The sequence below is a fragment of the Mangrovibacter plantisponsor genome (assembly GCF_003182475.1).
GTDB classification, from domain to species: domain Bacteria; phylum Pseudomonadota; class Gammaproteobacteria; order Enterobacterales; family Enterobacteriaceae; genus Mangrovibacter; species Mangrovibacter plantisponsor.
The window spans coordinates 267749-325419 of record NZ_QGTS01000002.1 but is presented as its reverse complement, the minus strand read 5'-3'; the positions used below and the strand labels follow the sequence as shown (position 1 = coordinate 325419).

The following is a 57671-nucleotide window of genomic DNA, read 5'->3' as shown; positions in this document are numbered from 1 at the left end:
ACACCAATTATCAAACCCAGAATACAGCTCAGAGCCAGGGCACAAAGGGTAATTTCAATCGTCACCACTGTACCTGCCAGCAGCGCATTGCTGCTGGCAAACACTGGCGCGAAATCAAGATCTAAACTCATCGTTAATCCTGTGTTTTTGCCAGTGAATTACTTCGCTGAAACCGGGAACCACTTATCGACCAGTTGTTTATAGGTGCCGTCTGCCTTCAGTTGATCTAACGCGTTGTTAATATCTGCAACCAGGCTGGTTTCATCTTTACGCACAGCAATTCCGTATTCTTCACTGGTCAGGGAACCCGGTAAAACTTTCACGCCACCACGCGTGCGGGCGTACTGGAATGCAGCAGGTTTACCTGTTACCGCTGCATCCACCCGGCCAATACTCACCAGGTTGAACATTTGCTGGTTCTTTTCAACTTCAACAGTTTGCGCTTCTGGAATATGGGTATGCAGCCATTCGACAGATTTGGTGCCTGTCTGTACGCTAACTTTTTTACCTTTCAAGTCATCTGCACTTTTAATGGTGTTATTGCCTTCTTTAACCAGTGTTACCAGGCCACCAGCCATGTATGGCTTAGTGAAATTAACTACTTTCTGGCGTTCGGGCGTGATGTAAATTGCAGAGACAGCAATATCTGCACGGCCCGCGGTCAGGCTGGGGATCAGCCCTTTAAAATCAACGTTGGTCCATTGCACTGAACGGCCAAGCTTGTGCGCAATGGCCTCTGTCAGTTCAATATCGAACCCCGTCATTTTCTGGTTTTCAGTAAACTCCATCGGTGGGAATGTGGCATCGGTCACCGCTTTGATGGGTGCCCCGGCAGCGAGGGCTGCTGCAGAAATGCTCAGTAAGCTAAGTGACAGCAGTGCATGTTTAACTGTGTGTTTGAATGTAGGCATGGGCTCACTTCCTGGAATTAAGATTGATGATGAAAAGCAGGTGATGCCTGCGTAAATGTCGCATTCAAACTGGCTTGAATACGTTTGGCTGCATTCAGCGTTTCTTCGATAAGACGCTGGTGCTTGTTCTGAGTACGAATAATGGGGGCCATTAGCGTTAAAGCCCCAAGCAGTTGTTGATTGGGTGAAAGCACAGGAACACTTACGCCCCATACACCATCATCCACTTCGCTTTCTGTGCAGGCATAGCCCTGCTGAACAATCTTGAGTAACGCGTTCTCATAGACTTCACGTTCGAACATGTTGTTGATGTGGGTTTTCGCAATATGCTGCCTGGCAGGTAAAGGTAAATGCGCCAGAAGGCATTTTGCTGTTGCCCCACGATACAGCGGTAAACTGCGCCCCTTTTCGAACGAACAGCGTAAGGATTGCCGGGGTTCTAACATGCTGATGCACACTGCTTCTTGCTGCATAACGACAGTCACCGCAACGGTTTCCTGCGTGGTGTCTCGCAAATCAATCATCGCGTCATTCGCATGCAGGGAAAGCAGCGTGACGGCATCAAAGTTAAGTGCCATTTGCAGGCAGGCAGGGCCAGGCGCATACAGCGCATCTGACTCCATCACAAATCCCCAACGGCGTAACGAGGCTAACAGCCGGTACATTGTGCTTTTGTTTAAACCAGAGGCATGAACAAGTTCACTGGCGCTGACGGGGCGGCCATATTCAGCAACCATCCTGAGCACCATCAGTACTCTTTCAGAGGTTGGAGTCTGGTCAGCAGATTCAACTTTGCTCGGTATTGCATCCATCCGTTTATTAACCTGTTTTGTAACGCTTGCAGGGAATATTGCAGGGGTTGTGCCAGGTTTGAGGAAATCAATTCCCGAATAACGGGAATTGATTTTTAAACAGTACAATACAGAAACAAAAATCTGACAAAGAGCGCTTTCCCGGGGCGAGATTTTCTGTAAACCGCAAACCGCGGTGGAAAGTTGAACGATTTTGGTGCAGAAATTGCACTACGCCAGGTGCAATAAATGAGTGGGTTACATCATCAATTATTATTTGGTGAATGCCATCACCGAATAACAAAGAACGTCGCCACTATCAGTCGTCTTCGACTCGAAAGAAATGGGTTTATACACGCTGCAGTGCTGTAAAAAGTATTGTAAAAACATGTGCCACATTCTGGTGTGAGGCCTGAGCCTGCCCATGACATGGCCCGCTGAGAGCGCAGGCTGTGTGAAAACTCATAGCTTTAAGTAGCCAAACAATATTTCTCATCTGTGTTTTGAGAATGCTGTTTAAGTTGACAAGGTAATCTATGGTTTTATCCGGGTGTCTCAGAAGTTTTTATTGCGGGAAAGAGCCTGATATTTGTTACTGGAGGATAAAACGGCCGGAACCATTAGCCGTATTGTTCCTGAAGCTGAAATATCAATCCTGTAGTACCCCATATCGATATCATCCTTTTGAGGTTATAAGCCAATATATGTGGACTCATTTCCGTACTGACATTTTTAAATTTCCGCATCAGAAAGTGCGTTGCACCCATCCACATTTTAATTGTCCCAAACGGATGTTCTACCGTTTGCTTTCGCATGACTACCGCCTGAGGAAATGACTCAAGCCTCGCATGCATTTCTTCCATTTCAGCTTCATGAACCCAACGCCGTATACGCCCTGGATCGCGTTTCGATGTAGTGCACCTGGAGCGCTGGCTGCAATCGCGACAGGCAATATTGTTAAAGTACAACTGTTGCTCCAGTCCATCCTCTATCGAGGTAAATCGATTCTGAAGCTCATTGCCCATTATCTGTTGTGTTGGTGACTTTATGCGCAACAATCAAATGGTTCTTCGTATCCACAGCTGTCTGAACGTTGTAGCAGACTTGCCGGTTCATATTATTTGTTTTCATCAGCCGGCGAGTCAGGGTCGGTTAAAGAGAGTTGTTTATCTGGCTGTTGTGCGACTGCTTGTTGAATCTCCTGAAGCTCAAGTAAACGCTTTTTTAGCCAGGCCAGTTTAGTGGCTGTTAACTTTGTGTTTGCATCGGGCTCAGTATTCTTGTCGGCTTCATCCAGCTGGTTTAAATAATAAGTAATACTTTGCTCTACGCGCTCAATATGGTCATTGGCTTTCTGGGATGTGAAGTTGTTGGGTTTACTGTTTACTGCTTTGAATTTGCTGCCGTCGATGGCAACACGACATCAGTGAACATTTGCATTTGTCGGCACAGGCCAATAAAGGCCCGACAGGCATTCCTGATACCTTCACCGTTATCTTTTCTGAAGTCTGCAATGGTTTTAAAATCAGGCGTTAATCGTTCAAGTAACCACATCAGTTCAACGTTCCGATGGGCCTCTTTTTCCAGTCTGCGGGAGGACTGAATTCGGTTGAGATATCCGTAAATGTACAACTTCAGTAGGGTGGCAGAGTGATATCCGGGCCGTCCGGTTCGCTTTGCATCACCTCTTCTGAAACCAAGAGAATCGAGCTTTAGTCCATCAACAAAGATATCAACCACTCTGACGGGGTTATCTTCAGTGACAAAATCGTCCAGTGCATCAGGGAGCAATGTCACCTGAAGCCTGCCTTGTCCTTGAATGTGATGGGCCATGTCGGTATCCGCAGTATTCATTTGTATGTTTATAATTTTAATGAAAAAGTCAGTCCGTCGCATGGGTTTATCAAGAATGGTTGATCATATGAAACCATCGCTTAGACCAAAAAGTGATCAGGGGTTTTCACACAGTCTGAGCGAACAGCGGAAGTTCGCTTTTGTCATAACAACCGGGATGGAGGACTAACATTGGCATTTGATAATCAACCAAGAGCAGGTCAACTTAGGCATGTATACTTGCTTTGTACTAAGATGCTTATCCAACAAGTGTTTTAAGATATTGTCTCCGGATTAAGATGGATTTTTCAACATGACCAGGACAGAAAGACTTCTCGAATTACTACAGATACTAAGGGCGCAAAGATATCCGATTACTGCATCCACTTTGTCAGAAAGATTAGGAATAAGTGTACGCTCCCTTTACAGAGATATAAGAACACTACAGCAACAAGGCGTGTGCATTGAAGGATGCGCAGGAATTGGATATATAGTTAAGTCTGACTTTCTCTTACCACCGTTAAATCTTTCTCATGAAGAAATCAATGCTATTACACTTGGGTTAAATTGGGTATCTCATAATACGGATTATGCTTTCAAAAACACCGCAAGAAAGGCACTTGCAAAAATACATGCCGTTATTCCTGGTGAATTAAAAAACCTTATTGAGAGCCAATCCTATCTGACTGGTCCCTCGGAAAAGAATGAGACCTTCTTTGAAGATATCCGTGACGCCATTAAAAATAGAAAGAAAATTAAAATAAAGTATTGTAACAAGAAAGATGTTTTTTCTTCTCGAGTCATATGGCCCATTGCATTGGTATGTATGGAGTCATGCTGGCTTTTGGTTGCATGGTGTGAGATGAGAAATGATTTTCGTCATTTTAGAACTGACAAAATCGAAGAGATTGTGGAAATGGATTCCATGTATAGGGAAAACAGGACGGTTTTATTGAAAAAATGGAGAATAAAAGAGGGGATCTGCGAGGGAAAAGAGTACTGACAAAAACTGTCACAGCCAATTTGTATACTACCCCAGATGTAAGAGTCAATTCTACTTAACAGGGGGAGTTATGAATTTTCAGAATAAAGTAGCTGTTATAACAGGAAGTACCGCCGGTATAGGTGAGGCTGTCGCAGAACAATTACACAAACATGGCGCTAAGGTGGTCATAGTATCCCGCGCATCAGAGCAGGCTAAACAAAAAGCGAAACTATTATCTTCACAGGGGCAAGAAGCGATGGGGATCGGATGTGATGTGTCACAGCCCGAACAAGTACGGAAAATGATAGATGATATTATCAAATATTTCGGCAGGCTTGATTATGCTGTAAATAATGCAGGCATAACAGGCGAACACGGTAAAAACATAACAGAGCAGACAGTTGAAAACTGGGATAAGGTCATTGCCACCTCATTGAGCGGTGTTTTTTACTGTCTGAAATATGAAATAGATCAGATGATGAAGTTTGGTGGCTCTATCGTTAATTTATCTGCAGTAAATGGTCTGGTTGGCATTCCTGGATTGGCACCTTACACCGCGGCTAAGCATGGTATAATCGGTTTGACCCAAACCGCAGCGCTGGAGTATGCATGTCAAGGTATTCGAATTAATGCAGTTGCTCCGGGCTATGTCCATACCCCACGAATGAATGAGTTCCCTGAAAAAATCATACGCAGTTTCGTAAATAGCCACCCTATGAAAAGGATGGCAACAATGCAAGAAATAGCGGACTTCATATTGTTTTTGCTGTCAGACAACTCAGCGTTCTGTACCGGAGGAATTTATCCAATTGATGGTGGATATTTAGCTGAGTGAAATTTCCCTTAAGTCCTTTTAAACTGTAATAATTGCATCACCTGGGTGACAAGCTCAATGAGAACGATAAAATACCTATGGTTAGGAACATCCGCTTCTGGCACATAACGGCCAGAATTTGTGTGGGCTGGTCCGCTCTGAGCGAGAAAAAAACGTGATCCTGGCAGCTACGTGGGGCTTTGTTGAATAAATCAGATTTGAGGCGAGTTGCCCTGTAATAGCCCATCATTCAGGCAATACGCACGCTTTCCGGCATGCCCACTTTCGTCATTTTGTTCAGTGCACGTACCATGGCCAAAGCCTCTGCAACCTAGCCGTCGTCGTCCCGTAGCGTCAGCGAACCGCCGAACAACGGCTTTATCCTGTATATTGCCGTTTCGGCTATTGAGCAACGATTATAATCTGTCGTCCATTTCCACCGGGCAATGCTTCCGCTCAGTCGTTGATTCACCACTGCGCGGTTTCGGTCTGCATATTCACCTGACCAGTAACCCGCGCCTCTCTGGGGAGGGATAAGGGCACTGATTTCTTTGCGACGCTGTTCATCATGGCTTAAACGTGTATCGTCAGCCCCGTCTGCCACCGCAGACCTGATTTTCCGGCGTGTCTGTCGGATTAGGCAAGGGAAGGCTTCTGAATCGGTCACATTGTTCAGCGACAGGTCTGCACAGATGATTTCATGTGTTTTTGCATCAACGGCCAGATGCGCTATTTCGCCCCGAGTGGGGGTTTTTAAAGCTGACATCAACGGACTTCGCTCGTTTGCTAACACTGGTGTAATCCGGGCAGCGCAAAGGAATACCCATCAGAGCAAAAATGGAATCAATAAAGCCCTGTGCGGCCCGCAGGGTCACCCGGGAAACGCGCTTAACGACCAGAACGGTCGTGATGGCAAGGTCTGAATAACGCAAAGGTCTGCCTCGTGATGAAAGTGTTGCTGACCCGTACCATGCCTGAATGGCTTCATCATCCAGCCAGAAAGTGACGGAACCACGATGAATGAGGGCTTTATTGTAGGTCTTCCAGTTAGTGATTTTGTACTTCTGCGTTGCCACGGTACTGCTGCGTTATCAGAATGATGTGTGGTCTTATCCTGCCGTTTGGAAAAAGTTCGACTTATTCAACAAAGCCTGTTTATGCCCGTCAGGATATTAGATGAATTGATGTGTAACCTGGCCTCTGAATACCTTTCTGGCAGCATCTTCAGCGATATCAATGCCAGATTGTAGACTGGAAGAGGCCATGACTGTTATTTGTGTATTATTGGCAATTGCCATGTTTGCGTCTGCGTAGTCAATCATTAATATGTTGGCCATAGCGTCATACATTTCGAAAATGACTTTGTTTAGATCGGCTTTGACATCAATATGTCCGATAGCAAATACCTTATCCTTCATATTTTTCATTTCAACAGCAATGTATCCTTCAGGTGGCCTTCCCCACATACTCCGTAATTCGCTGAAGAGCACGGCAACCTTCCATTTCACATTTTCACTAGAGAACTCCACGGGCTGCACGACAATTGGTTTATCAAACTCCTCTAATTCACTACTATCAGAGTCAGCCCATGAATTCATATCTCGCGGATTATGCAACTTCAGACCTTTATTAACATCTTGAATATAATTTAGTTTATTAACAATATAAGATATTCTATTCCATGGCCCCTTATTCTCATGGAGCTGTTTATGTGCACCGCTGTAAACTTTATCTACATAATTCAATGGCATCCTTCTAAGCACTTCAGTCGGAGGAAACTGATGCAGCGTTGCAATCATGATATTCTCAATCATTTGACATCCTGCCTGAGCAACCATTGCCCAGTTTTCCATTCGACTCTCATTCGTCATCTGTAGTTTATCTACATTAACTAATGGTTCAGAAAAAAAGCTGGCGTTTGGTGTTTGTAGTTGGATTTTTACATCCTGATATAATCCCCCCTGGTAATAGAGAATAATCATACGCATAATATCACTCATCGCCACAAAGGATTTTTTCTCTATAAGAATATCCATTATGTGGATAAACACATCTATCCAATCTGGCCTGCCTTTCCACTCAAGCAGAGTTGCCCTGAAATCGACTTCTGAAATATCCAAATTTCCCAACTTCCGGGGGCGAGCAATCACTCCTCCAACGCTTTGGAAAAGTGAAGGTTCAACCTCAGCATTTTTCTGGTAAACCCATATCAGGTTTTTCCATCCGGCAGCACCACTTCCTTCGCGGGTTTTTAATCCTTCACGTAATTCTGTCTCTTCATCATATTCCCCTTGAACCCAAATACTATGAATATTTCTCTGTTCAGGACTCAACACCTCCTGGATTTCTTCAGGTGGTAACCTGGATTCAAATGATTGAACAAATTTATTAATTTCAGCACCGTAACCATCAACATTATAATCAGTGTTTTTCAAAACCTTCAAACATGTTCTTGCTATTCCATTGTAACTTTGATCTTTAAAGGGCAACATTGATTCAACTGCATTCAAAAAATTAATAGCTTCCAACAACTCTTTTGGCATATCCTCCTTAGTCTTCAGAACTCTTTGAATAGGAATTAAGTTCACTTGTGGAAAACGACTCATTAATAGGAATGGAGTGATTTGAGAGTGAATATTATTTGCCAATTCATTCAGTTTTCTTTGTGCAGTAGTCTCAGGTCTATTATCCACAAACCCTGAGCGATGCGTTCTGCCACTTTCCTTCGGAGTAACAGAGTCAACAACTGACTGACTCTTATTCTCTTTAAACTTACCAATCTGTGAATACATATTTCATACCTTTTTACATTCCCGTGAAGTTTCATAAAACTCGCATAACAATTTAACTGAATGAAATTTTAAATTTATTTAAAGCATTGCCATGAGTTTGTATTTTGGAAAATACGAAAAAATCAGATATGTAATTATCTAGTAATAGCTCAGGTGCGAAAAGTGTCAAGGTTGGGGTCAGCTTGGATATCAAAAATTATTGTACGTTAAGGTGATTTTTTATACACCTGGTCTGCGGTAAGGGGACTTGACCACGTTGACAGGCAGCTATGAGCGAAGAACAGACTTCCCATAACTTTATCAGTCAACCTGGCGAGCATTCCATTCGTCACGGGTAATTTCCCAGAGTTCAGAATCCAGCAGACCGCTGACATACTCTTTCTTTTCAGTCCTGATTAGCCGCATGCCACTGCTGTCTGAAATACGTTTTGAACGGCTATTGAGAGCCGCTTTAGGTGCACGCAACACGGTCTTATTTAACGAATTAAACCAGTAATCCGTAGCTGCAATACTGGCCTCACGCATAAAGCCCTGGCCCTGATGCTCCGGAGCTAACCAAAAGCCTCGGTTATTATCTTCAACGTCATACAGGCAGATTAAACCCATCAGTTCGTCAGGCATTTCACGGTGCCTGATAGTCCAGAACCAGGCTATTCCATTTGCCATATCAGGCATGGCAACGTTATTAACGTAATTCTCGGCACCGTTATCAGGATAAGGCCATGGTACTGAAGAGACCAGGTAGCGAACTACCTCCCAACGTGGGAAAATCATCTGAATTTGTGAGGTATCTTCGGGGGATAATGGCTTTAAAAGCAAGCGTTCCGTATAGAGTATGGGTATTGGCATCGGTACATTTCCTTCATGAGCTTGATATCTATTTCGGTTGAACCCGTTCAATAACTACCTCAATTTATCTGGATGCACAGAAAACATCCATACAATTGAAGGCGCAGTGAGCAAATGGTCAAGATTCGCTACTGGCACAGTATGAACCATCTGACTGCTCTAAAGGTCCGCTGAGAGCGAGAAAATTAAGTTATAACATAGCCCGCGATCATACCCGACACAAAACCCAATGCCATATTGTGTAACTTCCTTGATATATACAGCGTTACTCCTGGCGGGCCAGAATCGATGAATTAATTATTTCAAAGCCACATCGGAATAACAGAAATAGCGAGTAACAGCCCCAGTATGGCGTTAAGAACATGCCATTGCCCGTCTGTTTGTAATAAACGGGCAGCAACAGACCGGCAATGCACCACAGGGAGAGAGATAACATCGCGGCAATGCTAAATGAACCGCCAAGAGTAAATAGCCGACAGTCTCAGGAGCCCACTGGTCGGCTATAAGCGAGCAGAGGACTGTTCATGCATGAACATGAAGACTGAGCGTTTCCTTATATCAAACAGAATATTTTGGTTGAGCAATGGATAAAAACCCGCAGCCACAGTGGGCTTCAGGGTTGTTCATTCTGCATAGCAAATGTCGCTAAACGCTGGTGATCCAACCGGAAGTATTGTTTTTCTTCTATCAAGGACGCTCCGAGTGATAAGTAAAATTCGGCTGCTTTGGGGTTGGTGGTTTCAGCCGTCCAGTCGAATCTTGTGCAGCCATGTTCTATGGCAAAAGCAGCAATAAATCGCATAAGTGATTTACCTACTCCCTGGCCTCTCACTGCTGCTGATGTGAAAAGATCTTTCATATACGCTTGCCCGGAGCACTTGGGTGCCGGGAACATCAAAGTGAATGTAGCAAATCCGACGAGTACCCCATTTTTCCATGCTCCCAGTACAGTCACCCCTGAATAAGCAGAGAAAACTCTGTGAGTCAGATAAGAGAGCATTTCGTCATAGCTGGCAGCCTCATTCCCGAAGTAATACGATTCCATTTCGACAAAAACCCTTGCCAGCTCCGGAATATCAGACACATCACAGACTTCAATTTTCATACGCTTTCTTTATTTTTGCCTGGTCGGTAACCTACTCTAACTTAGAGTTTCAGCGTTTGATACAAAGTTGACTATCGTCATATCAAAAAGCCCCTGAATGCCTGGTCAGTTACAAGGAGCGGTCACTTAACCTGGGTATTTTCCCCAATATCTTACGGATATGTAGGCACAAAACGGCACATGCCTGATTGGTAATCTGCCATGCTTACCACAGTTACCAGAATGTGAGTATCAGGCAGGCAAGTAACAGATGAAATCAGTGAAAAATATTCAGATTGAGCAGCTTATTTGAATCCGGGTTCAATATGGGAGCATTCAGCACAATGATTACTTTATGCAAGGCTTGCGGTACTTCGTATGAGTTTCTCGACGCCCCGTCGGAATGTTGTAGAATCTGTGCTGATGAGCGCCAGTATGTGCCTGTAGTTGGTCAGCAATGGATTGAATGGCCAACCCTGATTGCCACACATACAAATAAGTGGAAGCAGTTTCAAGACAATATATTTAGCATTACAACTGTTCCTGAATTTGCAATTAATCAGCGCGCATTCATCCTAAAAACGGCTAATGGTAATATTCTCTGGGATTGTCTGGCCGTACTGGATGATGCCACAAAAATGCTTATATCTTCATTGGGTGGATTGAAAGCCATCGCTATATCACATCCGCATTTCTACACCTCAATGCAGGAATGGGCTGCAGAGTTTAACGCTCCAGTTTATCTTCACTCCAGTGACCGGCAGTGGGTAATGCGCAGCAGCCAGTACATTACTTTCTGGGATGGAGATTCACTACAATTAGCTCCTGATGTTCGTTTGATTCATCTTGGTGGGCATTTCTCTGGCGGTAGTGTTCTCCACTGGGATCAGGGAGACGGGATCCTGTTTTCAGGGGATATTGTTCAGGTAACACCAGGGAGAAAGAACGTATCGTTCATGTGGAGCTACCCTAACCTCTTGCCATTACCTGCAGAAACGGTCAGAGGCATCATGAACCGCCTGAGCATTGTTAAATACTCACAGATATATGGTGCATTTGAAGGGCGAGAAATAACCGAACATGCAGATGATATTGTCCAATTTTCTGGACATAAATATATTGATTGTCTGAAGTAACCGATGCTGACCGCGATTTGAGTTTTCTTCACAAACTCAATTCAGGATTTTCTTTTTCCGCAATCCAGTCCACCAGTTCTGCAAACTGGGTGTCGGAAAAAACGGCGATACCCTGCTCAGTGAGTAATGCTGCCGCAACGCCCATGCCAGGCTGGCGTTGCCCACGAAAACAGCCGTCATAAATAAACTGGCTGCCGCATGTTGGGCTGCCGTCTGTTAATAACGCAGCGGTGCAACCAGACTCCTGTGCAGCCCGCAAGGCCAGCCAGGCTGAAAGTTGATAATGCGCAGTCACATCCTTCCCGGTTTTTTCAATGATCCTGCCCTGCCCGTGCATTACACCGGTGCCGCCGCCAGCCGAGAGAATTTCTGCCGGTGAGCGAGGTACAGGCAACCCTGCAGACAATTCAGGGCAGTGAATAACCAGGCGTTGCTCCTGTTGCCAGAGAGCAAGTTGCTCTGCCATCTGTGCTTTCTCACTTGCGTTATAACGAACTTTAAAGCCCATCAGGCAGGCACTTACCAGAATTTTATTTTTCATCATTTCCCAGCATTGCGGTGGCAGAACAGAGTCAGTGTAACGCTTCAGCAGGCTACATTCCCCTGGATTATAGAATACCGTGCAAGGCAAAACAGATCCGGCCCCGCCAGTAAACGGCAAAATAAAGCGCTGCTACGCCCACCCCACAATCACAATTAACAGAGTGCTTATTTTCGATTATGCACAATATCCCGTTCTTAAATAGCCAACTACTGTGGCAATATCTTTTGGTAATCATTGAATTAAGGATACGTGATGCCTGGAATAACCCTTACATTATCTGGTGAAAAGAACCCACAGTTAACCAAAGCCTGTGTTGTTTTAGCCACCCAAATCACATGCGATATATTAAAGAAAAATAGCTTTGAGACTATGGTAATAGTCAGGCATGTTGCTGATGACGACTGGTTTATCGACGGCAAAAGCCTGGCTGAATGGGGAAAAAACTCGTTCAGACTTGAAGTCACAGTGGTAGATGAAACCTGTAGCAAAGACCAGAAAGCCGCATACCAAAAAGCAATCTACAACGCAATGGAACAGGCGATGGGTAACTTACACCCACAATCCAACGTACATGTTATTGATTGCAAAGCGGCGTCCTATGGGTACACCGGCATCACACAAGAATACAGGTACCAGCACAAAGACGAGTTTTACTGAAAACCGGTATAACCCGATGCCTGCCGCTATTACAGTGCCAGTACACGGAAGCATTGATAACCGGGACCATTCCAGCCAGCCCCGGCATTATCCCCCAGGAGGTGTGCCGGGTCACTTTGCGGTGGTGCATGAATAAGATGGCTCAGATAAGTGGTGCCAGAAAGAGAAGTGGTAGCCAGAAGCCACGCAGGCGGTTTGGTAGCTTAGTCCGTGCCCATAACGTTAACCGTTCTTTTTAGCAGCACCCTGACGACGTTCTTTTTTCTCTTTATACATCGCGGTATCAGCAAGTTTTACAGCATTGTCCACAGAACATGTTTCAGGATAGATACAAACCACACCCGCACTTGCGCCCTCATACCATAAACACAAATTGCCAAAGGTATACTGCCCGCGCAATGTGGTATGGATCCTGTCTTTTATAGTGCAGAGCGCCATTTTTTGGTCGCTTCTTTTTTCCGGCCCCAGGCAGGCAAGCAAAAACTCATCGCCGCCTATCCGGCCAACAATATCTTCTTCGCGCACAATATGTTGCAACCGCTGCCCAATATCTTGCAGTAGTGCGTCCCCAATATCATGGCCCAGTTCATCGTTCACTTTTTTGAATTCATCGAGATCGATATAACTAATCAGTACCGCGCGATTGATACGCTTTGCCAGTGAAAACAAGGCAGGCAACCGGTCGAATATTGCCCGCCGGTTCGGCAATTGAGTCAGTGGATCTGTGTAGGAGTGTAATGCCAGTTGGTAATTATCTTCTTTAAGCTGTTCGATAACCAACAGTTCTTCGGCGTAACGGGCAATGATTTTTGCCAGTGAGACAAGGCGCGTTACCGTTGCCTGGCAATCTTCTTTTTGCTGCTTGCTGACTGTGTTAACCGAGCCATAGAGCGTGCCATCCCGCAATATAATGGGCACGCTCAGGTGCGTACACATTCCCGCAGCTTCCAGCTCTGGAAACTGGCCGTAAAACCCGGCCAACGCTTTCAGGCAGTAAATACCTTCTCGCAGAGTCTGCCCGGACAAGACTTGCTGCCAGGCCGTGTGTTTTTCACCGGAAATAATATGGTAACGGGACAATTGCGCTGTGCCTGGCGCGGTAACAGGGGAGCATTCACGGTCCAGCACCATCACCCAGGGTGAATACAACCCGGAGTCAGTGCTACAAAACTGCATCAGTTCTTTGATAAAACTGCTATCAGCATGAAGTAAGGTCACACTACCACTCGTGAAGTCGTTCATTTTCACTCCAGGGCAATGGTTATTTTTATTATTTGAATCAGCGCCTTTAATGAACTGCGATAGAAACCAACACCAATGTAATTAACTCAGAATACCATTACAATTAATAAACGTAATCTATCAACTGCAATTTTGAATCCTGCTCACACTTTCTTTTTTATCGGCACATAACTGCATCTTTTCAGTGTACCCGTTGCCATTTCAGCCCGGCGCACTAAGATATCAACAGAGTTGATTAATTTTACAGAATTGATAGATATGAAAGATATTAAAGCGCTGGATTTCAATCTGCTTAAGGCCCTGGACGCATTGCTGGACGAACGCCATGTCACCAGAGCGGCCAGCAAGCTGGGGGTTACCCAACCCGCCATGAGTGCCATGCTGACACGCCTGCGGGCAACGTTCGACGACCCGCTGTTTGTCCGTTCCCAGCGCGGTATTGTGCCCACCCAACGGGCACTGGACCTGGCTATGCCGCTCAAGCAAATCATGAGTGAACTTGGCGCATTATTACAGCCTCCCATTTTCGACCCTGCCACCGCACACCAAGCCTTTTCTATTGCCGCGACAGATTATGCGCTGCGGGCTGTTGCAGTGCCTTTTCTTCAGGCATTAAAGCGCCAGGCACCATTTATTCAGGTGTCTCTGGTGCCGGTTGATGACGCTTTGCTGCCAGTACAACTCGAGCAAGGGGAAATTGACCTGGCGCTGGTGACACCTGAAGCGGCCTTGCCCAACCTGCACGCACGGAATCTGTTTCAGGAACATTATGTTTGCGTAGTTAGGGAAGGCCACCCGGTGCTCGCGAAAGGAAATACGCTGGCACTGGAAGACTTCTGTGCTCTGGAGAGTGCTCTGGTGTCTTATGCCGGAGGCCAGTTTAGTGGGGTAACAGACGACGCACTGAAAGCATTGGGGAAACAGCGCAACGTCACGTTATCTGTTAAAAGCTTTTTGATTCTGCCAGAGATCCTGCGCGCCAGCGATATGGTGGCAATTCTCCCCCATCGCCTGGTTAATGGTGTGCCTGGCCTGGTGGTAATGGAACCGCCACTTGCCGTACCGGGTTTTACCAAAACCGCTGTCTGGCATGAGCGCACCCACCGCGACAGCGCACAGCGCTGGTTGCGTGAGCTGTTATTCACCACCTGCAGTGAAAGCAAACCACTGGCAATAGCTGGATAGTAAACAGGCGATACCCGCGAACAGGGTGATGAATGCTTTGAGGCTGAAAAAAGCCGGTAACCCGGCCAAACCTTGAGCCCATTAATCAACCAGGTTCTGTTTGGTGGTAACCAACTCTCTTGCCGGTTTTCTGCCAACACCGCTTACAGATAAAAAATGCCAGGAAACAAGATGACAGCAATCACAATTAAACCTGCAAGACCTGAACATATAGCTGCATTAAGAGCCATTGAACTCGCTGCATTTGAGACACTACGCCGCACCGGTGCTGTAAATGGCTCCCCTGTCGCAACCAGCGAGGAAGATTTTGACCAGTTACGCCTTAAAGGTGTGCTACTTGCCGCCTTCCGGCCTGGTGGTGTTCCGGTAGGTTTTGTAGGTGCAATTGTCACAAAACACTGGCTGCATATTGCCGAGATGGACGTCCACCCAGACTGGCAACAGCAAGGTACAGGCCGCAGGCTCCTCAACGCAATGTTGGCGGAAGGTAAAATGCGCGGTTTACAGGGAGCGACTTTGACCACAGACCGCTTCGCTCCGTTTAACGCTACTTTTTATGCTTCACTGGGTTTTACACCAGTTGAAGGCGATGCCTTGTCACCACGGTTGCAAACCTTACTTATGGAAGAAACCCATGCCGGGCTGGACCCCAAACGCCGTATTGCCATGCAACTGGTGTACAACCCGGCCACTTAAAAGCAAAATACCCGGCACAGCCACGCCTGATACCCGGCCGCACACAAAAAAGCCAGGTGCGGAACGCACACCTGGCTTAACCTGCTACTTCATATTCAGAACGGGTTCTCTGTTCCCCCGTTTACAACCCACAAGCCGGAAGCGTTTCCCAGCGCGGCGCTTTCAGGTTGCCCGCAAAATGCCACACTAACTCGGCCAGTAACCCGGCCAGGGATTTACCGGTTTAAGGTGGTAACCCCTGCAAAGTAAGCACCTGAGTCAGCGCAAGGCAGTAGTCACACAACAACTCCGGGCCAGGCTCGAAAACCGGGGCATCGGGCAGGACATCTACCACAAACTGCTCAAGAAGATGCGGGGGAATCGGGTCATCCAGGGTTGGGCGCAACAGCGCAAGTGCTGCATTCAGCCGGGCAAGCAACGCCATTTTCAATGCAGGATCATCGCTTTCCAGCATGGTCTGAGCAAAATGCTCGCAGTAAGTGGCCAGTTCGGTGAAATCAGTTGCAGCACTGAACGGAACAGACAGCAAATGGCTGCCAGGAGTGAGGATTGTTGCCACAGGGCACCTCCAACAAGATAGATATTTCCCCGCCACCGGAGAGGCTAATCTCACGGGTGGCGGAACCGGACAGGGTTAGCCTTACCGGCCTTGTTGGACACCGGCGCGCCTTGCGGCGCCCCCGCCCGGCCCGCCATTGAGGCGTAACCGTGCGCGCAACATAGTAATTTATAACTATGTAGCCAACAAGAGTGGTGCAGGAGGCTAATCCTGGCACCTGAATTTGCAGGTGCGGAAAAAGCGTACCGGGAATGGAGACAGGCAGCAAGCTCAGGACTGGAACCGGGCCCGCAAATTTAATAAAAACAAGCGAATAAACAGGCAAAGAACCTGCTGCAATACTTCACCAGCCTGCGTTATAACTGCACCCTGCTCTGTATCCACTCGCGCAACGCAACAACCTCCGCCCGGAATGCCATCTCTACCAAAGCCACCAGGTAATAATTTGCCCCGGGTAAAGAACCGGCGTAAGGCGCAACCAGCATTCCCCTGTTGATTAAATCCCCCACCAGCAATTCACTGGCAATGACCGCGCCATGCCCTGCCACCGCGGCCTGTAATGCATGGGTTTCATCGCTGAAATGCAGGCCTCTGGACAAATTCAGTCCTTCCGGCCCGTAGCGTTGTTTCCAGTGTTGCCAGTCCGGTGATTCTTGAGGGGTATGGCGGTTATCTACGTGTAAAAGTGTCGTTCTGTTTAAATCAGCAGGCTTGTGCAAATTCAGCGCCGGGCTGGCGACAACAATAAAACGGTCCTCGCAAAGCAGTGTGCTGTGTAAATCATGTTCCGCGCTTTCCCGGTAACGGATGGCGACATCAACGGTTCGTTGTTTCAGGTCAACAGGTTCCACACTGGTATGTAAATGCACATCAATTTGCGGGCACCGGGCTTTAAAATCAGCCAGGCGTGGGAGCAACCAGTTGGTTAAGAAGTTGGAAGTCGTCGTCACAATCAAAGCGGGTGACTGTGTGAGCCGGTCTATTTTTTTTACTGCATCCCCAAGAGAAGAAAAAGCATTCTGCGTTGCGGCATAGAGTAACTGCCCGGCCTCCGTGAGCCTGACTTCTTGCGCACTGCGTTCAAACACCCGGCACTCCAGCACAGATTCCAGCAGGCGAATCTGGTGGCTTACCGCAGTGGCGCTCACACTAAGCTCTGCGGCTGCCCGCTTAAAGCTCAGGCAGTTGGCCACCGCATCAAATGCGCGCAGGGTACCCAGCGGTGGTAATCGCGATGTTTTCATGATGAGTTATTTTCATCCATGGGTGAAAAGTATGACTTTGAATACTCCATTATATAAGCGATACGCTTAATGCATAACCTGATTAAGATGAATTTTTCTTCTCTACGAATGCATACTGCGAGGCGTATTGTGACAATGACAGCGTTACCTGTTTCCCCATCCGTTGCCGAAAATACACGGTTCACTGCCACAGCACTGTTGTACAGCGGGCTGGCTGCCCAGATAGCGCTTCTCCTGATGCTTTCAGTTCAGGAAAGTATCACAGATGCCATCACGCTGGTCTTACTGCTGGTGATTGCGTTTACTGGTGGTTATTTAGGGTCGCGCTGGCCTGTATTCCGGCAACAAAACTGGCTGAACCGTCTGTATTATGGGTTCCTGGTAAGCGCCGCCGGTATGTTATTTTTGGTGATGGCGTTGCAAGGGGCATATAACTGGTTCCCGCTGGTGCCCGGCGTGGCCATTTCCGGGCTGGGGCAAGGTATTGTTGCTATGGCGGCTGCAAATACAAACCGCAGTCACCCTGTCACAATGCGGCCACTTTCCAGAACTTTATGGAAGGTGGCAGGCGCACTGCTGTCCATAGTGGTTTGCCTGCATATTCAGGGGCAATTTAGCGGAATAACCGGGTTTCCGTATGCCTTTGCGCTGTTGCTTGACCTGGCATTATTAGGCGCACTGTATGTAAGGATCACCAGGGCAGAACAGGGCGCTTAAACAGCTTGCCAGGCAGAGCTTTCGTACCACACATTGAATATTCTGCCCGGCTGAGTATGGTTTCTCTCAACCCGGTATAAACAAAACAAGCCTGAATCGTTAACTGGCAGGGTTGTGGTTTATCCACCGGGAAATGAGCTTATGTGAGTAAGAAAAGGACATTTATGACAGAGTTATCCACCCTGCCCGATGAAAACACAAAACGCTTTATTGCAGTATTAAATAAAAAGGTTGAAATGGGCCGTTTATATAACGCGCTCGGCCATATGACGGCGGGGCTTGTCGCGCATATCAATAACCCGGAAAGCTTGTGCTTCTTGCAATATAAAGACAAAGATGGTGGCATTCACCCTGCCATTTCTCACTTTCCTTTTATTGTCCTTAAAGCAGACAACTCCAATAAAATCAGGAAAGTTCGCGCAGAACTGCTTCAGCGTGATATCCCGTTTACTGATTTTACAGACACAATGATCGTTGGCTCTTCGGCAGCACAGTTACACGCCACATCAGAAACACCAGAACAAGCGCTGGAGTATTTCGGGGTCTGCATGTTTGGCGACACCGATATACTTAAAGAATTTACCGGGAAATTCAGTTTATTTAAGTAAGTGTTTTCACCCAAATGTGCATGTCCTTTTCCGGCTCACGAGGGTGATTAATGCAGTGCAGGTGGTTCCTTTGAAAATTGAACACGCGCAAGAGCAAGATTTCAGGCAAGTGCTGTCGGTTATTAATACAACCATCAACACCATTTACCCCAAGTATTATCCGGCGGGCGTTGTACGTTTTTTTCTCGAACACCACGCGCCAGAAAAAGTACAACAATCAATTAAAAACAGAGAGATATATATTCTTTCCAGCAATGGCATTGTCGTTGGAACGGGAAGTATCTCAGGAAATGAAATCGGCCGGTTGTTTGTTCTGCCGCAATACCAACGGCAAGGGTACGGGAAACTGCTGATGGATTTTCTGGAAAGAACTGTGCTGGAGCGATATGGTTCAGTAACACTGGATGCCTCCTTACCAGCAATACGCTTCTATATGCAGCGAGGCTACAGGCTCATCTCTTTTGAATCGGCTACAACCGCCAGTCAGGATATTCTCTGTTATCCAGTAATGTCATTGCACCGATGAATACACCAGGTATCAACTTCTGGTTCATCCAGGTTAGCAAACAACGCTTCCCTGGCCTGCGAGTAGCAGCATGCCCACACTCAGGTGGGCACACTGTGAAACCGCTAATCAGTCATTAATCACTTTGGTTGCCGGTAACCGGGATCCTGCCCACAGGCTGAACAGCGCATACAAACCACAGGCACAGACAAAGGTGACCGGAGCTGAAAATGCCGCCACAGATGGTGTGGCGTGCATTAATGCGATACCAATCGCAACGCTGATAAACCAGGCGCCAAGGCCCGTCAGGTTGATGGCGCTATTTTCGCGTTCTGCCTGTACATTGCGGGCAATGCCGGCAAGGGCAACACCCACCCAGGCCACCACAAATACCCCCTGGTACGCCAGTGCCTGCAACAACCAGGCGAACACATCTGCCAGCATCAGAATATAGACCACCACGCCCACCACACAGGCCCACACCACTTTGGGGAGTTTCACCTTAAACAGGCTGTGGAAAAACACCTGCATATTCACCGTTGCCAGGTAATAGTTCGCGGTATTAATCCGGGTTTGGGTTACCCAAACAAACCCCAGCCCGGCCAGCCCCAGCAGGTTGAGAATTGCCACTACAACCGAAGTTTCATTTAATGCTGTACCGGCAGCAAACGTGCTGGTGAGGTAGATCCCCGCCATACCATTGAGCAAGAAAGTCACCAGGTAAAACGGCATCCCAAAATTGAAACGGGCGTGGTACTGGCTGTCTTCCTCTTTACCAAAACGCGCGTAGTCAAAGGTGTACATCATCAAAACCCAGACACCCATATAAGACGTGAAACAGTTCCACCAGCCCCAGGGCGATGGCGTGGCAGGCCCTAGTTGTAGCCAGTTTGCCTGGTAACCGTGTAACGCCACCGACATCACAATCGTTGCCAGTAAACCCAACAAATAGAACGGCAGCAGCACGCCATTAAATTTATCCAACCAGTGCTGCACACTGCCAAAAATCAGCGGCACACTGTAAACCACCACCAGCGCAGCAGCAGCCCAGTACACCAGCCCCGGGTACAGGTGGTTCAGCGCAAACGCAATCACCGAGCCTTCAAACACGGCATAGTAAATGGCCGTGGAGAAAAATATCAGTGTGGCCAGCGACGCGCCTAACTGGCCAAACAGGCGGCGCGAAAACTGAGCAACAGATAACCCACTGCGAATGGCAAAACGGCTGATAACGCCGTTAATCAGGCCATAAGTGATAACCGAAAGCACCATGCCAATAATGGCGTTAACCGCGCCATAGGCCATCGCCAGCGATGCACCCACCACAATGTAAAACACTGCACTACACACCGCCCACCATGCCATGGTGAGTGACAATTTGCCCATCTGTGCCGGTTCTGCCGAATTTTGCACAGCACGGGATTGTGGAGCTGAAGCCATAGCAACCTCCTGATACGAGTAGAGACCAGTGATATATGCCGCGGGGCCTGCACCCCGGGCAGGGTTAACGCAACGCCTGAGTAAGCTCAGCCAGCCGGTGTTGTGATGCGCGGCGGGCAGCCAGTGCCTCTTCCAGCGTGACAGGGATAAACTGCACCTGTTGATTAGGCTGTAATTGCCCAAGGATGGGCAGGTCACAGCTAATCACCGTACCCAGTGTCATATACCCGCCACCAGAAACGGCATCACGCAGCAGGACAATGGGTTCCAGCCCGCCAGGCACCTGCACAGAGCCAATGGGGTAACAGGCATCAACAATGTTCGAAGGGTCTGAGCCTGCGCCAAAAGGTGGCTCTTCCGGTTTAAACGTTAACGGTGTGCCACCTTTCAGCCGGTAACCGGTTCGGTCGGCTTCGGTGCTGACATGCCAGGTATCGGCAAAAAAGTTATCGATGGCGGCCTCAGTCAGGCGGTGGATATACAGCCCGGGCAGCATCCGCAATGTGACTGATTTCGGGAATGCCGTAAGTAAATCTTCCGGTACTGTTTTGCCTTCAAGCTGCAAGCGCTCCGCCGTTACTGGCAACACGGGCAACGAATCCCCTGCGGCGAGGCGCCTGCCCTGGTAACCACCCAGCGCACCGAGCGTATAAGTTGAACGGCTACCTGACACCAGCGGAACATCAATCCCGCCCGCTACCGCCAGATACGCCCGGCAACCCTGGCGCGCCGGGGCAAAACGCAGGCGCTGCCCGGCAGCGATAAGCAAGGCGGTGTTGTTGTTGGCTGGCTGGTTATCCACCAAGGGCACCATGCCCGCACCGCATACGGCCACCAGGGTATTTTCAGTAAACTGCAATTCCGGGCCCAGCAGCGTCATTTCCAGCACGGCGTCATCCGGGTTGTTGCCCACCAGCAAATTCGCCATCTGCATAGAATAGGGGTCCAGCGCGCCAGAAGGCGGTATCCCCAGGTGGTAGTACCCTTCCCTTCCGGTATCCTGCACTGTGGTGGCAAGGCCAGGCTTGATAACATTAATGGTCATACAGCCCCCTTTTTAGTTGCTGAGGATACCCTTGTGGGTCGTTAAGAAAATCTGCCAGCGCAAAAGTCACTTCACGGATTCGTGGCGTGAACTCGCCGCGTTGAACCTCTTCACACAGTGCGTCATAGGCTGCCCGGTCCACCGGGCGAAACTGCACAATGTCCCCCGCTTTGAAAAACACCATGTCCTGTTTGAGATACCCCAACCGTTGCGCCGGGTCATAGATGGGCATTGGCGTAATGCCAAACAACTGGTAGCCACCTGCGCCGCGCACCGAGTAAATGCAGCTGAAACACCCGCCATGGCCTAAAGACAACCCGGGGGTATCGGTGCGTGGGCGCAGGTATTTCGGCACCTGTAACTGCTTTTGCCGTTCAACCATTTGGTACATAAATGGCAGGCCAGAAACAAACCCCACCATCGAAACAAACCAGGGCGTGTTGCTGTGAGCGGCAATGAACTCTGCGCTGTCTGCAAACCCGTTAATCTCTGCCGCGTAATCCAGATCACTGCCTTCCGGCGCCTGGTGGCGGTCACGAAAGCGCATCAGCGTTTCGTGTGTCCAGGGGTCGTTGTAAAACACCGGAACCTCAATGATCCGGGTTTCCAGGGTGTCGGCCTCCCCACTACGTCCTGCTTCCAGTGCCTGCAGTTGTTCCAGCAGCACATAAGGGTCGAGGACATCCGGGTTAAAACGCACCTGAAAAGAGGCATTCGCCAGGCAAATATCCAGCACACCAGGTAACTGAAGGGCTTCCAGCGCCCGCGTCAGTTTCAGCCCCCGGAAAAAAGCCTGCAAAGACATTCCCCGGTCAATTTCGGCGAAAAGGTGCTCATCGCCGCCAAATGAGTAACGAATTGGGTTATTGGCCATAACGGCGCACCTCCCCGGCAGGCGTGGACGCACTCTGGTTGCGCTCCGCCAGCCACTGTTCGAGCGTGGTTGTGGTAAATTCGCCAGCTTCCAGTTGTGGAAGGCTCAGCAACCATTTATGTAGCGAAGCCGTGTTTTTCACACCGCGCAGTTCCAGGGAACCCAGTGCCTGCCGGGCTCTCTCCAGGGCCTGCGGGCGGCTCTCTCCCCAGGTAATCACTTTCGCCAGCAAAGAATCATACCAGGGAGGAATGCGGTAACCGCTATACACATGGCTGTCTACGCGTACACCTTCACCGCCCGGCCAGACCACGCCTTCAATCACCCCCGGGCAGGGAAAGAAGTTTTTGTCCGGGTCTTCGGCGTTAATACGCATTTCACAGGCACTGCCATGCAGAGTGATATCCTCCTGCGCCAGCGTCAGAGGTTCACCATTGGCAATGCGTAACATCCACTGTACTAAATCCACACCCGTAACCATTTCCGTTACCGGGTGCTCTACCTGAATACGGGTGTTCATTTCAATAAAGCAAAATTCGCCACGCACCTCATCAAACAGGTATTCCAGGGTACCTGCCCCCCGGTAACGCAAATGCCGGGCTAATTGCAGCGCACTGTCACACAAGGTTTTTCGCTGTTCGTCACTCAGCGCCGGTGAAGGCGCTTCTTCGAACATTTTTTGCCGCCGCCGTTGCAGAGAACACTCCCGGTCAAACAGGTGAACGACATGCTCGCCATCACCCAGGATCTGCACTTCAACATGGCGGGCCCGGGCAATAAACCGCTCCAGGTATACTGCGCTGGAACCGAATGCCGCTTTGGATTCACTTTGTGCAACGGGGAATTCCCTGGCGAGAGCGTCGTCGTTGTCTACCACGCGAATGCCTCTGCCACCACCACCAGCCGCCGCTTTGATCATGCAGGGGTAACCAATCTGTGCAGCATGGGCCTGGGCTGCCTGGACCGTTTCCAGCACTCGGGAGCCCGGCACCACAGGGACACCAGCTTCAGCGGCAGTGCGGCGGGCCGCGGCTTTATCGCCCATAACACGAATCGTTTGCGCATCCGGCCCCACAAAAATCAGCCCGGCCTGTTCCACGCGCTCTGCAAACTGCGCATTCTCAGACAAAAACCCGTACCCGGGGTGAATGGCGTTAGCGCCACTTTGGGTTGCTGCGTTCAGTAACGCGTTAATATTCAAATAGCTTTGTGATGCCTGCACCGGGCCAATAATCACTGTTTCATCTGCCAGGTGAGCCGCAAGGCTGTCTTTATCTGCTTCACTGCAGGCTGCAACCACAGGAATACCCAATGCCTGTGCTGCACGAATAATGCGCACAGCAATTTCCCCACGGTTAGCAACCAGCAGTTTTGTTATTTTGCCTGCCATATTTCCTCCAGGGTGGTTATGCATTATCGGTTTTTATTATGGCTATCGTTTGCCCGGGCTCGATGGCATCACCATTTTGTATCGCTATTTCTGTTATCGTGCCTTCCACTTCAGCAAACACTTCGCTAAATTGTTTCATCACTTCAATTAAGCCAATAACCGTATCTGCAGACACTACCTGGCCGGGTTCAACAAAAGGTTTGGCGTCTGGTGATGGCTGGTGATAAAAAACACCAGGCAGAGGTGATACCACTTCAAAATCAGACATATTTTTCTCCAGGTTATATTTATTTCGCCGCACTCGGGGAGGCAATTTCCACACCGTGGTGAATGAGTGCCGTTTTTACCGCACTAATAATTTCCAGAGCACCAGGGGTGTCGCTATGAATACAAATAGAATCAAAATTAATTGGGATAATATTATCGGTTACTGTTTTCACTTTCCCTTCAAGGCATGCCAGGAGAACTTTATCGACAATATCCTGCACTTTCAGGTGCCCGGTATTGCGGGTGAAAACGATAACGCCTTGATCATCATAGGCTCTGTCTGCATAAAACTCGGTAACCACAGGCTGCCCAAGTTGCTGCGCCGAACGCCAGACTGCAGTATTTTCCATGCAGTACAGGCAGAGTTTGCTGTCCAGTTGGTGTAATGTTTCCACAAACTGTTGCGCCGCAGCTTCATCACGCGCCAGGTGCATATACAATGCACCGTGGGGTTTTATATGCTGCAATGGCAAGCCAGACAAACTGGCAAATTCCCGTAACGCACCTAACTGGTAAATAATATCGTTGATTAACTCACTCGCAGGGATAGATAAATGGCGCCGCCCAAACCCCTGTAAATCACGAAACCCCGGGTGTGCGCCAATTGCCACATTATTTATTTTCGCCTGCTCAATTGTTTTGCGCATAATATTTGGATCACCGGCATGAAAACCAGTGGCAATATTAGCAGAGCTGATAACTGACATTAATGCGTCATCCACACCATCGCCAATCACCCATGAGCCAAAGCTTTCACCTATATCTGAGTTAATGTCTACTCTTTTCATCATATATATTTCTTATTTATCGCAGGAGTTGTTTATTTAATATATGAGTATTTATTTTCGTTCGGAAAGTAGTATTTTTAGATGGCGTAATATCAGAAAATCAGAAGGCTTAACTCACACAGCCTTTTAAGCCGCGCGCACCCATAATACAGAGGACGATGTTGATGCTAACCTTGCGCCAGGTTCGTTATTTTGTTGCCACGGCAGAGATGGGGCAAATCTCACTCGCCGCCGTTCACCTGAACATTTCGCAATCTGCCGTAACGGGCGCGATTAAGGAACTGGAGCAACTGTTGGGGAAAAAGCTGTTTTCCCGCTCCGTGCATGGCATGGTGCTGACCGAGCACGGCAATCACTTTCTCAACCATGCCTACACCATTTTGCAAACTGTCGATAACGCGGTGCGCAGTGTGCCGGTTAACGACAACGGCGTGCGGGGAACCCTGCGTCTGGCAGCCAGTTACACAGTTATTGGTTATTTTTTACCTTTCCATTTGCAGCGCCTGGCGCAGGACTACCCACATATTGATATTCAACTGTTTGAGTATGAGCGCCAGGATATTGAGCAGGGGTTGCTGGACCACTCACTGGACATGGCACTGGTGCTGACCGGTAACTTACGCCACCAGGATATCTACGCAGAAACGCTGTTTAACTCCACCCGGCGTTTGTGGTTGCCTTCGCACCACCCGCTCTGTGCTAAGTCACAAGTTACGCTGGAAGACGTTGCTGGCGAGCCATTTATCATGCTGACAGTAGATGAAGCCGCAGACAGCGCCATGCGCTACTGGGAGGAAGCCGGGTTTCGCCCGGATATTATATTGCGCACCAGCTCCGTTGAAGCCGTGCGCAGCATGGTCGCCAACGGTTCAGGCATCGCAATATTGTCTGACCTGGTTTACCGCCCGTGGTCTTTAGAAGGGCGGCGTATTGAAACCCGCTCGCTGGTGAATAACGTGCACCCAATGGGGGTTGGCCTGGCCTGGCGCAACGATACCGAGTTCACGCCTGCCATGCTGGCACTGCGCGAATATTTCCGCAGTGCGTTTATTACCCAGCAAATTAATATGGTGAGGCGTTAATGGGGAAAAGGTATTCCAGTTCCCAACCCATTATTCATACCTTAACAGGTTGTACTTTTACCTAAGTTTTGCAGAACACTTAACGCACGCTCTGCATCTTCAGCGGCAACAAACAGGTGGTCGTGATAGAAACCGGCCACCACATTGCAGCTTATTTTTTGGGCGGCCAGCGCCTGCGAAAACGCCGCCGTCAGCCCAACGGCCTCCAGAGATGAGTGCACTTCCAGGGTTATCCAGGCGGCCACATAGTTGCACGGGAAGCCGGATTCGCGGGCTATATCCTCCGGTAATACCAGCGTAATGCCCTCCTGTTCACGCACCACAACCACTGCGTGAGTCGCTAACTGTTCAGGCAGCGTATTTGTCGTGCAAAAAACATAGCGGCCAGGGTTATGGCGCGGTGACGCAGAAGCCAGCAGGCGTTCCAGGTTGGTTTCTCCAGACATTGTCTCTCCTGTTTAATCACTCTTTATTCAGGACAGTAAACATAAACCGCACTACATGCCACCGGTCAACACAAAAATAGCCCATTATGATGACGGATGTTGTTTCGCATAACAGGAGAAAAAGATGGGGCGTTTTTCCGGCAAAAATATTCTGATTACCGGTGCCACCAGTGGCATGGGTCTGGCGGGTGCAGGCAAGATCATTGCCGAAGGTGGCAATGTGATGGCAACCGGGCTGAACCCGCAACGTATTGCTCTGGCACAACAACAACTGGGCCAGCGCACTCAGGTTCTGCGTAACGATGCCGCGCAAGTGGCGGATGTAGATGCACTGGCACACCAGGTGGCGAACTGGGGAAAACTCGATGGCCTGTGGCTTAATGCCGGGTTTGCTGAGCTCAGCGCGCCAGAAGAAATCACAGCCAGCGCATTTGACAGCATGATGAACGCCAATGTGCGCGGGCCCATGCTGCAACTGGCTGCGCTGTCGCCATACTTAAACCCCGGTGCATCTGTACTGGTAACCGCGTCTTCCTCGGTTTATGAAGGTGCTGCTGCCACCAGCTTATACGCTGCCACTAAAGGCGCGCTGGTTGCCATGGTACGCAGTTGGGCTTCAGCCCTCGGACCACGGCATATTCGTGCCAATGTTCTGGTTCCTGGCCCAATTGACACCAACTTTCGCCATTTTTTGCCTGAACAGGCCAGGCAGGCATTTGAGGATTTTGTGGTAAGCCAGGTGCCATTACAACGAGCCGGTACAGCCGGTGAGGCTGCAGCCGTTGCTTTGTTTCTCTTGTCTGATGACGCAAGCTATGTCACGGGCAGCCAGTACGCCGTGGATGGTGGCCTGGTTCGTTACTGACTACCCCTCGCTTGCCTTTTCTGGCAAACACTTTAATATCGCCCTGTTCACCTGAACCCCTGGATCAGCAGACAGGGCATAACTGAGCTGGCTCACCCTTTGTTTAACAGCGCGTATTTTGCGCGTGAATACAGACAGGAGCCACTCATGGCCGCTCAACGTATCTGGTTAAAAAACCCACTGGCAATTGCCCTTCCCGCTCATTGTGATGGCCTCGGTGGTATCGTGGTGGAAGGTAGTCTGGTTGATGAAGTCATCCCGGCAGGTGGCCAACCCACACGCCCTTGTGATGTCGTGTTTGATGCCCGCGAGCATGTGGTTCTGCCCGGGTTAATTAATGCCCACCACCACTTTTACCAAACCCTGACCCGCGCCTGGGCACCCGTGGTTAACAAACCCCTGTTTCCCTGGCTGAAAACGCTGTACCCGGTTTGGGCACGGCTGACACCAGAAGCACTGGCGCTGGCAAGCCAGGTGGCAATGGCGGAGTTACTCCTTTCCGGTTGTACCACCGTGAGCGATCACCACTATTTATTCCCCGGTGGGCTGGAATCTGCCATTGATATTCAAATTGAAGCCGTTAACCAGTTAGGGATGCGCGCGTTGCTCACCCGCGGTTCCATGAATCTGGGCGAGGATCAGGGTGGCCTGCCACCGCGCCATACCATTCAGGACAGCGATACCATTCTGGAAGACAGCCTGCGGTTAGTTAAACGCTACCACCAGCGCGGCCCGGGCGCGCATATCCAGATTGGCCTTGCTCCCTGTTCCCCGTTTTCAGTTACCCGTGAATTAATGCAGGAAATTGCCCGCCAGGCAGAAGTGCTGGATGTACGCCTGCACACCCACCTTGGCGAAACCGATGACGAAACCCAATACTGCCTGTCACACTTTGGGCAACGTTGTGTAGATTACCTTGAAGATGTGGGCTGGCTGAATTCCCGGGTCTGGCTGGCGCACGGCATTCATTTTGACCAGCAAGAAATTGCCCGGCTGGGTGCGGCTCAGGTGGGGATTTGCCATTGCCCGGTGTCCAATATGCGCCTGGCTTCCGGGATTTGCCCCACCGTGGACCTGGAACAGGCAGGCAGCCCGGTAGGCCTGGGAGTGGATGGTTCTGCATCTAACGATGCATCCAACCTGATGTACGAAGCACGCCAGGCTCTGTATTTGCAGCGCCTGCGCTATGGTGCCGAGGTTATCACCCCGGAACGCGTCATTAGCTGGGCAACCACCGGCTCAGCCCGCTTGCTGGGCCGCACAGATATTGGTGAAATCGCACCAGGCAAACAGGCCGACCTGGCACTGTTCCGCCCGCAAGGGCTGGCATTCAGCGGCAGCCATTCGCCCCTGGACGCGCTGATATTGTGTGGTGCCCAGCAGGCAGACCGCGTGATGGTCGCTGGGGAATGGCGCGTCACCAATGGCGAAATTACCGGTCTGGATATTCCTGCACTTATCAATAAACACCAGGCGGCCGCCAGGCAGATAATCCGCCAGGTTTAACCAGGTTTGTTCATGCCCCGGTTTGCCAGGGCATGAACAGCCACCAGGGCTAATGGCTGGCAACCACTGTCGCAGCCATAGTTTTATCCAGCGGGCGATAAAAATACCAGCCCTGGGAAAAGGATTTCGGGATTTCGCGGGAGATAAAATGCACCTGATAACGGTGCTCCACACCTTCAAACACAATGTCTTTTTCTATTTCCCGCAACAGCACTATCAGGTTCATCAATGTTTTGTTATTGATAGAATCAGTGCCGATGGCATTGGTAATAAATTTATCGATTTTAATCTTGTCGTAATTATTGCTGGTGAGCCAGGATATATTTGAATACCCGGTGCCAAAATCATCAATAGCGATACTGAACCCACGGTTACGTAATACACGCATGCCACTATCCACATCTTCTGTGGAAGCATTAGCTCGTTCTGTGATTTCCAGCACCACTTGCTGTGGCGACAGGCCCACGATATTCACCGATTCGCTCAGATAATCGATAAACGTGACATCGCGAATATCATCCGGAATCACATTAATGCTGACGAACAAATTATGTTTTTTCAGCGTATCGCTAATTTCCCGCAAGGCCATTTTCGTAACCAACCGGGTAATCGCCTGCACCTGCCCGGTCTGTTCTGCCAGGGGAATAAAAGTATCTGGTGAGACATCGCCCAGCAATGAATCCCGCCAGCGTATCAGTGCTTCAAACCCCACTATTTCGCCGGTTACCGTGCGGACAATCGGCTGGTAGACCAGCGAAAAGCTTTCATTGCGAATGGCTCTTTTCAGCCGAACATCCATAGATACCCGGCGGCGGCGGTAGAAAAACAGCAGGTAACTGGCCGCCAGACCCGCGCCCAACCCGGTACAAACCAGTGCAACCAGGCCCCAGGCAGGTAAATCTGTCGCATCATTCAGCACAGCACTGATGCGCACGCAAATACTTCCCTGCGGCCCGCAGCGTTCTATACCATACACATTGCGCTTAAGGCCCAGCCTGTCATGTAACCGGCCAGCCGGCAGCGTACCAGACTGGCGAATAACTTTGCCCGTGTCTTGTTGCACCAGCGACAGCATCAGGCCATGTTCACGAACATTGCGGTCCATGGTTTCCATCATCATGGGGGAAATGAACAACACAATGTCGCCACGGGTTATCACATCTGTGGCAATTCCCTTACCCAACAAGGTCGAGTTATTAAACATTAACCCGGTGCCAATTTGTGTAACCACCTGGGGAACCGGTACATGAGCAGGAGGAAGTACCGCGCCAGACGAGGTACAGGTCATCAAACCATGGTGCGTGATACCAATTTCACGAATAAACTCATATTTCCATAAATCATTTTTTAGTTGCCTGACAACATCCTGGGTACAACTCACGCCGCTATATTTGTCATTAAGATGATCTAACGCGCTACGAAACTCTGCCGCCACTTCCGAAACACGGTTAAGAATAATAGCCGCACTATCATCAATGACTCTTTGTTGAACCGCCCGGTATCCCCAGGAAAAAACACACAAAAAAACAACGAACACGCATAATGGGAAAACTGAAAACAGAAACCGTTTTTTTGCCCGCCATTTTCGCGCTTCGGACATATCTGTATCCCCTTTAAACAGAGAACTTATTAGTGCGCACCTGAATAATGATGCTTTAACACCCAATAACCGGCCTGAAGCTGGCAAAACACGAACCTGTGATTTAACCATACTCAGCAACTTTTTCGAGATTTTTCCGGCAATTCAGATAAACACCACCCGACATGGCCCTTCGAGGTAAAAGCGCCTGCCGGTAAAACGGTTCCACTACGCCGCAAAGGGCGACATCATACAAGCCAGTTGCTGAGTTGAGTAGACATAATCAGTGCAAGGTTTTGCCTTTTTTGCTACCCGCGCCTATTTTGGCGATTTTCTCCGCAAGTGGAAGCTTTTACATTAAAACACGCTGAATTTTTTGTCTCACACGTTATTTTTATTTGTCTTTTACTGCCTTTAAAAAATGCTTTAATTCGTGCCAGTAACAGAAACCCGGCGTCTGGCGGGATTTATTCGCTAAAACTGTTTTCTCTCACATCGAGTCAGGGTAGTCTCATAAGCAAGCCTTATTTTTGGCAGTGAACTTTGTGAGTATTTCCGGTACCGCTCAAAACCAATAACAACAAATGACGTAACAAGACAGGATAACTATGGATACGACACTCGCCTCTTCTGCTTATGAAGAGCGCACCATTGCACTGTCACGCGCAAAGCGTGCAGCCTGGGGGAGTTTCGCAGGCGCAGTGGTGGACTGGTATGACTTTTTACTCTATGGCATTACTGCGGCACTGGTCTTCAACCATGAATTTTTCCCGCAAATAAGCCCGGCGATGGGTACTCTGGCAGCGTTTGCCACCTTCGGCGTGGGCTTTCTGTTTCGCCCGCTGGGCGGTATTATTTTTGGGCATTTTGGCGACTTACTTGGCCGCAAACGCATGCTCATGCTTACTGTCTGGTTGATGGGCCTGTCCACCGCCTGTATTGGTTTACTGCCGTCATTTGGTTCTATTGGCTGGTGGGCTCCCGCCCTGCTGGTGCTGCTGCGTGCTATTCAGGGGTTTGCCGTCGGTGGTGAATGGGGTGGTGCTGCGCTGCTGTCTGTAGAAAACGCGCCTGCTGGCAAAAAAGCCTTTTATAGCAGTGGTGTCCAGGTAGGTTATGGCGTGGGGTTATTGCTCTCGACAGGCCTGGTTTCCCTGATCAGCCATTTCACCAACGACAGCCAGTTCCTCGAATGGGGATGGCGCATTCCGTTCCTGTTCAGCGTGGTTCTGGTACTGGCCGCCTGGCGTATTCGTAACGACATGGAAGAGTCTGTCGAGTTTGAAAAACAGGCCGTGGCAAAACCGGCCTCTGCCCGCCGCACGTTACCGGTGATGGAAGCAATTCGCCGCCATCCAGGCAGTTTTTTGCTGATTATCGCTCTGCGGCTGTGTGAATTGCTGACAATGTATATCGTCACCACCTTCGCGCTGAATTACTCCACAACCAACCTGGGCATGCCCCGGGAACTGTTTTTGAGTGTTGGGTTATGTGTGGGGGCGCTAAGTTGTTTCACCATTCCGCTGTTCGCCCTGCTGGCAGACAAATACGGCCGTAAACGGATTTATATAACCGGTGCTCTGATTGGCGCGGCAAGTGCGTTTCCTTTCTTTATGGCTCTGGAAGCGCAGTCCGTTGCCGGTATTATCATTTGTTCCCTGCTGCTGGCGAACCTGGCGCATGATATGGTGGTGTGTGTTCAGCAGCCTATCTTCACTGAACTGTTTGGTGCCAGCTACCGCTACAGTGGCGCCGGTGTTGGCTACCAGGTCGCCAGTGTGGTTGGTGGGGGCTTTACGCCGTTTATTGCTGCCGCTCTGGTCACCTTCTCTCAGGGCGCATGGCACAGTGTGGCGATTTACCTGATGGCCGGTTGCCTGCTGTCTGCCGTGGTCGCGTTTTTGATGAAAACACCAGCGACCGGGAACGAGTAACATGCTTGCACGGCAGGCCTTTTCGGGCCTGCCATCTTTCCCCACATTATTCTGGCAACCGGATAACGGCTTTTTCACGCTGTACATGCAGGTAGCTTATTTACTTATCCGCTGCCTGACCACACCCGGTTTCATACATCCCCACCTTTGCTCAGTGAGCAAAAATCAGCTTAACACTATGTTTTTTATATAATATCAATTCAGTTTATATTAAAAATAAAAAATCAAAATTGGATTTATTACAGAGCAATACGCACTATTACTCCCGAACTAACACCGAGCGCCATCCGCATGCAGCCTGCAAACAGATTTACCTGTTGCACTGTACTTATTACCGGATTGCCACAGCGAAATACAATTCAGGAGTAAAGACATAATGATGAACGCGATTATTTGGCCAAAAGGTTTTGTCCCGGGCTCTACCGAGAACTTTGCATCTAATGAAGTGATTGTTGCCGGGCTGAGTGCAGCCGATATCTGGCCTTTGCTGGTAACCCCGGCTCACTGGCCAACCTACTACACCAACTCTACCAATGTCCGCTTTTATGACAATAAAGGGCCAGAGCTGCGCAATGGCGACCGTTTTTACTTCGAAACTTTTGGCTTCCCGGTAGAGTCACAATGCAAGGAAAGTGTGGCACCTGCAGGTAATCAACCTGGCCGTCTGGCCTGGCATGGCTGGGCAGGCGAAGAAGGCACTGAAAGCCGCCTGGATGTGCACCACGCGTGGTTAGTCGAAGACCTGGAAGGGGGACGCGTGCGTATCCTGACGCAGGAAACGCAAAAAGGGAAACCGGCTGCTGACTTACATGCAACCAAACCAAACCCAATGATCAATGGCCACCAGGACTGGCTTGATGGCCTGGTAGCCGCAGCAGCCTCACAGTAAATGTCTCAAAACACCGCGCACTTAACAGCGTCGCTCACTTTAACAATACGGGCCGCCGGTCTGGCTTATTGTTCTGGTAACAGTGCTATGTTTCTGGCTGGATGGCTCAGGTTTTCCTTGCGGTGAACCTGTACCTGTTCAGCTATTTCCCACCCAATGCACCTAACTGTATTTCGGGCTGGCTGACCAGCTCAATACTGAATTGCTCAACCGTTTTTTGCTGCTCCATTGCCAGGGTTCTTAACCTGCTGTAAGCCGAGTTTTCATCCAGCGCAAAGTGGCGCATAAGTAACAGTTGTGCAGAAAAAACAAAGCGCCGGGCTTTAAGGCGCTCTTCCATTTTTTGAATACTGGCTTCAAGAGACTGGCGGTTTTGCCAGTTATGCAGCGCCAGGGAAACCGCCGTCAGTAGCCCGTCGTAACGCACGGGTTTACGCATATGCCCGTCAATCCCCTGGGCAATAACCCACTGCAGGCGGGATGGCGTTTCGTTGCCAAGCAGTGCGATTCGGGGCAACGCAGGCCAGGACAAAGCGTCGCCACCGTTCACATCCGGGTTATCACTGTCAAAAATCAGTGCATCAACTTGCGTGCTATCGCTTTCAAGGGAAAATGCCGCCAAACGCCGGGTTTTCATACCCAAACGCAGGCACTGTTGCTCAAGGTTCTGTGCTGTTTGCTCATCACACCCCACCAGCCCGAGAGACAACCCACGCACTCGCCAGGTATTTTTTCTCATCCGCCCTCCTGCTCCAGCGAAGACGGGTTCTCCACCAGTTCATTCAGGTCAACCCAGGTTAACCATGGGTCTGGTTTCACGGGCTCAGGCGCCTGCCACAAGATCTGAAAACGGCCATCAGCACCGCAGCGAGCAAGGCGGGGCGTTAGCCAGGCATGGTTATTTTCCGGGTCAATTCGGGTACACCCGCCAGGCCCTTCAATTACGTCCTGATACACAGCCTGGCGTACATCAGCGACATCGGCAGAATGTGCCCGGGCAATGGCCCGCGCCAGAAAATGCCCACTCAGCCAGGCCGCTTCTGAATCCACGGAAGGCGAGCTGTGCTCACCAAAACGTTCGCGGTAACGTTGCAAAAAGCGCTGGTTTTCTTCACGTTCAATACTCTGGAAATAAACGGCAGATACCAGGTAACCTTCCAGTGCGGCGCTGCCCACGATATCCACTTCAGGTTCACAGAGTGTGAGGCTCAGTTTCACGCGTTCCGGCGAACGCAGCCAGGCATGCTCTGTTGCCGCGGCGTGCCATGCCTGGTAGAAACGGTATGCAGTAACACCCACCAGAGTAACCAGTACCACAGGCGGGCGTTTTTCAATGATGTCATCAATCACTGCCTGAACATCGGTTTCACCCAGCGCCAGCAAGCGGCTTGCCACCAGTTCGCCTCCCACAGGCTCTATTGCCTCGCGGGTGATACGGTCAATTTCCCATGACCAGACGTAATTGGAACCAACGTGGTAAATTTTGGGCTCATATTGCTCCAGCACATATTTAATCATCGGGATAACGTGCTGGTTAGGTGCGGCACCAAGGTACATCACGTTGTTGCTGCTTTCGAAGCCTTCATAGCGTGCTGAATGCCATAACAACGCATCGGCACTTTCAACCAGTGGCAGGATCTGCTTACGTGATGCCGAGGTATAGCAGCCCACAATGTGTTTCACACCATGGCGGTGCAATAATTCACGGCAGTACTCCGCGTATTTTTCCAGTGAACCGGCCGGGTTAAGCACCACCGGAGCCAGGGTAAAATTGTAGTCAGGCGACGCATTCGCCTCTTCTATTGCCAGCAGAATGCCATTAAGCATCTCACGCCCGATAACACCGTAATGCCCGGAAAGGGAATAAAGGATCCCTACCGGCACAACGGTTTTTTTCTCTTCTGCTTTCAATGAATCGGGGGTTGAAATCACGAATCCTCCGGGTAAAAACAGGCCGGGGCATAGCGCCCAACGGCCCAGGGTAACACCCGCTTACAGCGGTTCCTGCCTGGCTTTAATCAGTGGCAGGTAGCCATTTGTCTGGCGCATCGCAACCAGGTCTTTGCGCCTGACCACATTGGTGGGGTAAGGCGTATCCAGGTTGCTGGTATCCATAGTTAAGGTTACCAGCCCCTGCTCATCCAGCAACAGGCTTTCATGGCGCGGGAATGCAAAGGTATCCGGGCCGAAAATACCACTCAGTCCCAGAGATTTACCGGGCTGGTAACTGTTCGCCCAGGCCAGGTAACAGTTATTTTCCCCGGCACGCACGCGCGGAACCAGCCAGTGATATTTATCGGCGCCGCACGGGATGGGGTAATTGTGTGGTATCTCTGAACCGGGGTGAGCACCAGGTACTGGCTCCCCCATTGCCGCCGGGCAGGCAAGCAGGTCGCAGCCCCGCAGAGCCAGAATACGCCCGGCTTCCGGGAAAGTGATATCTTCACCAATCAGTAACCCCATCCTTCCACAGGGGATATCCACCGTCACCCATTTATCACCGGGTATTGCCCAAGTTTTATCTGCTTCGCTGAGGTGGATTTTGCGGTAAGCGCCCAGAATACCCGCCGGGCCAACCGCAACCGCGGTGTTGAAGCATTGCCCGGCATCAGCTTCAACCAACCCGGCTACCAGTGTCATTTTCAGGCTGACAGCCAGTTGAACCAGTGCCGTTACTTCAGCCCCGGGCAGGTGCAATGCCTGCGCAGCCCCCTGGTATGGCCCCGAGAGTGAAAACTCAGGAAACACGATGACTTCAGCCCCTTTTTCCTGTGCCGCAGTCGCCAGGTGGCGGATATGTGCCAGGTTCTGTTGCACATCATGTTGCGGGGTAAACTGCCCGACAGCAATTTCAGAGACTTTCCCGGCTGGCAGCGGAGAACGCTGGTAAAGGTTGAAAAAGTCCAGAGGGTTCCAGGTATAACTGTCATTCATCAATTCCAGGTACTTTTCCGGGCGGCGCTGGCAGACACGAGGCGCTTTCTCGCCACGCCCCAGTATTATCTCCCCCATCACGATACCGTCACCACTGTCGGTACTGGCCTGAATACCGCCATCCGGGTTTATCACGCAACTGCCGCCGCTAAACTGCACACCGCGCTCCAGCCCCCAGCGGTTGCTTTCAATCAGGTAACAGTCATTTTCCCAGGCCCGGTTGATCCAGTACGGCGCCGGTGTCCGCTCCGCCAGCCAGTTGCTGATATGGCAGATAACATCGGCATTCTGCACCCCGGCCAGGCGGGCTGTTTCAATAAAATGGATATCCATGCAAATCAGCATGGCAATGCGCCCGACAGGGGTTTCAAATACTGCATGCCCTTTGTCGCCATTTGCCGCCCACTTCGGCTCAGAAATATACGGGTGAGTTTTACGGTGAGTGCCAACCACTCCTGACGGGCCAATCAGCGCCGCCGAGTTGTAGTACAACCCGGTTTCGACATCCACTTCTGGCATACCCAGCACCAGGTAACAGTCATAACGTGCCGCCAGCGCGGCAAAGCGCCGGGTTGTATTACCTGGGATAGTGTCCACATAAGGGGCGATTTCTTCACGGTTTTGCCAGCAGTAACCACTTACCCCCATCTCTGGCATAACCAGCAGTTTCGCGCCCTGCTCCGCGGCCTGTTCACATAAAGCCAGCAACGCCTGAATATTTTCTTCCTGGCGAAACATCGTTGGTTCAAACTGAATCGCTGCAACCTTGACCGTCATTAGTTCATCTCCGTAGCAGACTGTTTATTGGGAGCCGGGCACAGGCTGGATTGTGAAGGAGACCAGTTGGTTACCACATCCTGCGGGAATTGCGTGAAGTAGTAGCGGCCACGGGTTGCCACGCTGAACACAACATGCAACACCGGGCCAACCAGCATGGAGATAAACGAGGCGTAATACATTGGGTAAGCGCCCAGAATACCGGCGGCACCAATTGCCACGGCAATCAGCAACGCGAACACACCGGCCGGGTTCCATGAGTGCAGGTACTCTTTGCGGTATTCCACAAAATCGGAGGGAGCAAGGTTCAGTAATTTACGGCAAACCAGGTAATCCGCCAGAATAATAAACACCCAGGTATTCGTTAAAATACCGGTAATAGACAAGAACGTGCCGGTATACTGCAGAATATTGCAGATATAGAACACCACACCAAGCAACCAGACCAGCAGCATCCACCACTGGCGACCCGGGCGGTAGTTAAATGCCATATCCATGGTATTGGACAGGGCTATTGAGCCGGAATACAGGTTCAGCACGTTAATACGAATTTGCGTAATCACCGCAAACACCACACCAACCAGTGCCAGGATGAACGGGAACACAAAACCCGGGTCCATTGCGAGCGAGAACGGGTTGGGGTTGTCAATATGCGGCATCAGCGTGTATGCCAGAAACGCACCAAACAGCATTACCACCACAATAGGCAGCAGCATCCCCAGCATGATGCCCGCAGTGCCTTTATGAGTCACACCTGGTTTCGCAAAGCGGCCATAGTCCGTTGCCATCAAACCCTGGAAAACAATCTGCCCATTCGCCATATTCATAACCAGCCACAACGATGTGCTGTTCACTTCACCACTGGCATGCCAGCCTGATGGCCCGACGGCATCGTAATGATGAGTCAACTGGTAGATACAAAACCCGAACAGCAGAATAAAAATGGGCACGCCCCAGGTTTGCAAGAACTGCATGGATGACATGCCTTTCCACACAAACCAAATTGCCACCAGGCCTGTGCAGGCAAAGATCATCACACCAGCCAGTGAATTCACTTCCACCCCGGAGTAGTTAGCGATGGCATGGGAAACAATGGTGCCTTCAAACAGGAAGTAGAAAATGAAGTTGATGGCATAAATGGCCGAGGTAAACGCGGAGCCCATATACCCAAAACCGAGGCCCCGGGTCATCAGGTTCAGTGACAACCCTTCTTTGCTCGCCAGTTTCATGATGCAGGAACCAATAATGGTTGCGAACACCACCATATAGCCAATCGGCAGTAGCATAGTGGGCCAGCCCACCAGGTTGCTCATATCTGCCCCAAGACTGAACCAGAACATGGCGGTTGAGTTACCCAGCAACACCAAAATAATGGCAGGGATTGGCCAGCGGTAGTGCTTTGGCACCCGGCCAACGGCGTAATCTTCCACCGCTTCGGCTTCAGTAATGTCTTGTGGCCCCTGGAACCACTGCTTAAATTTACTCATATTTGTCACTCCAAAGGCATAAAAAAAGCCCCGCCAGCTCATTGAGCTGCGGGGCTTCTTTGCCTGAATTCTGTTAGTTTCACTGCGCCTTACAAAGACGCCAGCGTGGAGGTACAACGGCATGAACGGCGACGCTGCCTGCCAGGCCCATAACGGGGCGAGGCCATGCAACCCGACTAAAGCAAAAGTAATGCCAGTTAACAGGGTTTTTCTTTAATGATATGTTTTTACACTCTTTTTTATAATTTTGTACATATTGCATTTATTACCGCCGAGCTACCAGAGCGCACCGTTGTAGTGCGTGATGGTGTTATGGAAGTGCAGCCCAGGGGAACGAAATCCACTCTGCCAGTACTGCGCAAATTGCGCGCCGTGTCCATCACTCTGCTTTCTCTCACCCGCTGCGCCCGGCGCCCGCAGGGGGCACTGGCCCGCCAGGCACGCCTCAACGATTCAGATGCCACACTCCACACCCGCCTGTAATATCTCAGCAAAAATCAAAGAAAACAGACAACGCACAAATCCCACAGCCACTCAGCACAACACAAAAAGCCCCGCTACTTGCAGCGAGGGCCTGTTCGCGTAAGACCGGTGAACCGCAGAAAGGAAGACAAGGTTATTCCGCCCGGACGGCGGAATAAGGCGAACCGAGGCATGGACGCCGAGTCGAGCCGGCCGCAGGCTGACTGCCCGGAGGTGAACGCAGTGCGCAGCACCGGTCGCCCGCGAAAACGGGGATTGCAAAGGGGGCGAGCCCCCTTAGCCCGTTCACAGGCTGTGAAGCCACATTAGCCCCATCACTTCAAGTGAACGGAAACAACTACACTGCAAGTGAACAGAAACAACAACACAAAAAGCCCCGCTACTCGTAGCAATATGGCCATATTGGTCTTCACCTCCTATTGAGGGAGTTTCAGAAACAATGTCCGCTGCTGAGTTTGTGATGGTTTGAAACCATGGTGAATATAGAAGTTTTTGGCTTCTTCCGTAAGCGCGTGAACCATGATTGCACGCACACCAATATTCTCGGCTACTCGATAACAACGAAGCACTGCGTCATGCAGTAAATCAGCACCAAGCCCTTTTCCACGGAATGAGACATAGACAGCCAGGCGGGCAAGTATAATGACAGGAATGGGATCAGGCATGTTACGCCGAAGGCTGCCTGTCGCTTCTGTATGGTTGACGCTCCCGGTGGCCAGAGAGTAAAAACCGGCTATTTGTTTAGTGTCCTTCTCACAAACCACAAACGTTCGGGCCGCTCCGATAGCCTGATTTCTGAGGCCCCTCTGCTTTAACCAGTCATCGAGCACTGCTTCGCCGCTGACAAACTCCGTTACCTGATGAAAAGCGGATAAAGGTTCTGGTGCTGTTACACGTCCCACTGAGGTTTCCTTGCCAGCAGTTTTTCGATAACGGGATCATCTGCGACCGGTGCATCAATCATATCGATGAACTCTGCGTATTGCTCATCGTTAAAATTAAAGACGCGGCGATCGAGGATAACATCCTCGGCAGCCTTACAGGCTATTTCCAGAATGAAATCTGTACGTGATTTATGAAGGATTTCAGCAGCAGCATCAATGAGTGCTCGCTGGGATTCCTTGGCTCTGAGGTTAAGTTGAACATCTGATTTCATGAGATACCCCTGTATAGCATTTGCTTTACAGCGTAGCACAATAAAAATGTATAGCAACCGCTATACACCAGATTATCGTCTTTCATATTTCGAATGATTATGCTTGGTTCGCGCCAATCACACTTCGTCACTTACTGCTGCTTTTTCTGCTCATCTTACCCGGTGCTATAAAAGTGCCTTTTTTGCTCACACGAAAAGAACGAAGCCCTTCCTCTCCATGTTCGTGGAACACCTCCATCCTCTTTCCAACAGAGACCGCACTAGCGACATTAAAGGCACAAATCCCACAGCCACTCAGCACAACACAAAAAGCCCCGCTACTTGCAGCGAGGCCTGTTCGCGTAAGACCGGTGAACCGCAGAAAGGAAGACAAGGTTATTCCGCCCGGACGGCGGAATAAGGCGAACCGAGGCAGGGATGCCGAGTCGAGCCGGCCGCAGGCTGACTGCCCGGAGGTGAACGCAGTGCGCAGCACCGGTTGCCCGCGAAAAACCGGATTGTTAAGGGGCGGGCCCCTTAACACGTTCACAGGCTGTGAAGCCACATTAACCACGTTACTGGAAGTGAACGGAACTTTCACCATACTGTCACAGTGAAATTTCACCACACTGACACAGTGAAAAGTGAACGGAAAAACCACACAAAGTCAGCGCACCGGCATCAGGTTCACAACAACCAATCAAAGATGAAAAGCAACCCGCTTACCTGTCGGCAGCGTCACATCCAGACTTAACTCTCCCCCTAACGCCTGCACATAGCGCTTCAGTGTAGAAAGCCGCGGATCATTGCCAGCCTGTTCTATTCGTGCAACCGAAGGCTGTTTTACCCCCATAGCCGCAGCCAGCTCTGTCTGTGAAATATTCAATTCGTCACGCAACATGCTAAGCGCAATCTGGATACTGACCGCCTCAACCCGCTCAGCTACACGCGCCTGCATTTCAGGGCTTTCTTTAGCCAGGAGTTCTCTGTAAGTCGCCATAATTATTTCTCCAGTGTTATAAGATGTTTGCGGTATTCCGAATCAGCCAGCCTGATCATGTCCTTATAGAAACGTTGCTCGTTTAACCCTGTTTTATCACCAGCACACAAGACGATTGCCTGCCGGGTGGGATCAAAAGCAAAAAACGCTCTGACAGGATTACCGGCATGCTGTATACGCAGTTCTTTCATGTTTGCAAAAGAAGAACCTTTTAATGTATCAACATACGGCCTGCCCAATTTAGGACCGAATTTCTCCAACACCCCCATAGCGACATAAACCGACTCTCTGAGAGCATCTTCCTGCCCCAAAAACCACTCATCAAAACACTCCGTTGTTATGATTTCCCACATAGTAAGCCTATAGTGAATTCGCTATAATTGAGATTATAATGAATTCACTATAATCTCAATAAAACAGCCGTCACAAATCTGCCACCCTACCAATAAGCCAGCAGCAAAAAACACACAAAGACAGGCCAGGCACAAATTCAACAGCCACTCAACACAACACAAAAAACCCCGCTACTTGCAGCGAGAGTTGTGTCGCGTAAGACCGGTGAACCGCAGAAAGGAAGACAAGGTTATTCCGCCCGGATGGCGGAATAAGGCGAACCGAGGCATGGACGCCGAGTCGAGCCGGCCGCAGGCTGACTGCCCGGAGGTGAACGCAGTGCGCAGCACCGGTCGCCCGCGAAAACGGGGATTGCAAAGGGGGTGAGCCCCCTTCGCCCGTTCACTGGCTGTGAAGCCACATTAAACGCATCACTGCAAGTGAACGGAAACAACTACACTTCAGGTGAACGGAACTTTCACCACACTGCCATCAGTGCAAAGTAAGCGGAACACCCACACCAGCCCTGGTGACCGGAACCAGAAACACCAGGGCTGGGTGAACTAAAACAACCCCTTACTTTTTACCCCTCGCCACCACAACCTCCTGCGCCACGTTATCCGGCGCCTCGGCATAATGGTGGAACTCCATACTAAACGTGGCGCGCCCCTGGGTCATAGAACGCAAAATGGTCGAATAACCAAACATCTCCGACAACGGCACATCTGCCCGGACAATGCGGCTTCCCACCTGTTCTTCCATCCCCTGAACCAGGCCGCGACGTGATGACAAATCCCCCATCACGTTACCGGCATACTCTTCCGGCGTTTCCACTTCCACATGCATCACCGGCTCCAGTAACACCGGTGATGCGCGGCGGGCGGCTTCACGAAACGCCATACTGCCCGCCATGCGGAATGCCATTTCTGAGGAGTCCACCTCGTGGTAAGAGCCAAAGGTCAGCGTGGCTTTTACATCCACCACCGGGTAACCGGCCACCACCCCGGTAGACAGGGCATCGCGAATACCTTTCTCCACAGAAGGAATGTACTCTTTCGGCACCACACCGCCTTTGGTGGCATCGGCAAAAGCAAAACCCGCGCCTGGCTCCTGAGGCTCAACGCTGATAACCACATGGCCGTACTGCCCTTTACCACCAGACTGGCGAATAAATTTGCCTTCCACATCGCTTACCGCTTTACGCAATGTTTCACGGTAAGTTACTTGCGGGCGGCCAATTCGGGCTTCCACACCAAACTCACGTTTCATGCGGTCAACGATAATATCCAGGTGCAACTCCCCCATGCCGGAGATAATCGTCTGGCCAGATTCTTCGTCTGTCCGTAACCGGAATGACGGGTCTTCTGCCGCCAGCCGCTGTAACGCCAGGCTCATTTTTTCCTGGTCATCGCGGGTTTTCGGCTCAATCGCCAGCGAAATAACCGGTTCCGGGAACACCATGCGTTCCAGAGTAAGTACTGCCGCCGGGTCACACAGCGTTTCCCCGGTGGTGACATCTTTCAGGCCCACACAGGCAGCAATATCACCGGCATACAGTACATCCACTTCATGGCGGTTATTGGCATGCATTTGCACAATACGGCCAATGCGCTCTTTCTTGCCCGTACCGGGAATGTACACCTGGTCGCCTTTGTGCAGCGTACCGGAATACACCCGGATAAAGGTTAACTGGCCCACATACGGGTCGGTCATCAGTTTAAAGGCCAGCGCAGAGAACGGTGCTTTTTCATCAGCGGCACGGGTCACCGGTTTGTCCTGTTCATCCAGCCCACTAACGGGCGGAATATCCAGCGGCGATGGCATCAGTGTCACCACGGCATCGAGCAGCAGTTGCACACCTTTATTTTTAAACGCGCTGCCACACAGTACCGGCTGAATCTCACCAGCAATAGTGCGGGCACGCAGACCGTCAAAAATAGCCTGTTCAGGTAATTCACCGCTTTCCAGGTAGCGGTCCATCAAGGTTTCACTGGCTTCAGCCGCCGCAGCCAGCAGGTTTTCCCGCCACTCACTGGCTAACGCCTTAAGCTCATCTGGAATGGGTTCATAACGGAACGTCATCCCCTGATTTTCTTCATCCCAGTACACCGCGTGCATCTTGATCAAATCCACCACACCGGTGAAGTGCTCTTCACTGCCAATGGGTAACGTAACCGGCACCGGGTTAGCATGCAGGCGGTCTTTCATCATTTGTACCACCCGCAGGAAATCAGCACCCTGGCGGTCCATTTTGTTGACGAACGCAATGCGCGGCACATGGTATTTATTCGCCTGGCGCCACACAGTTTCAGACTGGGGCTGCACCCCGCCCACTGCGTCATACACCATAACGGCACCATCCAGCACGCGCATGGAACGTTCCACCTCTATGGTGAAATCCACATGGCCTGGGGTATCGATAATCGTAATATGGTGTGGATCGAAATTATGGTCCATACCCGGCCAAAAGCAGGTAACAGCAGCCGATGTTATGGTAATTCCACGTTCCTGCTCCTGGGCCATCCAGTCGGTTGTTGCCGCGCCATCATGAACTTCGCCCAGTTTATGGCTCAGGCCAGTGTAAAACAGGATACGTTCCGTGGTAGTGGTTTTACCGGCATCAATATGAGCCGAGATACCAATATTGCGATAACGTTCGAGGGGGATGGGTCGGGGCATAATGCGTCCTTAGTCTGTAAGACCAGTTTTTTACGCAGAAACCATTTTCTGCGCTTCATCAATGAAACACATCATAGTACAACTGTACGAGTATTATCGAACTATTATTATCATCGTTGTTATTTGTCAAAACTCACCACCCGGCATACATAGCAAGAGACAGGGTGTTCAGGTATATTACGCCCTCGCCGCTCGCGGCGGGTAACAGACCACAGGAAGCCTATGAAGCACCATCCCGAACGAGAACAAATTCGCCTTGAAAATGTCCTGCTGGCGCTGGGCAACCCTATCCGTCTTGATGTAGTGAAAAGCCTTGCTGAACAGGGTGAACAAGCCTGCGGTACACTGCGGCGTGATGTGGCGAAATCCACCATGACTCACCACTGGCGCGTACTGCGCGACAGCGGCATTATCTGGCAGCGCCCACAAGGGCGGGAAAATTTGATTTCATTGCGCCGGGAAGACCTGGATGCGCTGTTTCCCGGCTTACTGGAAACGTTACTGAAAATTATTTAACCCCAGGTTTTGCCCCCTGAACCCGCACCTGCAACTGGTGGCGTTCATTGTAGAAACGGCGATATGCCAGGTACCCGGCCAGAATGGTTGAAAGACTCGCTGTCGATAACAGCATAAACGTCACCATTATTTGGTATTTAATCGCTTTTACCGGGTCGATACCGGCAAAAATCAGCCCGGACATCATGCCAGGCAAGCTCACCAGCCCCACCGTTTTTGCTGAATCCACCGTGGGAATCAGCGCGGCACGAATGCTGTCGCGAATTAATTGCGCCGAAGCCTGTTTCGGGGTCGCGCCCAGGCTGAGCATTTCCTGAATGCGCTGTTGCTCTGCCGAAAACCGTTGCCCAAGGTTGTTGTAGCACAACCCCACTGCCACCATTGCGTTACCGGCAATCATTCCGGAAATCGGGATAACCTGCATGGGCACAAAGGCAATCGACCCGGTAAACACCAGCACACTGAGCGTCAGCACTGCCCCACCGGTAATCGCCACGAACGAAATGACAAAGGCCTTATCAATATATTTACTGCGCTTTTTGGCATTCCACGCCGCATTCAGGCAGATAAATAACACCATCAGTACCGTCAGCAGTGCATGGTTGACATCAAATATGTATTTCAGTACATAGCCAACGGCCACCAGTTGTACAATGGCGCGGGCAATGCTCCACACAATATCCCGCTCCAGGCCAAGCTTTTCTTTATTGCTGATAACAATCGCAACCACAACCAGCACCAAAGACAGCGCCAGCGATTCATTGGTAATGTTATGCTGATTCATGGGATCCCTCCTGTTCACTCTGTTCCTTAAGGCGCGCCGGCAACGTAATTACATCGCCCAGTTCACGCAGTTCGCTGGTGTCGTGCGTCACCCATAACACGCCCAGGTGTTGTTCTTTCACCAACCCGGCAATCAGCTTATGTACTGTCTGTTTGTTCTCTTCATCCAGCGCACTGGTGATTTCGTCCAGCAGTAATACTTGTGGCAAAAATTGCAGGTTACGAATCAGAGAAACACGCTGCTTTTCCCCACCAGATAACGACTGTATTGATTTTTCCAGGGTATCTTCCGCCAGGTTTACTGTTGCCAGGTCGGCGCGTAAACGGGCTTTATCCGGCTTTTTCTGGCGCAAAACCCAGGGAAACGCCAGGTTGTCATACACCGTGTCGCCAAACAGAGCCGGGGTTTGGGTGCAATAACCCACAGCCTGGCGCCAGGCTTCCGGCGTAAACGCGTCACTGGCACGCCCGTTCAGTACCAGCGTGCCGCTGTCAGGTGTGAGTAAACCACCAATGATTTTCAATAAAGTGCTCTTGCCGCACCCGGAAGGGCCGGTGATCAGGCGGCATTCACCCGCCTGCACCTCAAGGGAAATGTCGGCCAGAATAGACTGGCTACCGGACTGATAACTGACATGCTGCACCGCCAATAAAGGAGAAGACGCCATTTTTCACCTGTTTTTACTGATGTTTTTCATCAGTATACTCGTGGTTTCAGGCAAAATCCCCAGCTTATCAGCAGGCCAAAATAACCAGGTTACACCCGCTGGACCCGGTATTCCTCAACCAGTGCGGCATAATGCGCCTGTTCTGTTTTAATGCGTGTGGTAATGGTCGCCGGCGAGTCATAAACCGGTTTTAACGAGCTCGAGCGTAATACTTCAAGGCAGTCGTAACTGACTATCAGGTTTTGCATCGCTGCCTGCAGGGGTTTCGCAATGCTGTCTGGTGTCCCGGCAGGCAGAAACCAGCCATACCAGCCCGTCAGGTTTATTTGGGGAATGCCCTGCTCACGGCAAGTGGGCACATCCCAGCCCGGCACCCGAAACTGGCTGGTAACCGCAATGGGGCGCAAAATACCATTGCGCATTAACCGCGCGCCATTACCACCAATCAGAAATGCGGCGGCCAGGTAGCCTTCCAGCAAATCGTCAATAATCATGGACGTTCCCCGGTATACCTGGGGTTGCAGCGCCACCCCTTTTTCCCGGCTAAGAATTAACTGAGCCATGTTGCCTGGCGAACCAAACTGAGTAAAACCAATATTATTGAAAGAGGGGTTTTTCACTACCCAGCGCAGGTAGTCATCAAGGCTTTTTACCGCCGGGTCGACAACCGGGCCAAGCGCCATAAACAAGGCATATTCACCGGTAATTGCCAGGGGAATAAAATCGCGCTCAGGGGAATAAGGTAACTGGCGGTACAGTGAGGGAAACGCCGTCATTTGCGGCGACTGCGCCAATAATATAGTGCTGCCATCTCGCGGAGCCTGGCACACATAACGCATGGCGCGAATACTGTTTTCGCCCGGCATATTTTCTATTTGCCAACTGCGCTGCGGGTAATAATTGGGTAACAGGGCCAGTATTTTTTCACCCAACTCTGTTCCCAGGCCGGTACGCCCGTAGCCAAATACCGCTCGGTTTGCTGCCCCTTTTGGGTCAGTATGCGCGCCGCTGGCCATCCGGGGTAACAGCATTGACGCGCCAAGTCCTAATAATGCCCTGCGAGATACTGCCATAGCGTTTCCTTGTTAGTCGGTATTCAAACACGGCGAATCTGGTAGCTGTCCACCATGCTGGCGTAATAGTCCTGTTCTTCTCTGATACGCTCCCGAATAGCCTTAGGTGTTAAATCCACGGGTTTTAGCGAATAGCGCGCAAGTACCTGCTGGTAATCACGGCTTTCCAGCCCGGAATGAATGGCATCATGCAACGGCTCGTACACTCTGTCTGGTATGCTTGCCGGGGCAAACCAGCCATACCAGCCATTAATATCCATATCCGCCACACCCTGCTCACGGCAGGTAGCGACATTTTCCCAACCTGGGTGGCGTTGTTTACTGGTCACCGCCACCGCCCGTAATTCACCAGAGGTATAGCTCTCAGGCGAATTGCCGGCAATCACCAGGCCTGCGGATAAATAGCCACGGCGCAGGTCATCAATCATCATGGATGAGCCATAATAGGCAACCGGCTGCAGCGCGACTTCTTTGCTGTGCGCAATAATCGCCTGAGCCACCTGGCCGCTGGAACCATACTGGGTAAACCCAAGGTTGCGGTATTCAGGGTTTCTCAGCACCCACTCAAGGAAGCCATCCAGCGTTTTCACCTCCGGGTCTACCAGTTTCCCCAGCGTCAGTAACAGGGTGTATTCCCCCATAATCGCCAGTGGGCGGAAATCCGCCAGTGGGTCATACGGCAGGGAACGGTAGATGCTGGGCAGTAGCGTCATTTGTGGCGACTGCGCCTGCAGCAGCACAGATCCATCGCTATCCCCCGTTTTTACGGTTTCCACCGCTCTGAGGCTGTTATCCCCTGGCAGGTTGACCAGGTGGTAACGGTTTTTGTCATAGGTTTGGGCAATCAGCGCAATCATATCCTCGGCCAGCACGCTGCCAATCCCGGTACGGCCGTACCCAAACACCAGTTCACCTCTGGTTGTGGGCGCAGTTGCCCCATAACTCAGAAAAGGGGCAGCCAGGCAGGCTGTTGCCCCGGCTACAAATGCACGTCGGGTTAAACTCATCGTTCACTCCTTGGCTAACCTACTGGTTAAGCTCAGCAATAACGATTTGCCATACTCTTCGCCCGATCCGCGTGATCAGGCTTTCCGGTGCCAGGGGCAGAACCACATCACCTTGTAAAATCTGTTGCCCGGCGTACCGCTGGTTATCCAGAGTAAATGCTATACGGTGCATCGCCACCAGCGGAATGGCTTCACCCTGCTCCCCTTTTAGCGAATCAATTTTGCCGCCCCACAGCGAACTTAACGCCGGGGGAGCAATAAACTCAGCACTGCCCGGGTCAAGGCGCGCAATACGTACCGCAACGGCTGGCAGCGTAGGTGCGTCAGGGATAAATTTCCCCGTAAGGCCCGGCTTTAACCCATTGATATAGCGCTCATCCACATACCCGCTCACATCCCAGTGTTCGGGCTGTACCACTCTGGCAAGGACTTGTGACGGGTCCACCCACTGGCCCACAGCCAGCCCTGGTTTCAGGTCAACCACTCGCCCGGCAACCGCCGCGCGCCAGGTAAGCTGCTCCCGTTGTTTCTCAAGGCCCGCCAGGTTATCCCGCGCCTCTTCCAGTTGCTGGCGCAGTACCAGCGTTTCCACTTTCTCGCTGTCTGAACCGCCAATTCGGTCGAGGCGAAATTGTAATAAATCGCGGTTAAGCTCCGTTTCCTGGTAACGAAATGTGAGTTCCGGTGAGCGAAACTGCATGACTAACTGCCCGGCAGTCACCTGTTGGCCGTCGCGCACGGCAAGGTGCACCAGCTGGGCATTTTCCGGCACCGTAATAGGTTGCTGCACCTGATAACTGGCAATTGCCGGTACATTCACTGATGCAGGTAGTGGCACAATAAACACCCCGACACCCGCCAGTAACAACAGCAACAGAGCAGCGCGGCGCACGGGGTGTAAGCGCTGGCGATAACCGAGGCTGGTTTTTGTCATTTGCACCACAGGCACTAACACATAATGCACAACAAACCAGGCGAAAACGGCAAGCCCCAGTGCCGGGAACAGAAAATGCCAGGCAAAATAGCCAATGCCCAGCACCAGTGAGCGCTGGTAAATAAATACCAGCACACCGTAGCAGGCCATCAGTTTCACCCGCGCGCCCTGCAAAGGCTCTGGCGGCGCGACAACCTTGCCGAATAGCAGGCGGTAGCCGTAGTAACGCATCAGCGCGAAGGCGCGTGGCTGCAGGTTTTCAACTCGCAATAAATCACTGAGAAAGTAATAGCCATCAAACCGTGCCAGCGGGTTCAGGTTCAGTGCCAGTGTAGTAACCCAACTGGTGGTTGCCACCACAAAACAGACCCCGCGCAGCGTGCCCGGGGGGAGCACCGCCCAGGCGGCGGTTGCCAGCCCGGCAACCAGGCTTTCGGCAATAATGCCGCCCAGCGCTATCCACATCCGTTTATGAGGGTTGGTTATCATCTGTGCCCGGGTTAAATCGGTATACAGCAAGGGGAACACCAGGTAGACAGCCACCCCCATTTTGCCGGGCATCGCCCCCTGGCGCAGTGCCACAGCGGCATGGCCCAGTTCATGGCAAATTTTCAGAACCACCAGCGCCACACCGAAACTGACCATGGCGGAGGCCGTAGTAAACTGGTGGAAAGTTGCCAGGTAGCTATCCCACTGGCGGGCCACCAGCCACACACCACTCAGCGTGAAAGCCCCCCATAAGAACCACAAAATAGCCCACACACCGGGGATCCGCATGCTGGCAATAAACTGCAACATGGGCACCGGATCCCACAACGGAACGTGGATCATCCGTGGTGCTGAAAGCAGGCGGGATGCGGATGCACTGACCAGGCTTTCCCAGGGTTGCCCGCTCACTAACCGGTGCTGTTGCAAAAACTGGACGAACGCCCGGAACTGCCCGGTATCAAGGGTTTCTCCCTGCGCGGCAAGGGTTTGTTTCAGGTCACCCAGGGTGCGGCAATTTGGCCGGGATAAAAACAGTAAATCTTCCTCGCCAATACGGAAGAACAGATGTTGCCAGGGATCATACAGTTGCCAGTCGCCCGGGTGTTCACCGGGTTGCAGGCGAATATCCTGGCGCAGGCTTGGCAGAGTTTGAGTGTCGTCACTCATGGCTACACCCCCGTGTGCTGGCGCACCCAGGCGATGGGGCGGCGTAAAAGCTGGAACCAGAGTGGCACGGTTTCACTGTAAACCCGTGCCGTTCCCCGGGCGCCAATTCGCGGGTAGCCTTCACCAGGTTGCAGGTCTGCCAGCAATACATAGCTGCTGATACCTTCCGGGGTGGTTTGCGGGGTATAACTGTAGCTACTCAGCGAGGCATGCCAGGCTTTCATCGGCGAGCTGTCGAGAAACAGTGTGACATCACTCCCCTGTTTCAGCGGGATATTGTCTTTCAACGGCAGGTCAATACGGAACTGGATACGGTGCGGGTCTGCGATTTGCATAATCTCTTCCCCTACCCGCACTGGTTTGCCTTCCCACTCCCGCTTGTTGGTGAAAATCGCCACACCATTAACCGGAGCAGTCACCCGGGTGCGCTGGTACACATCCGACATGTACTGGTAGTTCACCTTTGCCAGTTGGTATTCGGTACCGGCAACCGCCATTTCTGCCCGCGCATCCGGGTCATCAAAGGCGGCGCTGTTCACCTGTTCACTGCGCGCCTCGGCCACCGCCAGTTTTCGCCCGGCGACCACCATTTCGTTATAAGGCTTTAAATCTTCAAACTGCAGCAGTGCGTCACCCTGTTTGACCGGGCTGTTGGGCTCGACACGAATCTGGCGCACCACGCCTTCAATTGGTGCCGTCAGCCGCCACGGGTCGCGGGCCACCACTTCCACGGGGGCTACCACACTAAGCGGTACGGGAATAAACCCACAGGCAACCAGTAGCAGTGGCACGGCCCAGAGCAACGGTTTGAATCGGTGCGACCCGGTCGCCAGACTGTGTTTACCTTCCAGTGCCAGCCAGGCGTGGGTATAAGTGCCGGCAAGGCGTTGCGCCAGTGAGAGCTCGGCAGGCAAAAAAGGCTGCTGGCTTCTCAGGCAAACCAACCCGGCATCAACCTGGCCACTCTGCCCAAGCGGTATCCACATTCCATAAGGCAGCGCATGGTTTTTGAGAACAGGCAGGTCACTTTCTGCCAGCGTAAAAATATGGCTCTGCTGTAGAGCCTTGCCACGCACATGCAGGTACTGCTCCATTGCCAGTAACAGGGGTGACTTGCGGTCAGCCTGTGGGATATCTGAAACCTGAATGATTTTTAACCGGCCACTGAAGCGGTGGCGCTGGCAGACCATGGCCTGCTCAAAAGGCAATAATTGCCGGGTGGCATTCACCAGGTGTACCAGTAGCAATGGGGTGTCGGGCAGTTTACGAATCGCTTCTTCAAACTGCAGGAGCTTGAGCGCCTGTAAAGCCAGCCCCTGGTTGGCAGGCGTGTGTTGTTGCGACTGGCTGGCCGGGTTCTCTTTTGCTGTGCTTTGCCCGGTATCACTGGTTTTTTCCGGGCGCAGTGGTTCCACTTTCTGGCGCATATTAATCATTAGCCGCCTCCCTGCCTTCAGTGAACGCCACCCTGCCACTCATACCCGGGGCAAACTGCACGCTGGCACCGTCTTCGGTATCCAGCACACCAATCACCTTGACGGTTTTACTCACGGCATCAATTTGCGGCAAAACGCGGGTGATATGCCCGGTGCTGGTGCTGTGGCTTTCCTGTGCTTCGAAAGTAAATTCACTCCCGGGGTGCAACCAGGTCAGCCAGCCTGAAGGCACGATAATATTGAGTTCGAGTTCACCCGGGTCAACAATGGTCAGCAACGCCTGCCCGGCAGAAACCGCTTCCCATGGCGCGACTTTCAGCGCCTGTACCTGCCCGTCAAAAGGTGCACGGATTTCGCAATAACTCACCTGGATTTCCAGGCTTTTGGCCCGGGCCAGTGCTTTGCGGTATTCCCCTTCGGCGGCAATCAGGTCGTAACGGCCCACGGACTGGAATTTATCCAGTTCGATATTGGTATCCCAGGCACTTTTCTTCACCCTGACCTCCTGGCGTGCAGCTTCGGCTTCAGCACGCGGTAGAGCACAGTTAAAACTGACCAGTAAATCTCCCTGGCGGAACGCCATCCCTTCCCGGTAAGGAATCTGTTCGATTTGCGCCGCCAGCTCAGAAGACAGCGTGGCTTCGTGCACTGCCCGTAAAATACCCTGAGCCTGCTGGGTTTCCGCCCGGGCAAAACCCGGTGTCGCTACGCCAGCCAGACTTGTGATTCCCAAAAATGCGCAATAGCCAATAAGTTTTCTCATTGTTTTTGGTCCTCCTCCCTGACCAGTTGCGGAAGGGTGGTGATCTCTTCGGTCCAGTACTCCTGCAATTTGCCCGCAATAACCGCTACAGATTCTTTATCGGTATTCCCCAAATCAAAGCTGTCGATACCCATCGAGGCGTATAAGTTCGCATAGGCATTCTGTAAATCCGCGTAGGCGGTGTCATAACGCACTTCATCCAGAATGGATTTCATCTCTACCTGTACCAGATCTTTCTGGCTAATCATGCGGCCTTTAAACCCGGCTTCAGTCAGGGTTAAAATACGTTCCTGCACTTCATGGCCCTGGCGTACCGTATTCAGTTCCTGAGACAGGCGGATAAAACGCGCCCGGGCAACATAAATCTGGGTCAGAATCGCCATCACCAGTGCATCTTCCCGCGCCTGAATCAACCCGGCTTCTGCTTTTACTGCATCACGCTCCAGTGGGTAACGGAACAGGCTCATCAGATTCCAGCTCACAGAGCTGGAAAAGTTGCTCCAGGTGTTGTTGTACAAATAACTGTTGCTGTCGTAGTTCAGGCCCAGTAACGCTTTGAATGACGGCAGGTTTTGCAACAGCACCTTATCCAGTTCACGCTCGTTAATCCGTTTGCGGTAACTTGACTCACGCAGTTCCGAGCGGTATTTCAGGCCAATCAAAATCATTTGTTCCGCCGAGCCCGGTAACTCCGGCACCACCGCGGTACGGTCTGGCAACACCAGCCTGAACGGGGTTTCCGGCTTCAGGTTGATCAGTGCGGCAAGTTGTTTTTTGGCGAAAAACAGTTCACGTTGCATGCGCTGAACGTTGGCCTGTATTTCCAGCAAATCATGCTGGTAATTCAGTACACTCAGTGGCGCGACATTGCGCCGTTTTTCCAGTTGCGCTGCCTGCCACAATGCTTTTTGTGCCATCGCTTCAAGTTTGATGAGCTTTTCGTGAGTACGGTCGGCACTCACCGCCCGCCAGTACGCGGTACGCACATCCTCCAGAATTCGGCTTACTACCTTGCGCCGCCGCTCCTGGGCAATATATTGCTCATCAATGTTTTGCTTGCTCTGCACCCAGGAAAGCCCGAAATCCAGGATATCCCAACTGGCAGACAGCTCACCGTTCCAGGTCTGGCGGTCTGACGAAGTCGAAGACTGGAGCGATTCGGTGCCATCCAGCAACGAACGGCTACTGGAGCCCGAATAGTTGTTACGCCAGTTGCGGCCACCACCGACATCAAAAGCAGGCATCATGCCCAGCTCGCTGACATCACTCAGTTTTCTTTTCCATTCTTCATCCATCAGTTCGATGCGCTGGTCGAGGTTATATTTCAGTGCCCGGGCCATGGCTTCATACAACGAAATGGGGCCACGTACCGGTTCATTATCCCCCACCAGTTCATTGATCCGGTCATAAGCACGCCAGGCCTGTGCATCAGAATCAATGGGTTTTTCAGTTACCGTACATCCAGAAAGCATGAGCGTTATCCCTGCCAAAACCAGACTTGCACGTTGTGTTATTGTCACCATCTGCCACCATTAACTTAATGCGCGAATCAGTTCCCTCAATGCCAGTTGTTCACGGGAAACAATGGCCTGCACCTGGTCAGAGGCGGTTGGCTCCGGCAATGCCGATGCAAACAGGTCGTTAGTTTCAGGGTTACCGAGCCCGGCCAGCGCGTTATTACCGCCCAGCGGTTGCGGTGAAAAAATTTCTGGTACATCAAAACGGCTGACCATTTGGCGAATCACTTCATTTGAATTGGTATCCAGGCCGCTGAATAACCCCAGAGACTGCACCCCGGCGACCGCCTGGCTTCCCGGTGCGCCGCCAAACAGTTGCGCATTCCCGCTCAGGCCTTTAATGGCATTAACCGCATCCAGTAACACCGGGTCATACTGCCTCACCGTAAGGGAGAAATCGGGAGGGCTGGCGCTCTGTTCGGGAACACGGAAGCCGTTATCTCCCGGCACAAAGAATGTTGTGGTTGCAGGATTACTGGTGTTGTTATTGCCGTTATCTGTATTGCCGTTACCGGGAGGTGTGGTATCCGGACCTATGGGGCTGACAGGCAACGGCGCCACACGAACCGTCAGTACTCCGGTTGCCAGCCCGCCATTGCCATCATTGACCTGGTAAGTCACGGTATCTGTTCCGCTGAAACCCGCGTTGGGGGTATAGGTGAGCGAGCCATTGGCATTCAACAAAACCGTGCCATTACCGGCTGTTGCACTGGCCAGCGTCACCCGGTCACCATCAGGGTCCTGGTCATTTGTCAGTACATTCACCGTCACCGGGGTATTTTGCTGAGTGGATGCATTGTCCGGTTGAGTCTGTGGCAGGTCGTTAACCGGTGTGACTACCATCGCCATTGAGCCAGAGGCAAAGCCACCTTTGCCATCACTCACCATCCAGGTCAGGGTGTCAGTGCCATTAAAGTTGGGCGCAGGCCGGTAGGTTAACGAGCCATCGGGGTTAATCGTCACTGTGCCATGGCCCGCACTGGCGGTAGTGACACTCAGCGGGTCGCCATCCACATCGCTGGCAGCACCCAGCACATTCACAGTAACCGGGGTATCTTCCGCCGTGGTGCCACTGAGGTTGCCAGTCACGGGGTTATCGTTTACCGATGTGACCGTAATAGTCAGGCTTCCTGTCGCGCTGCCACCCTGCCCGTCGGCAAGTATCCATGTCACGGTATCGTTGCCGTTATAGTCGGCATTCGGGGTGTAAGTAATAGTGCCATCGGGGTTGATGGTAACCACACCATGAGCGGCAGAAGCGGCGACCACCACCAGGGCATCGCCATCCGGGTCGCTGCTGCCTGCCAGTACATCCACGGTTAATGGTGTGTCTTCCTGGGTGACTGCCGCGCCATTGCCGGGTACTGGCGGGTGGTTAATTGGGGTGACAACCAGTGCCAGTGTGCCCGTGCTAGTGCTGCCCTGGCCGTCGCTTACCGTCCAGGTCACCGTATCAGTGCCGCTAAACCCGGCGTCAGGGGTGTAGGTGATGGTGCCGTCCGGGTTGAGGACAACAGAACCATGTGAAACTGCCACACTGGCAAGTGCCAGCGTATCGCCATCCACATCGCTGCCATAACTCAAAAGATCCAGTATGACGGGCTGGCCTTCACTGGTGGTTGCCTGGCCACTACCCGCGACCGGTGCATCATTAACCGCCGTAACCACAATAGCGGCTGTTCCGGTAACCAGCCCGCCATGCCCGTCGTTCACTATCCAGGTCAGTGTATCGTTGCCGTGGTAGTTCGCGTTTGGGGTATAGGTCAGTGTGCCGTCCGGGTTAATCACCACCGAGCCATGAGCCGCAGTTGCAGCAGTGACGGAAAGCGTATCGCCATCCGGGTCGCTGGCTGCTGCCAGCACATTGATGGTGAGCGGCGTATCTTCGGCGGTGGTCTGGGGAGCGACCGTTCCTGCCTGCGGGGCGTCGTTTACTGCCGTCACAGTGATGGCGATGGTGCTGGTCACCGTGCCACCGTTACCGTCGCTAAGGGTATACGTAATGGTATCGCTGCCGTTGTAGTTGGCGGCTGGCGTATAGGTGATTGTTCCGTCGCCGTTAATGGTGACTGTGCCGTGGCTCGCGCTGGCGGTGCTGACGGCCAGGCTGTCGCCGTCCGGGTCCGTCGCCCCGGCCAGTACATTCACCGTCACCGGGGTGTCTTCGGCAGTGGTTTGCGGTGCTATGGTGCCCGCCAGCGGCGCGTCGTTCACCGCCGTAACCGTGATGGCAACCGTACTGGTGACCGTGCCGCCTTTACCGTCGCTGAGGGTATACGTAATGGTATCGCTGCCGTTGTAGTTGGCGGCGGGCGTATAAGTGACCGTACCGTCGCCGTTGATAGTCACCGTGCCGTGGTCTGCACTGGCGGTGCTGACGGCCAGGGTATCGCCGTCCGGATCGGTAGCTGGTGCCAGTACATTCACCGTCACCGGGGTGTCTTCGGCTGTGGTCTGTGGTGCGACGGTTCCGGCCAGCGGCGCATCGTTTACTGCGGTAACCGTGATGGCAACCGTACCAGTGACCGTGCCGCCATTGCCGTCGCTGATTGTGTAGGTAATCACGTCGCTGCCATTGTAGTTGGCGGCTGGCGTATAAGTGACGGTGCCATCGCCGTTAATCACCACTGTGCCGTGCCCGGCACTGGCGGTGCTGACGGCCAGGGTATCGCCGTCCGGATCAGTAGCTGGTGCCAGCACATTGACAGTGACCGGGGTGTCTTCGGCGGTGGTCTGCGGTGCGACGGTTCCGGCCAGCGGCGCATCGTTTACTGCCGTCACGGTGATGGCGATGGTGCTGGTCACCGTGCCGCCGTTGCCGTCGCTGAGGGTATACGTAATGGTGTCGCTGCCGTTGTAGTTGGCGGCGGGCGTATAAGTGACCGTGCCGTCGCCGTTAATCACCACGGTGCCGTGCCCGGCACTGGCGGTGCTGACGGCCAGGCTGTCGCCGTCCGGATCGGTGGCTGGTGCCAGTACATTCACCGTCACAGGGGTGTCTTCGGCGGTAGTCTGTGGTGCGACGGTTCCGGCAAGCGGCGCATCGTTTACTGCGGTAACCGTGATGGCAACCGTACTGGTGACGGTGCCGCCATTGCCGTCGCTGAGGGTGTACGTGATGGTATCGCTGCCGTTGTAATTGGCAGTTGGCGTATAAGTCACCGTACCGTCGCCGTTAATCACTACCGTGCCGTGCCCGGCGCTGGCGGTGCTGACGGCCAGGGTATCGCCGTCCGGATCGGTAGCCGGTGCCAGTACATTCACCGTCACCGGGGTGTCTTCGGCGGTGGTCTGTGGTGCGACGGTTCCGGCAAGCGGCGCGTCGTTTACTGCGGTAACCGTGATGGCAACCGTACTGGTGACGGTGCCGCCGTTGCCGTCGCTCAGGGTATACGTAATGGTGTCGCTGCCGTTGTAGTTGGCGGCGGGCGTATAAGTGACCGTGCCGTCGCCGTTGATAGTCACCGTGCCGTGCCCGGCACTGGCGGTGCTGACGGCCAGGGTATCGCCGTCCGGATCGGTGGCCGGTGCCAGTACATTCACCGTCACCGGGGTGTCTTCGGCGGTGGTCTGTGGCGTGACGGAGCCAGCCAGCGGTGCATCGTTTACGGCGGTAACCGTGATGGCAACCGTACCAGTGACCGTGCCGCCATTGCCGTCACTGAGCGTATACGTAATGGTGTCGCTGCCGTTGTAGTTGGAAGCCGGGGTGTAGGTGACGGTGCCGTCGCCGT

Annotated in this window: 51 protein-coding genes and 3 pseudogenes (1 of these 54 cut by a window edge); 16 read left to right on the top strand and 38 right to left on the bottom strand. The window is 51.6% G+C overall.

The annotated features are described in order from the left end of the window. The 4 genes and pseudogenes from DES37_RS04145 to DES37_RS04125 all read right to left on the bottom strand — a co-directional run. On the bottom strand, positions 1 to 131 hold the 5' portion of the coding sequence (locus DES37_RS04145) for an amino acid ABC transporter permease (protein ID WP_110024950.1). It extends 541 nt beyond the left edge of the window; only the first 131 of its 672 coding nucleotides appear in the window; its start codon is at positions 129 to 131; the stop codon falls past the left edge of the window. A gap of 27 nt (positions 132 to 158) precedes the next feature. Then, on the bottom strand, positions 159 to 911 hold the full coding sequence (locus tag DES37_RS04140) for a transporter substrate-binding domain-containing protein (RefSeq protein ID WP_110024949.1): 753 nt from the start codon (positions 909 to 911) through the stop codon (positions 159 to 161). A gap of 17 nt (positions 912 to 928) precedes the next feature. Continuing rightward, positions 929 to 1723: an IclR family transcriptional regulator gene (locus DES37_RS04135; RefSeq protein ID WP_110024948.1), complete on the bottom strand. Its 795-nt coding sequence runs from the start codon at positions 1721 to 1723 to the stop codon at positions 929 to 931. Positions 1724 to 2322: 599 nt separating this feature from the next. Then, positions 2323 to 3535: pseudogene (locus tag DES37_RS04125) on the bottom strand (transposase). 313 nt (positions 3536 to 3848) lie between these two features. On the opposite strand from DES37_RS04125, the gene DES37_RS04115 reads away from it, so the two are divergent. Both DES37_RS04115 and DES37_RS04110 read left to right on the top strand, forming a co-directional pair. After that, a complete protein-coding gene (locus DES37_RS04115; RefSeq protein ID WP_110024945.1) occupies positions 3849 to 4538 on the top strand; it encodes a helix-turn-helix transcriptional regulator in 690 nt (229 codons plus the stop codon). A 70-nt stretch (positions 4539 to 4608) separates the two neighbouring features. After that, the gene (locus tag DES37_RS04110) at positions 4609 to 5355 is read left to right on the top strand and encodes an SDR family NAD(P)-dependent oxidoreductase (RefSeq protein WP_110024944.1); all 747 of its coding nucleotides are present in this window, start codon (positions 4609 to 4611) and stop codon (positions 5353 to 5355) included. 229 nt (positions 5356 to 5584) lie between these two features. On the opposite strand, the pseudogene DES37_RS04105 reads toward DES37_RS04110, so the two are convergent. From DES37_RS04105 to DES37_RS04090, 4 genes and pseudogenes are all read right to left on the bottom strand, one after another. Continuing rightward, positions 5585 to 6475 (bottom strand): annotated as a pseudogene (locus DES37_RS04105) (transposase). 31 nt (positions 6476 to 6506) lie between these two features. Further along, a complete protein-coding gene (locus tag DES37_RS04100; protein WP_110024943.1) occupies positions 6507 to 8126 on the bottom strand; it encodes a glycosyltransferase family 32 protein in 1620 nt (539 codons plus the stop codon). Positions 8127 to 8426: 300 nt separating this feature from the next. Continuing rightward, on the bottom strand, positions 8427 to 8975 hold the full coding sequence (locus DES37_RS04095; RefSeq protein WP_110024942.1) for a GNAT family N-acetyltransferase: 549 nt from the start codon (positions 8973 to 8975) through the stop codon (positions 8427 to 8429). A 613-nt stretch (positions 8976 to 9588) separates the two neighbouring features. Next, entirely contained in the window at positions 9589 to 10080 is a 492-nt protein-coding gene (locus DES37_RS04090) for a GNAT family N-acetyltransferase (RefSeq protein WP_110024941.1), read from the bottom strand. Positions 10081 to 10403: 323 nt separating this feature from the next. On the opposite strand from DES37_RS04090, the gene DES37_RS04085 reads away from it, so the two are divergent. Then, positions 10404 to 11195 carry an MBL fold metallo-hydrolase gene (locus tag DES37_RS04085; protein WP_110025061.1) on the top strand — a complete coding sequence of 264 codons (792 nt, stop codon included), beginning with the start codon at positions 10404 to 10406 and terminating at the stop codon, positions 11193 to 11195. Positions 11196 to 11223: 28 nt separating this feature from the next. On the opposite strand, the gene DES37_RS04080 is transcribed toward DES37_RS04085, so the two are convergent. Then, positions 11224 to 11736 (bottom strand): 2-thiouracil desulfurase family protein, encoded by a 513-nt coding sequence (locus tag DES37_RS04080; RefSeq protein ID WP_110024940.1) that lies wholly within the window; start codon positions 11734 to 11736, stop codon positions 11224 to 11226. 255 nt (positions 11737 to 11991) lie between these two features. Here DES37_RS04080 and DES37_RS04075 point away from each other — a divergent pair, with 255 nt between their 5' ends. Next, entirely contained in the window at positions 11992 to 12396 is a 405-nt protein-coding gene (locus DES37_RS04075; protein WP_110024939.1) for a tautomerase family protein, read from the top strand. A 222-nt stretch (positions 12397 to 12618) separates the two neighbouring features. Here DES37_RS04075 and DES37_RS04070 read toward each other — a convergent pair whose 3' ends face one another. Continuing rightward, positions 12619 to 13638, bottom strand: a complete 1020-nt coding sequence (locus DES37_RS04070; RefSeq protein ID WP_110024938.1) for a GGDEF domain-containing protein — start codon at positions 13636 to 13638, stop codon at positions 12619 to 12621. Between the two features lie 258 nt (positions 13639 to 13896). Here DES37_RS04070 and DES37_RS04065 point away from each other — a divergent pair, with 258 nt between their 5' ends. Beyond that, the gene (locus DES37_RS04065) at positions 13897 to 14823 is read left to right on the top strand and encodes a LysR family transcriptional regulator (protein WP_110024937.1); all 927 of its coding nucleotides are present in this window, start codon (positions 13897 to 13899) and stop codon (positions 14821 to 14823) included. Between the two features lie 171 nt (positions 14824 to 14994). Beyond that, positions 14995 to 15519 (top strand): GNAT family N-acetyltransferase, encoded by a 525-nt coding sequence (locus tag DES37_RS04060; RefSeq protein ID WP_110024936.1) that lies wholly within the window; start codon positions 14995 to 14997, stop codon positions 15517 to 15519. A 121-nt stretch (positions 15520 to 15640) separates the two neighbouring features. On the opposite strand, the pseudogene DES37_RS04055 reads toward DES37_RS04060, so the two are convergent. Then, positions 15641 to 16078, bottom strand: a pseudogene (locus tag DES37_RS04055) (hypothetical protein). Positions 16079 to 16434: 356 nt separating this feature from the next. After that, on the bottom strand, positions 16435 to 17322 hold the full coding sequence (locus DES37_RS04050) for a LysR substrate-binding domain-containing protein (protein ID WP_110024935.1): 888 nt from the start codon (positions 17320 to 17322) through the stop codon (positions 16435 to 16437). A gap of 135 nt (positions 17323 to 17457) precedes the next feature. Between DES37_RS04050 and DES37_RS04045 the strand changes: the two genes are divergently transcribed. From DES37_RS04045 to DES37_RS04035, 3 genes are all read left to right on the top strand, one after another. Continuing rightward, on the top strand, positions 17458 to 18039 hold the full coding sequence (locus DES37_RS04045; protein ID WP_110024934.1) for a hypothetical protein: 582 nt from the start codon (positions 17458 to 17460) through the stop codon (positions 18037 to 18039). A 164-nt stretch (positions 18040 to 18203) separates the two neighbouring features. Then, on the top strand, positions 18204 to 18647 hold the full coding sequence (locus tag DES37_RS04040) for a DUF2000 domain-containing protein (RefSeq protein ID WP_110024933.1): 444 nt from the start codon (positions 18204 to 18206) through the stop codon (positions 18645 to 18647). 70 nt (positions 18648 to 18717) lie between these two features. Next, a complete protein-coding gene (locus DES37_RS04035; protein ID WP_036112656.1) occupies positions 18718 to 19173 on the top strand; it encodes a GNAT family N-acetyltransferase in 456 nt (151 codons plus the stop codon). A 108-nt stretch (positions 19174 to 19281) separates the two neighbouring features. On the opposite strand, the gene DES37_RS04030 is transcribed toward DES37_RS04035, so the two are convergent. The 6 genes from DES37_RS04030 to DES37_RS04005 all read right to left on the bottom strand — a co-directional run bounded on the left by DES37_RS04030 (position 19282) and on the right by DES37_RS04005 (position 24959). Then, positions 19282 to 20592, bottom strand: coding sequence for a purine-cytosine permease family protein (locus tag DES37_RS04030; protein ID WP_110024931.1), 1311 nt, complete (start codon positions 20590 to 20592; stop codon positions 19282 to 19284). 64 nt (positions 20593 to 20656) lie between these two features. After that, the gene (locus DES37_RS04025) at positions 20657 to 21637 is read right to left on the bottom strand and encodes a 5-oxoprolinase subunit C family protein (RefSeq protein WP_110024930.1); all 981 of its coding nucleotides are present in this window, start codon (positions 21635 to 21637) and stop codon (positions 20657 to 20659) included. After that, positions 21627 to 22511 carry a 5-oxoprolinase subunit B family protein gene (locus DES37_RS04020; RefSeq protein WP_110024929.1) on the bottom strand — a complete coding sequence of 295 codons (885 nt, stop codon included), beginning with the start codon at positions 22509 to 22511 and terminating at the stop codon, positions 21627 to 21629. The genes DES37_RS04025 and DES37_RS04020 overlap by 11 nt, the downstream gene beginning before the upstream one ends. Further along, positions 22501 to 23901, bottom strand: a complete 1401-nt coding sequence (locus DES37_RS04015) for an acetyl-CoA carboxylase biotin carboxylase subunit (RefSeq protein WP_110024928.1) — start codon at positions 23899 to 23901, stop codon at positions 22501 to 22503. Before DES37_RS04015 ends, DES37_RS04020 begins: the two co-directional genes overlap by 11 nt. Before the next feature lie 16 nt (positions 23902 to 23917). Continuing rightward, positions 23918 to 24169: an acetyl-CoA carboxylase gene (locus DES37_RS04010; RefSeq protein ID WP_110024927.1), complete on the bottom strand. Its 252-nt coding sequence runs from the start codon at positions 24167 to 24169 to the stop codon at positions 23918 to 23920. 19 nt (positions 24170 to 24188) lie between these two features. Beyond that, on the bottom strand, positions 24189 to 24959 hold the full coding sequence (locus DES37_RS04005; protein ID WP_200874803.1) for a 5-oxoprolinase subunit PxpA: 771 nt from the start codon (positions 24957 to 24959) through the stop codon (positions 24189 to 24191). A gap of 161 nt (positions 24960 to 25120) precedes the next feature. Here DES37_RS04005 and DES37_RS04000 point away from each other — a divergent pair, with 161 nt between their 5' ends. Then, positions 25121 to 26038, top strand: a complete 918-nt coding sequence (locus DES37_RS04000) for a LysR family transcriptional regulator (protein ID WP_036112461.1) — start codon at positions 25121 to 25123, stop codon at positions 26036 to 26038. A gap of 41 nt (positions 26039 to 26079) precedes the next feature. Here the strand turns inward: DES37_RS04000 and DES37_RS03995 are convergent, their stop codons facing one another. Then, positions 26080 to 26484: an ACT domain-containing protein gene (locus tag DES37_RS03995; protein ID WP_036112464.1), complete on the bottom strand. Its 405-nt coding sequence runs from the start codon at positions 26482 to 26484 to the stop codon at positions 26080 to 26082. A gap of 124 nt (positions 26485 to 26608) precedes the next feature. Here DES37_RS03995 and DES37_RS03990 point away from each other — a divergent pair, with 124 nt between their 5' ends. Together DES37_RS03990 and DES37_RS03985 are read left to right on the top strand one after the other, a co-directional pair. Next, on the top strand, positions 26609 to 27349 hold the full coding sequence (locus DES37_RS03990) for an SDR family oxidoreductase (RefSeq protein ID WP_110024926.1): 741 nt from the start codon (positions 26609 to 26611) through the stop codon (positions 27347 to 27349). Positions 27350 to 27496: 147 nt separating this feature from the next. After that, entirely contained in the window at positions 27497 to 28855 is a 1359-nt protein-coding gene (locus DES37_RS03985) for an 8-oxoguanine deaminase (RefSeq protein WP_110024925.1), read from the top strand. Positions 28856 to 28904: 49 nt separating this feature from the next. On the opposite strand, the gene DES37_RS03980 is transcribed toward DES37_RS03985, so the two are convergent. Next, the gene (locus tag DES37_RS03980; RefSeq protein WP_170123723.1) at positions 28905 to 30455 is read right to left on the bottom strand and encodes an EAL domain-containing protein; all 1551 of its coding nucleotides are present in this window, start codon (positions 30453 to 30455) and stop codon (positions 28905 to 28907) included. Between the two features lie 587 nt (positions 30456 to 31042). On the opposite strand from DES37_RS03980, the gene shiA reads away from it, so the two are divergent. Both shiA and DES37_RS03965 read left to right on the top strand, forming a co-directional pair. Beyond that, the gene (gene shiA, locus DES37_RS03975; RefSeq protein ID WP_110024923.1) at positions 31043 to 32368 is read left to right on the top strand and encodes a shikimate transporter; all 1326 of its coding nucleotides are present in this window, start codon (positions 31043 to 31045) and stop codon (positions 32366 to 32368) included. Positions 32369 to 32747: 379 nt separating this feature from the next. After that, positions 32748 to 33257, top strand: coding sequence for an SRPBCC family protein (locus DES37_RS03965; RefSeq protein WP_110025060.1), 510 nt, complete (start codon positions 32748 to 32750; stop codon positions 33255 to 33257). A gap of 142 nt (positions 33258 to 33399) precedes the next feature. Here the strand turns inward: DES37_RS03965 and DES37_RS03960 are convergent, their stop codons facing one another. From DES37_RS03960 to DES37_RS03945, 4 genes are read right to left on the bottom strand one after another with little or no spacing between them, the layout of a single operon-like run. Further along, positions 33400 to 33996 (bottom strand): ANTAR domain-containing response regulator, encoded by a 597-nt coding sequence (locus tag DES37_RS03960; protein ID WP_110024921.1) that lies wholly within the window; start codon positions 33994 to 33996, stop codon positions 33400 to 33402. After that, complete coding sequence (locus DES37_RS03955; protein ID WP_245929973.1) at positions 33993 to 35189, bottom strand: transporter substrate-binding domain-containing protein; 1197 nt, start codon at positions 35187 to 35189, stop codon at positions 33993 to 33995. The genes DES37_RS03960 and DES37_RS03955 overlap by 4 nt, the downstream gene beginning before the upstream one ends. Positions 35190 to 35249: 60 nt before the next feature. Further along, positions 35250 to 36968: a nitrilase-related carbon-nitrogen hydrolase gene (locus DES37_RS03950; protein WP_110024920.1), complete on the bottom strand. Its 1719-nt coding sequence runs from the start codon at positions 36966 to 36968 to the stop codon at positions 35250 to 35252. Further along, entirely contained in the window at positions 36968 to 38455 is a 1488-nt protein-coding gene (locus tag DES37_RS03945) for a purine-cytosine permease family protein (protein ID WP_110025058.1), read from the bottom strand. The genes DES37_RS03950 and DES37_RS03945 overlap by 1 nt, the downstream gene beginning before the upstream one ends. Before the next feature lie 216 nt (positions 38456 to 38671). Between DES37_RS03945 and DES37_RS03940 the strand changes: the two genes are divergently transcribed. Then, positions 38672 to 38938 (top strand): hypothetical protein, encoded by a 267-nt coding sequence (locus DES37_RS03940; protein ID WP_110024919.1) that lies wholly within the window; start codon positions 38672 to 38674, stop codon positions 38936 to 38938. A gap of 416 nt (positions 38939 to 39354) precedes the next feature. Here the strand turns inward: DES37_RS03940 and DES37_RS03935 are convergent, their stop codons facing one another. The 5 genes from DES37_RS03935 to fusA form a co-directional block, all read right to left on the bottom strand. Further along, on the bottom strand, positions 39355 to 39840 hold the full coding sequence (locus DES37_RS03935) for a GNAT family N-acetyltransferase (RefSeq protein WP_110024918.1): 486 nt from the start codon (positions 39838 to 39840) through the stop codon (positions 39355 to 39357). Further along, entirely contained in the window at positions 39828 to 40094 is a 267-nt protein-coding gene (locus DES37_RS03930) for a type II toxin-antitoxin system TacA family antitoxin (RefSeq protein WP_036112514.1), read from the bottom strand. Before DES37_RS03930 ends, DES37_RS03935 begins: the two co-directional genes overlap by 13 nt. Before the next feature lie 679 nt (positions 40095 to 40773). Continuing rightward, positions 40774 to 41073, bottom strand: coding sequence for a helix-turn-helix domain-containing protein (locus tag DES37_RS03920; RefSeq protein ID WP_110024916.1), 300 nt, complete (start codon positions 41071 to 41073; stop codon positions 40774 to 40776). Between the two features lie 2 nt (positions 41074 to 41075). Further along, complete coding sequence (locus DES37_RS03915) at positions 41076 to 41426, bottom strand: type II toxin-antitoxin system RelE/ParE family toxin (protein ID WP_036111407.1); 351 nt, start codon at positions 41424 to 41426, stop codon at positions 41076 to 41078. Positions 41427 to 41982: 556 nt separating this feature from the next. Beyond that, on the bottom strand, positions 41983 to 44085 hold the full coding sequence (gene fusA, locus DES37_RS03910; protein ID WP_110024915.1) for an elongation factor G: 2103 nt from the start codon (positions 44083 to 44085) through the stop codon (positions 41983 to 41985). Between the two features lie 222 nt (positions 44086 to 44307). On the opposite strand from fusA, the gene DES37_RS03905 reads away from it, so the two are divergent. Then, positions 44308 to 44601 carry an ArsR/SmtB family transcription factor gene (locus DES37_RS03905; protein WP_036113737.1) on the top strand — a complete coding sequence of 98 codons (294 nt, stop codon included), beginning with the start codon at positions 44308 to 44310 and terminating at the stop codon, positions 44599 to 44601. Here the strand turns inward: DES37_RS03905 and fetB are convergent. The 9 genes from fetB to DES37_RS25570 form a co-directional block, all read right to left on the bottom strand. Then, the gene (gene fetB, locus DES37_RS03900) at positions 44594 to 45385 is read right to left on the bottom strand and encodes an iron efflux ABC transporter permease subunit FetB (RefSeq protein WP_110024914.1); all 792 of its coding nucleotides are present in this window, start codon (positions 45383 to 45385) and stop codon (positions 44594 to 44596) included. The two genes, DES37_RS03905 and fetB, sit on opposite strands and share 8 nt — an antisense overlap. Then, positions 45372 to 46052, bottom strand: a complete 681-nt coding sequence (gene fetA, locus DES37_RS03895; protein ID WP_110024913.1) for an iron efflux ABC transporter ATP-binding subunit FetA — start codon at positions 46050 to 46052, stop codon at positions 45372 to 45374. The genes fetB and fetA overlap by 14 nt, the downstream gene beginning before the upstream one ends. A gap of 89 nt (positions 46053 to 46141) precedes the next feature. Further along, positions 46142 to 47125: a Bug family tripartite tricarboxylate transporter substrate binding protein gene (locus DES37_RS03890; protein WP_110024912.1), complete on the bottom strand. Its 984-nt coding sequence runs from the start codon at positions 47123 to 47125 to the stop codon at positions 46142 to 46144. Positions 47126 to 47148: 23 nt separating this feature from the next. Next, positions 47149 to 48132: a Bug family tripartite tricarboxylate transporter substrate binding protein gene (locus DES37_RS03885; RefSeq protein WP_036113723.1), complete on the bottom strand. Its 984-nt coding sequence runs from the start codon at positions 48130 to 48132 to the stop codon at positions 47149 to 47151. A gap of 19 nt (positions 48133 to 48151) precedes the next feature. Beyond that, positions 48152 to 50221 (bottom strand): HlyD family efflux transporter periplasmic adaptor subunit, encoded by a 2070-nt coding sequence (locus tag DES37_RS03880; RefSeq protein WP_110024911.1) that lies wholly within the window; start codon positions 50219 to 50221, stop codon positions 48152 to 48154. A gap of 2 nt (positions 50222 to 50223) precedes the next feature. Further along, positions 50224 to 51657 (bottom strand): efflux RND transporter periplasmic adaptor subunit, encoded by a 1434-nt coding sequence (locus DES37_RS03875; protein WP_110024910.1) that lies wholly within the window; start codon positions 51655 to 51657, stop codon positions 50224 to 50226. Next, positions 51650 to 52420: an efflux RND transporter periplasmic adaptor subunit gene (locus tag DES37_RS03870; protein WP_110024909.1), complete on the bottom strand. Its 771-nt coding sequence runs from the start codon at positions 52418 to 52420 to the stop codon at positions 51650 to 51652. Before DES37_RS03870 ends, DES37_RS03875 begins: the two co-directional genes overlap by 8 nt. Then, positions 52417 to 53892, bottom strand: coding sequence for a TolC family protein (locus DES37_RS03865; protein ID WP_072006997.1), 1476 nt, complete (start codon positions 53890 to 53892; stop codon positions 52417 to 52419). Before DES37_RS03865 ends, DES37_RS03870 begins: the two co-directional genes overlap by 4 nt. A gap of 60 nt (positions 53893 to 53952) precedes the next feature. After that, positions 53953 to 57671 (bottom strand): cadherin-like domain-containing protein (locus DES37_RS25570; protein ID WP_170123722.1); only part of this gene is annotated, 3719 nt, incomplete at its 5' end.

What these genes read in the sequence shown, in the direction of transcription:
- DES37_RS03980 (WP_170123723.1), bottom strand. Translation starts at nt 30,455, where the DNA reads ATGTCCGAAGCGCGAAAATGGCGGGCAAAAAAACGGTTTCTGTTTTCA.
- DES37_RS03965 (WP_110025060.1), top strand. Translation starts at nt 32,748, where the DNA reads ATGAACGCGATTATTTGGCCAAAAGGTTTTGTCCCGGGCTCTACCGAG.
- DES37_RS04000 (WP_036112461.1), top strand. Translation starts at nt 25,121, where the DNA reads ATGCTAACCTTGCGCCAGGTTCGTTATTTTGTTGCCACGGCAGAGATG.
- DES37_RS04115 (WP_110024945.1), top strand. Translation starts at nt 3,849, where the DNA reads ATGACCAGGACAGAAAGACTTCTCGAATTACTACAGATACTAAGGGCG.
- DES37_RS04085 (WP_110025061.1), top strand. Translation starts at nt 10,404, where the DNA reads ATGATTACTTTATGCAAGGCTTGCGGTACTTCGTATGAGTTTCTCGAC.
- DES37_RS04140 (WP_110024949.1), bottom strand. Translation starts at nt 911, where the DNA reads ATGCCTACATTCAAACACACAGTTAAACATGCACTGCTGTCACTTAGC.
- DES37_RS03865 (WP_072006997.1), bottom strand. Translation starts at nt 53,892, where the DNA reads ATGCTTTCTGGATGTACGGTAACTGAAAAACCCATTGATTCTGATGCA.
- DES37_RS04045 (WP_110024934.1), top strand. Translation starts at nt 17,458, where the DNA reads ATGACAGCGTTACCTGTTTCCCCATCCGTTGCCGAAAATACACGGTTC.
- DES37_RS04050 (WP_110024935.1), bottom strand. Translation starts at nt 17,322, where the DNA reads ATGAAAACATCGCGATTACCACCGCTGGGTACCCTGCGCGCATTTGAT.
- DES37_RS03880 (WP_110024911.1), bottom strand. Translation starts at nt 50,221, where the DNA reads ATGAGTGACGACACTCAAACTCTGCCAAGCCTGCGCCAGGATATTCGC.
- DES37_RS03890 (WP_110024912.1), bottom strand. Translation starts at nt 47,125, where the DNA reads ATGGCAGTATCTCGCAGGGCATTATTAGGACTTGGCGCGTCAATGCTG.
- DES37_RS03905 (WP_036113737.1), top strand. Translation starts at nt 44,308, where the DNA reads ATGAAGCACCATCCCGAACGAGAACAAATTCGCCTTGAAAATGTCCTG.
- DES37_RS04015 (WP_110024928.1), bottom strand. Translation starts at nt 23,901, where the DNA reads ATGGCAGGCAAAATAACAAAACTGCTGGTTGCTAACCGTGGGGAAATT.
- DES37_RS03985 (WP_110024925.1), top strand. Translation starts at nt 27,497, where the DNA reads ATGGCCGCTCAACGTATCTGGTTAAAAAACCCACTGGCAATTGCCCTT.
- DES37_RS03870 (WP_110024909.1), bottom strand. Translation starts at nt 52,420, where the DNA reads ATGAGAAAACTTATTGGCTATTGCGCATTTTTGGGAATCACAAGTCTG.
- DES37_RS03885 (WP_036113723.1), bottom strand. Translation starts at nt 48,132, where the DNA reads ATGAGTTTAACCCGACGTGCATTTGTAGCCGGGGCAACAGCCTGCCTG.
- fusA (WP_110024915.1), bottom strand. Translation starts at nt 44,085, where the DNA reads ATGCCCCGACCCATCCCCCTCGAACGTTATCGCAATATTGGTATCTCG.
- DES37_RS03940 (WP_110024919.1), top strand. Translation starts at nt 38,672, where the DNA reads ATGATATGTTTTTACACTCTTTTTTATAATTTTGTACATATTGCATTT.
- DES37_RS03950 (WP_110024920.1), bottom strand. Translation starts at nt 36,968, where the DNA reads ATGACGGTCAAGGTTGCAGCGATTCAGTTTGAACCAACGATGTTTCGC.
- DES37_RS03875 (WP_110024910.1), bottom strand. Translation starts at nt 51,657, where the DNA reads ATGATTAATATGCGCCAGAAAGTGGAACCACTGCGCCCGGAAAAAACC.
- DES37_RS04075 (WP_110024939.1), top strand. Translation starts at nt 11,992, where the DNA reads ATGCCTGGAATAACCCTTACATTATCTGGTGAAAAGAACCCACAGTTA.
- DES37_RS04070 (WP_110024938.1), bottom strand. Translation starts at nt 13,638, where the DNA reads ATGAACGACTTCACGAGTGGTAGTGTGACCTTACTTCATGCTGATAGC.
- shiA (WP_110024923.1), top strand. Translation starts at nt 31,043, where the DNA reads ATGGATACGACACTCGCCTCTTCTGCTTATGAAGAGCGCACCATTGCA.
- DES37_RS04110 (WP_110024944.1), top strand. Translation starts at nt 4,609, where the DNA reads ATGAATTTTCAGAATAAAGTAGCTGTTATAACAGGAAGTACCGCCGGT.
- DES37_RS04040 (WP_110024933.1), top strand. Translation starts at nt 18,204, where the DNA reads ATGACAGAGTTATCCACCCTGCCCGATGAAAACACAAAACGCTTTATT.
- DES37_RS04090 (WP_110024941.1), bottom strand. Translation starts at nt 10,080, where the DNA reads ATGAAAATTGAAGTCTGTGATGTGTCTGATATTCCGGAGCTGGCAAGG.
- DES37_RS04100 (WP_110024943.1), bottom strand. Translation starts at nt 8,126, where the DNA reads ATGTATTCACAGATTGGTAAGTTTAAAGAGAATAAGAGTCAGTCAGTT.
- DES37_RS03930 (WP_036112514.1), bottom strand. Translation starts at nt 40,094, where the DNA reads ATGAAATCAGATGTTCAACTTAACCTCAGAGCCAAGGAATCCCAGCGA.
- fetB (WP_110024914.1), bottom strand. Translation starts at nt 45,385, where the DNA reads ATGAATCAGCATAACATTACCAATGAATCGCTGGCGCTGTCTTTGGTG.
- fetA (WP_110024913.1), bottom strand. Translation starts at nt 46,052, where the DNA reads ATGGCGTCTTCTCCTTTATTGGCGGTGCAGCATGTCAGTTATCAGTCC.
- DES37_RS04005 (WP_200874803.1), bottom strand. Translation starts at nt 24,959, where the DNA reads ATGATGAAAAGAGTAGACATTAACTCAGATATAGGTGAAAGCTTTGGC.
- DES37_RS04065 (WP_110024937.1), top strand. Translation starts at nt 13,897, where the DNA reads ATGAAAGATATTAAAGCGCTGGATTTCAATCTGCTTAAGGCCCTGGAC.
- DES37_RS04080 (WP_110024940.1), bottom strand. Translation starts at nt 11,736, where the DNA reads ATGAAAAATAAAATTCTGGTAAGTGCCTGCCTGATGGGCTTTAAAGTT.
- DES37_RS03920 (WP_110024916.1), bottom strand. Translation starts at nt 41,073, where the DNA reads ATGGCGACTTACAGAGAACTCCTGGCTAAAGAAAGCCCTGAAATGCAG.
- DES37_RS04095 (WP_110024942.1), bottom strand. Translation starts at nt 8,975, where the DNA reads ATGCCAATACCCATACTCTATACGGAACGCTTGCTTTTAAAGCCATTA.
- DES37_RS03915 (WP_036111407.1), bottom strand. Translation starts at nt 41,426, where the DNA reads ATGTGGGAAATCATAACAACGGAGTGTTTTGATGAGTGGTTTTTGGGG.
- DES37_RS04030 (WP_110024931.1), bottom strand. Translation starts at nt 20,592, where the DNA reads ATGGCTTCAGCTCCACAATCCCGTGCTGTGCAAAATTCGGCAGAACCG.
- DES37_RS04135 (WP_110024948.1), bottom strand. Translation starts at nt 1,723, where the DNA reads ATGGATGCAATACCGAGCAAAGTTGAATCTGCTGACCAGACTCCAACC.
- DES37_RS04025 (WP_110024930.1), bottom strand. Translation starts at nt 21,637, where the DNA reads ATGACCATTAATGTTATCAAGCCTGGCCTTGCCACCACAGTGCAGGAT.
- DES37_RS03995 (WP_036112464.1), bottom strand. Translation starts at nt 26,484, where the DNA reads ATGTCTGGAGAAACCAACCTGGAACGCCTGCTGGCTTCTGCGTCACCG.
- DES37_RS04060 (WP_110024936.1), top strand. Translation starts at nt 14,995, where the DNA reads ATGACAGCAATCACAATTAAACCTGCAAGACCTGAACATATAGCTGCA.
- DES37_RS03990 (WP_110024926.1), top strand. Translation starts at nt 26,609, where the DNA reads ATGGGGCGTTTTTCCGGCAAAAATATTCTGATTACCGGTGCCACCAGT.
- DES37_RS04020 (WP_110024929.1), bottom strand. Translation starts at nt 22,511, where the DNA reads ATGGCCAATAACCCAATTCGTTACTCATTTGGCGGCGATGAGCACCTT.
- DES37_RS04010 (WP_110024927.1), bottom strand. Translation starts at nt 24,169, where the DNA reads ATGTCTGATTTTGAAGTGGTATCACCTCTGCCTGGTGTTTTTTATCAC.
- DES37_RS03945 (WP_110025058.1), bottom strand. Translation starts at nt 38,455, where the DNA reads ATGAGTAAATTTAAGCAGTGGTTCCAGGGGCCACAAGACATTACTGAA.
- DES37_RS03960 (WP_110024921.1), bottom strand. Translation starts at nt 33,996, where the DNA reads ATGAGAAAAAATACCTGGCGAGTGCGTGGGTTGTCTCTCGGGCTGGTG.